This is a genomic window from Ferrovibrio sp. GW821-FHT12F09, from assembly GCF_058806775.1.
The window spans coordinates 396,725-452,560 of the sequence record NZ_JBXAPZ010000001.1 but is presented as its reverse complement, the minus strand read 5'-3'; the positions used below and the strand labels follow the sequence as shown (position 1 = coordinate 452,560).

Sequence of the window (55,836 nt, the reverse complement as noted above, 5' to 3'; positions counted from 1 at the left end):
GGCATGACCAAGGCGGTGGAATCCGGCATGCCCAAGCTGAAGATCGAGGAGGCCGCCGCCCGCCGCCAGGCCCGCGTCGATCGCGCCGAAGACGTGATCGTCGGCGTCAACAAGTATCGCCCGGGCCAGGACGACAAGCCCGAAACGCTGGAAGTCGACAACACCAAGGTGCGCGACAGCCAGGTGGCGCGTCTGAAGACTATCCGCAACACCCGCGACAAGGCGAAGGCCGAAGCGGCGATCAAGGCGCTTGAAGACGGTGCCGCCGGCACCGCCAACCTGCTCGAACTCTGCGTGAATGCGGCGCGGGCGCGCGTCACCGTCGGCGAGATGTCTGATGCGATGGAGCGCGTGTTTACGCGGCACAAGGCGACCGTGCGCTCGATCAGCGGCGTCTATGGCGCGGCCTATGCCAATGACGAGGGTTTCCGCATGATCCAGAAGGAGATCGAGGCCTTCGCCGCCGAGGAAGGCCGCCGCCCGCGCATGCTGGTGGTCAAGCTCGGCCAGGACGGCCATGACCGCGGCGCCAAGGTGATCGCCACCGCTTTCGCCGATCTCGGCTTCGACGTCGATGTCGGCCCGCTGTTCCAGACGCCCGAGGAAGCCGCGAAAGACGCCATCGACAACGACGTGCATGTGGTCGGCATTTCCTCGCAGGCCGCCGGCCACAAGACGCTGGTTCCTCAGTTGATTGATGCCTTGCGGAAGCAAGGCGCCGGCGACATCCTCGTCATCACCGGCGGCGTCATCCCGCCGCAGGATTACGACTTCCTGCGATCAGCGGGCGTCGCCGGCATCTACGGCCCCGGCACCAACATCCCCAATGCTGCTGCCGAAATCGTCAAGCTGATCCGCCAGCAGCATTCGAAAGCCGCCGAGTAGCGGTTGAAAGCGGCCGCGCCGCGTCCCATATTGCCCTCATCATGATCCGCGCGCGCAATCTTTCCCTGTTCAATCGCGCCAGCCGCCTGCACGCAGGCCGCTAGGCCCCGGCCGCGCGCGCTTTTGCGCCTCGCCCGCCGGGGCATCCGTTTCCAGAAAAAATCCTCATCCTTGAAGCACCCGCGCCGGAGACTCCGGCCGCGGCCCGGAGTCCTGTCGTGTCCTTCCTCGATCCGCGTCCCGCCATCACTCTCACCGCGCCCGATTGCAACCGCCTGCTTGCGCTTGCCGAGCAGCAGCGTCCGCGCCAGCCGGCGGTTGCCGACATGCTCGACAGTGAAATGGCGCGCGCCCGTGTCGTCGATCCGGCCGATATGCCGGGCGACACGGTGACCATGCGCAGTCATGTGGTGTTCGGTTACGAGCACAGCGCGCGCAGCCACTGGCTCACGCTCGTCTATCCGGCGGAAGCCGATCTCGATATGGCGCGGGTGTCGGTGGCGACGCCGGTCGGCGCCGCACTGATTGGCCTGGCGGAAGGCCAGAGCATCGCCTGGACCATGGCCTCAGGCGCGGTGCGCCGCATCACGCTGCATCGTGTGGCTTACCAGCCCGAGCGCACCGGGCGCTACGACCTCTAGGCGGTCCGGAAGAAGCCGACCAGTTCGGCCAGCTGCCGCGCCTGGCCTTCCAGCGTCTGGGCGGCGGCATTGGTCTCTTCCACCAGCGCGCCGTTGCGCTGGGTGAGTTCGTCCATGGCGCCGACCGCGGTGTTGACCTGATCCAGACCGGTGGCCTGCTCGCGGCTCGCGGCGGCGATCTCGGCGACGATATCGGAGGCCTTCTTGATCGCGGCCACGATCTCGGTCAGCGAGGCGCCGGTCTGGTTCACCAGCGTGGCGCCGGTCTTCACCTGCGTGTTCGACTCGGCGATCAGCGCCTTGATGTCCTTGCTGGCATTGGCCGAGCGCTGCGCCAGCGCGCGGACTTCCTGCGCCACCACGGCGAAGCCCTTGCCGGCCTCGCCGGCGCGGGCGGCCTCGACGCTGGCATTCAGCGCCAGCAGGTTGGTCTGGAAGGCGATCTCGTCGATCAGCGAAATGATGTCGCTGATCTTTTTGGCGCTGTCCTCGATGCGGCTGACCGCGGCCACTGCATCGGCCACCACAGTGCCGCCGCGCTCGGCGGTGTCGCGGGCGTTGGCGGCCAGCTGGTTGGCCGCCTGGGCATTGTCGGCATTCTGCTTCACGGTGGTCGTGATCTCGTGCATCGACGCAGCCGTTTCCTCGATGCTGGCGGCCTGCGATTCCGTGCGCTGCGCCAGGTCCTGGCTGCCGCCGGAAATCTCGGCCGAGGCCTCGCGCACGGCGGTGGCGCTTTCGGCCAGGCGACCGGCAAAGCCGCGCAGCTTGTCGCCCATGGCATTGATGTCGGCGGCCAGGTCGCCGAAGCGGCCGTGGAAATCGTCGGTGATGCGGCGGCGCAGATCGCCGGTCGCCATCGCCGCCGTCACGCCCTGCACGGCCGTGAACACGGTCTCGCTGCGTGCCAGCAGGGTGTTGAGCGACTGGCCGACCCGCAGCATCACGCCGTCGGTGCCGCTTAATGCAACGCGCTGGGCCAGGTCGCCGTCGGCGGCGGCGGCCACCACGCTGCCGATGGCCTGTTCGAAGCGCGCTTCCTGGGCGGCGCGTTCGGCAGAAAATCGTTCGCGCTCAAGCGCTGCGGCCTGTTCTAGCTTTTCGCGTTCGGCCATGCTGGCCTGCATGTCTTTCAGGCTGACGGCCGAGCGGTCGAACAGGTTTTCCAGTACCAGGGAGAGCCAGATCAGCACACCGCATTCCGCCACCACGATGATGGCATGCAGCACGACGCGGCCGAAATCGCCGCCATTGGGGAAGATGGCGAGCGGCAGCACGAAATTCAGCGTCAGGTGATGCAGCGCGGTCAGCGTCGCCGCCGTCAGGATGGCGCGCCAGTCGCAATAGGCGGCGAGCACGGCGAAGATCGCGAAGTAATACATATGCAGGTCGATCTGCCACGGCCCCTCGGCGGCAAACACCAGCAGCGAGGCCATGCCGACAAAGGCGGCGGCCACCACCTGTCGGGTTGCCGTGCCCGAAGGATCAGTGCGGCAGAACCAGGTGGCGATGCCGGCGATCACCGCAGCGATGACGCTGCCGGTGATCAGATGCTTGCCGTTGTTGAGCCAGGCGACGGCGGCCACCAGCGGCAGATGCACCCAGAGCCAGATCACGAAAACGGTGCTGGCGCGGCGGCGCAGGTCGTCGAGCGAGGAGAGCTGGAACAGGGAGGCGTTCATGGTGGAACTCGTTTCAAACTAGGAGACGGGACGGATGCCGAGACAGCCGGCGAGCAGGCTGCTGCCATTCAGCACCAGACGGGCGCCGGCGGCATAGAGGCGTTGCGGCGCATCGGTTTCGCTGGTCGAGACCAGCCACAGGCCCGACCAGTTGCCCTGGCCGAGCGCGCGGGCATCGGCGGCATCCAGATAGCGGGCCGCCTGCGCCAGATCGCCATCGGCGGGCAACAGCACGATCAGGCGCTGTGGCATGCCGGCCGGCGCCGCGGTGGGCAGCAGCAGGGCCAGCAGCGGCAGCAGGGCGATGATGATGATGCACGGGCCGGCCATGCGGCCATGCCGGGAACGGGTGAGAGCGGACATGGGAGAATTATCGGTGACGAAACGGAGCCGGGCGAGTTATCAATCGGACACTCTACGTGCCGGGGCCCGCTTCCGATCACAGCTTTTCAGGAAAAGCCCGGCTTGTGGCCCGGAAAGCACAATTCCGGTATGTAGGGTCGAGTCATTATCAGGAACCTCGCCACAGGCGGGTTGTATCCCGGAGATTAACGATGCTGCCGCCTTTTGCCGTTACCCCGCTTTATGCTGCGCTCTGCGGCCTGCTGCTGCTGGCCCTGTCGCTGCGCGTCATCATGCTGCGCGGACGATACAAGGTCAGTTTCGGCGATGGCGGCCATACGGAGCTGCAGGGTGCCATCCGCGCCCAGGGCAACTTCATTGAATATGTCCCGCTGCTTCTGCTGCTGCTATTCCTGCTCGAACTGTCGCGCCAGGCGCCGGTCTGGGCGCTGCATCTGCTTGGCGCCGCCATCTTCCTTGGCCGTATCGTCCATGCCTGGGGCGTGTCGGGCGGCCCCGGCCGCTCGCCGGGCCGCACGCTGGGCATCGGCCTCACCTTCGTGCCGATGCTGGTGATATCGGTCTGGCTGCTGCTGGTGGTGCTGCAGCGCTACACGTAATCAGCCCCGCTTGCGCAGGATTTCGGCCAGCGCGTCATCGACCGCGCGCAGCAGGTCGTCGCGGCGCACCGGCTTGGTCAGCACCTGATCGGCGCCCAGGCGCTCAGCCATGCCCAGCAGTTCGGTCGCCCCGATCCAGCCGCCGCCTGAAATCGCGATCACCGGCAGCGTCGGCCAGCGCTTCTTGACCATGCGCAGCACCTCCACCCCGTCGCGGTGGGGCATCAGGATATCGGTCAGCACGATGTCGATATTCCCGGCTTCCAGCAGGGTCAGGCCCTGATCGCCATCGCCGGCCAGTACGATCTCATGATTATGGGCCACCAGATGGGTGCGCAGGATGTCCCGGAATTCCGGGTTGTCATCGATAACGAGAATGCGGGCCATGGCCACTCCCTCGTCTCTCTGCCGGTGAGGCGGTAAATTCCTCATTGCAAAGAGCAGTTGCCCCGATCATTTTTGCGGCGAATTTATTTTGCCGGGGACATATCAAAGATAGTAGAACTGAGTATAGCAAAGCCACTGCGGGTAACAAGCCATGAACGGCGATCTGCTGCAGGCCGTTGTCGAAACCGCCATCGATGGCCTGATTGTGATCGAGGCGAATGGGCAGGTCAGTCTGTTCAATCCGGCCTGCGAGCGCCTGTTCGGCTATGCCGCCGCCGAGGTCGTGGGCCGCAACGTCTCGATGCTGATGCCCGAGCCGGACCACTCGGCGCATGATGGCTATCTCGCGCATTATCACGCCACCGGCGAGCGCCGGATCATCGGCATCGGCCGCGAGGTGATGGGCCGCCGCAAGGATGGCAGCGTGTTTCCCTTCGAACTGGCGGTCGGCGAATACCAGCGCGATGGCGGTGCCAGCTATGTTGGCGTGATCCACGACATCAGTGAATACAAGCGTAGTGAGGCGCGCCTCAAGAAGGTGGTTGAAACCGCCATCGACGGGCTGATGATGATCGACAAAAATGGCGCGGTTAAAATGTACAACCCCGCCTGTGAGCGCCTGTTCGGGTATGAGCCCCATGAGGTGCTCGGGCAGAATGTATCGATGCTGATGCCCGAGCCGGATCACTCCGCCCATGACGGCTATCTGCGGCATCACCTGCAGACCGGCGAAAAGAGGATCATCGGCATTGGCCGCGAGGTCATGGGTCGGCGCAAGGACGGCACAGTCTTTCCGTTCGAACTGGCCGTCGGCAGCTTCATCTTCGACGGCGAACCGCAGTTCGTCGGCGTCATCCACGACGTTTCGCGCTACCGCCGCAGCCAGGCGAAGATTCGGGAAAGCGAGGCGCGCTTCCGTCTGCTGGTCGATGCCATCACCGACTATGCCATCTTCATGCTGGATCCCGACGGCCGCATCCTGACCTGGAATCTCGGTGCGCAGAACCTCACCGGCCACACGCCCGAGGAGGTGATCGGCCACACCCGTGACATGTTCTACACCGAGGCCGAACGGGCCGCCGGTGCGCCGGAGGAGGCGCTTCACATCGCGCGCGAGAAGGGCCGCTATATCAACGAGGAATGGCGGGTGCGCAAGGATGGGCACCGCTTCTGGGTCCATGTGGTGGTCAGCGCCATCCGCAACGAACGTGGCAAGCTGACCGGTTATGTGAATATCACCCGCGACATGAGCGAGCGCCGACAGGCCGAAGAGCTGCGCGACCAGTTGCGCCAGGCCCAGAAGATGGAGGCGCTGGGCCAGCTCACCGGCGGCGTGGCGCATGATTTCAACAATCTGCTGGCCGTGATCGTCGGCAACTTGGAACTGCTGGGCGACCGGGTGCGCGACGGCGAGAGCAAGCGCCTGATCGACCAGGCGCTGCGCAATGCCATCAGCGGCGCCGAACTGACCAAGCGCCTGCTGGCCTTCGGCCGCCAGCAGAAGCTCAAACCGGTGCGGCTCGACGTCAACGAACTGATCGACGGCACGCTGGAGATTCTGCGCCGGACGCTCGGCGACAGCGTTGCCGTGCAGGCGGCGCTGGCGCTGGATGTGTATATGGTCGAGGTCGATCCGGGCCAGCTGGAGAATGCGCTGCTCAACATGGCGCTGAATGCGCGCGACGCCATGGGCGGTGCCGGCTCCCTGCATATCCGCACGGCCGTCACCTACCTGGACGAACCCCGGGTGATGCCCACGAAGGTGGCGCCGGTCGGCACCTATGTGATGATCGCGCTGCGCGATACCGGCAAGGGCATGCCGCCCGATGTGATGGCCCGCGTCTTCGAACCCTTCTTCACCACCAAGGATATCGGCAAGGGCAGTGGCCTGGGGCTCAGCATGGTCTACGGCTTCGTCGTCCAGTCCGGCGGCTATCTGGAGGTCGACAGTCAGCCGGGCAAGGGCACCGAATTTCGTATCTACCTGCCGGCGCTGGAGGGCGAGCGGTTGTCAGCGCGCCGGCCCGAGAACGAGCCGAACCGCCGGCTGATCCTGTGCGTCGATGACAACCAGGATGTGCGCGCGACGATCACCGCCTTGCTCGGCAGCCTGGGCTTTTCCGTCCTGCCGGCCGCCAGCGGCCATGAGGCCCTGATCGAGCTGCGCCGCGGCCTGCCGATCGATCTGGTGCTGACCGACATGCAGATGCCGGGCGGTATGGACGGCCTGACGCTGGCGCAGCAGGTGGTGGCCGACAAGCCGGGCCTGCCGATCCTCTTCATGTCCGGATCGGTCGATACGCCCCGGCTGCGCGGGACGCCCTTCGAGGGCGTCACCCGCATCCTGTCCAAGCCGGTCCGGAAGGCCGAACTGGCCGAGGCTGTCGAAGCCCTGCTGGGTAAAAAACCGGAAGACTGACCGATCACTCGGCGGCGTCGCGCCGCGCGGCGGCACCGGTTTCCTTCCAGGTGACGTTATAGAGGTCGAAGCGGCGGTCCTTCAGATTCTGCACCGTGCCGCTCTGCCGGGCAGCAGCCAGACTGTCGAGCTGGACATCGGCGATGGCCACCATTTCCACATTCGGCGTGGTGTCGGCGGCGATGCCGTCACGGGCGAAGGCGAAGTCACACGGCGTTAGCACGCAGCTCTGGGCATATTGGATGTCCATATTCTCCACATTGGGCAGGTTGCCCACATTGCCCGCCATCACCACGTAGCACTGGTTCTCGATGGCGCGCGCCTGGGCGCAGAAGCGCACGCGCTGATAGCTCTGGCGCTCGTCGGTGCAGAAGGGCACGAACAGGATCTGCGCACCCTGGTCGACCAGATGGCGCGACAGTTCGGGGAATTCGGCGTCGTAGCAGATCATCACGCCGATCGGGCCGAAATCGGTCTCGATCACGTTGGAGGTGTCGCCACCGGTGATGTTCCACCAGTAGCGCTCGTTCGGCGTCGGATGGATCTTGCGCTGTTCGTGCACGGCGCCATCGCGCAGGCAGACATAGCAGATGTTGTAGACATGGCCATCGGCCGGATCGCGGGTCGGATGCGAGCCGCCGATGATATTGATGTTGTAGCTGACCGCCAGTTCGGTAAACAGCGCCTTCAGCCGCTCGGTGTAGCGGGTCAGTGCGGCGACCGCCTCGGCGGCCGGCGCGTTGCGGTTCTCGATGGACAGCAGTTGCAGGGTGAAGAGTTCGGGGAACAGCACGAAGTCGGCTTTGTAATCCGCCACCACATCGACGAAATACTCCACCTGCTTGGCGAATTCCTCGAAGGAAGCGACCTGGCGCTGCTGATACTGCACGGCGGCGACGCGTGCGGTGCGCGCCCGCAGGGCTGGCTTGGCCGGCGCGTCATGGGCCGTATCGCCGAATTCCGGATTGCGCCAGATCATATGCGTGGCATGGCCGCGCGATTCATGGTCAGTGTCCATGTAGCCGCGCAGCACGCCCAGCGGCTCGAAATTGTTGCGCAGCTGGAAATTGATCACCGGATCGCGCAGGCGGCCGCTCTGCACCAGCTCCAGGTATTTCTCCGCCGACCGCAGCTGCATCCAGCGGCGATGCAGGCCGGGCATGCGGCCGCCGAAGACAATGCCTTTCAGATGCAGATGCTGGCAGAGCTGGCGGCGTGCATTGTAGAGGCGCTGACCCAGGCGCAGGCCGCGATAGTCGGGATCGACGCAGACCTCCAGGCCATAGAGCCAGTCGCCCTGGGCGTCGTGACGTGCCGCATAGCCGCGTCCGGTGATGCCTTCCCAGTCATGGGGTTTCAGCACCAGCTTTTCAGCGATGCGGAAGGTGGCGCAGTAACCCACCACCACCTCGTCATAGACGGCGACGAACTGGCCTTCGGGGAAATGATGCTGATGGCCGCGTAGCTGCGCCGTGGTATAGGCGCCGTCCGATCCCATCGCGGCATAGACCTTGCCGGTGAGGGCGCGGATGCCGGGGATGTCATGGGGCGTGGCATTGCGCAGCACCAGGCGCGGCTTTTCCACGGGCCCGGTTTTCGCCCCCGTGCTGCCTTTGACCGATGCGCTGCCTTTGGCCGATGCGCTGCTTTTCGCCGGGGCGCTGCGTTTGCGCGGCGCGGCCTGCTGCAGGGGTTTGGTCTTGGCTTTGACGGAAGGTTTGGTCATGACGGACTCGCTTGGGGAGGGACGGAAAGAAACGCCCCAGGCCCTAGGCAAATTCCCCGGGCAAATTCCGGTCACGGTGTCGCAGCGGCGTAAAATCCGGCGACGGGATATATGGATATATGCGGGGGCTGAAAATAAAGGGCCGTCCGACGGTCTTGGGGGGAAGACCTGTGCCGGACGGCCCGGCAGGCTGCGAAAGCTGCCTGAACCACACTTAAGCCGATAAAAGGGGCGGAATTGAGGCATGGGTCTGCGAGGCTGCGGTTTCGCAGAACTGTAACAATCGTAAACGCCTGAGTTGTTTGACTTTTTCGCCGACGCTCCGATAGAGTCCGCCGCCATGAGCGAACTGCCCGCGCTGCTGCGTCTTGGCCTGGCCCCGGGCTCGCTGACCCGTATACGCAAACATCCCCTGCTGAGCGGCCTTCGCGGCCGCCGCGTGCAGTCCGATCTCCGCCTGCTCGATACCTCCGATCGCCGATTTGCGGCCGATGGCTGGCTCTGTCTCGGCCTCGAGGATAGAGCCGGGCTGCGTCATGCCATGCTGCCAGTCGCGGGTCATGCGACGGGCGATGCACCGGCGGTGGCCGGTGAACTGCAGATCCTCGCCACCGGCACGCTCAAGGGCCAGGCCTGGGCGCTGGAACGCGACGGCCAGAGCCTGGAGCTGCAGGTGCATGGCGTCACGCTTGGCCGCGGCAAGCAGCAGGTGGCTTACGAGGCGCTGGTGCTGCAGGGCGCTGCCGATTCCGCCGCCCCGGCGCTGCATGCCATCGCCGCCGAACTGGGGCTCGATTGCGATCTGCGCTGGAGCGGGGCCGCGCCGCTGGTGCAGGCCGCCGCCGACCTCGATCTGGTTGAACCGCTGCCGCTGCGTGCCGCGGCTTTCGAGACCGGCCTGAGCGAAGACTCCGATACCGCCGCTGCCTTCGTCGCCATCGCCCGGCAGTGCCTGGCGCAGTTCGATGCCAATCTGCTGCCGGTGCTGCGCGACCGCGATGCGGAAGGCGTGCATCAGATGCGGGTGGCGCTGCGCCGGCTGCGCTCGGCGATTGCGCTGTTCGCCGATCTGCTGGATGCCGACCGGCTGTCGCCGCTGCTCGACGATCTGCGCTGGCTCAACGGGCCTCTTGGCCGCAAGCGCGACATTGATGTCTTCCTCGCCGAAACCCTGGTGCCGCTGCAGCGCCTGCCCGATCCGGCACGCGGATTGCAGCATCTGGCCGTGGTGCTGGAGGATCGCCGCACCGCCGCGCAGCAGGCCCTGCAGGCCGCCCTGCTGGCGCCGCGCACCGCCAGCTTCCGTCTCGGCCTGGAGTGTTTTCTCGATGCGGTGCTCGACGGCTCGGCCGTCACCGCGGCTGATATTGCGGCAAAGCCCGTCTCGCACTTCGCCGCCGCGCTGCTGCAGCGGCGTCGCAAGAAGCTGCGCAAGCTCGGCCGCGACCATGCCAGCCTGGAAACCGAGGCGCTGCACGATCTGCGCATCCGCGCCAAGAAGCTGCGCTATGCGGCGGAATTCTTCCGCAGCGCCTTCAGCCGCAAGGAAAGCCGCCGCTTCAGCGTTGCGCTGGCCGAGCTGCAGGATTGCCTGGGCGCTCTGAATGACGCCGCGGTGGGCAGCCGCCTGATCGAGAATATCCTCGCGACGCCGGACCGCGACCCGGCAGCGGCGGCGATCGCCGCCTGGTTTGCGGGCCGCCAGCAGCTGCAGCTCGCCCATCTTGGCGATGCCTGGAACGCCTTCGACAGGATCAAGCCGTTCTGGAAGGACGCGCTGGAAGATTAAGACGCGGATAGCCGGACTTGTTCCGGGCATCCACGTCTTCTCTCAGTCGATCAGCCTGCCGTCCGGACCGTGGAAGGGATGCGGGCCGTCATAGTCGCCGATCGCCACCGTATGACTGACCAGCCTGCCATCATTCCACCAGTGCAGCATGTAGCCCGGTGGCTCCATGGTGAAGCGGCTCGGCGCCGCGTCATCGATATCCAGCGCCACCTGATGCGCCGGGCTCGGGCAGGTCAGCGCGCTGCGGCCGCCGACATCGGCGCGTATCGTGCGATGCAGATGGCCGCAGAGGATCAGGCGGATCTGGCTGTGCTGCGCGACGATGGCCTCGAAGCCGGCGGCACCTTTCAGGCCGATCTTGTCCATATGGCCGATGCCGGTCTGGAACGGCGGATGATGCATCATCACCAGGGTCGGTGCATCCGGCTTCTGCCGCAGGGCTTCATCCAGCCAGGTCAGCCGCGCATCGCACAGCTCGCCACCGCCCTGGCCGGGGATCAGGGTGTCGAGGCCGATGATGCGCAGCGGATAGTCGCCCTCGATCACGAACTGCAGGAAGCTGCCGCGTTCGCGCGGCAGGTAACCGCCGCCGGCGAAGGCGTCGCGCATCGCATCGCGTTCGTCATGATTGCCGGGGATGGCGATGATGCGCTGGCGGATCGGTGCCAGAATGGCTTTCAGATGGTCGTATTCCTCCGGCCGGCCGAGATCGACCAGGTCGCCGGTGAGCAGGATCAGGTCGGGCTGCTGCTTCAGCGTGGCCAGATGGGCGACGCAGCGCTCCAGCATCGCGGCGGTATCGACCTTGCGATAGGCCAGCTTGCCCGGCAGTTTGATATGGGTGTCGGTGATCTGGGCGATCAGCATGGGCGCTGCTCCTTACGCTCGTCCTTACAGAACCAGTATACCGCGCGGGTCGATGGTCAGGCCAACCTGCTCGCCATGGCTGAAATCGCGGCGCGCCGTGCTTTCGATCACCAGCGGCTGTTTCTCGCCGACATCGACAAACAGCCGCGTGCGGTCGCCGAGGAAGAAGGCGGCCGCGACGGTGCCGTGCAGACCGGTCTGCTCGCCGGCTTCGGCGACCCGGATATCCTCAGGCCGGAACAGGATTTCGGTGACATGCGCCGGCGCCTCGGCCCAGGCAAGGTCGCCGGCGCGGCAGGTGAAGATGCCGTTGCGCGCGGCGCCGTTCAGGCGATTCATGGTGCCGATGAAATCGGCGACGAAACGCGTGGCCGGTTTCTGGTAGATGTCGCGCGGCGCGCCGATCTGGGCGACGCGGCCATGCTCCATCACCACGATGCGGTCGCCCAGCGCCATGGCCTCGGCCTGGTCATGGGTCACGTAGATCGCGGTGATCTTCAGGCTGCGCAGCAGCGTGTCGATCTCCAGCCGCAGGGTATCGCGCAGCTTGGCATCGAGGGCCGTGAGCGGTTCGTCGAGAAGCAGCGCGCGCGGCCGCACGGCGAGCGCACGGGCGAGCGCGACGCGCTGGCGCTGACCGCCCGACAGCTGGTCGATCTTGCGGTTGGCCAGCTTCTCGATCTGCATCATGCCCAGCATCTCGCCGACGCGGGTCTTGATCTGGTCGGCCGGCATTTTGCGGATCTTCAGGCCGTAGCCGATGTTTTCGGCCACCGACATGTTGGGGAACAGGGCATAGGACTGGAACACCATGCCGACGTTTCTCTGCTCGATCGGCGTCTGCGTCACATCCCTGCCATCGAACAATACTTTGCCGCCGGCGTCGGGTTCTTCCAGGCCGGCGATGATGCGCAATGTTGTGGTCTTGCCGCAGCCGCTGGGGCCGAGGAAGACCACGGTCTCGCCCGCGTTGATGGAGAGATCGAGCGGCTCCAGCGCGCGGGTGCCATCGGTGAAGGTCTTGGCGCAGTTGGTCAGCGCGATCGACATCGGATTGAATTGCTCACGCATGGGTATCGTCCTCGGCGACAAACTTTTTCATTCGCGGCTGCGCAAAGGCCTGCAGGGCCAGCAGCAGCGGCATGATCATCAGGAAGAAGACCAGCGTGTAGGCGCTGCCGATCTCCAGCCGGAGCGACGCGTAGGCGTCGGCCAGACCGACCGGCAGCGTCTTGGTGAAGGGTGTGTGCAGCAGCCAGGTCATGTTGAACTCGCCCATCGACAGGGTCACTACCATCAGCGAGCCGGCAAGGATGCCGGTACGGCAGTTGGGCAGCACGATGTCGCGGAAACGGGCGATGAATCCGGCGCCGAGCGAGGACGCGCCTTCTTCAAGGGTCTTCAGATCGATGGCCATCAGCACGGCCAGCACGCTGCGCACCATGAAGGGCAGGGTGAACAGCACATGGCCGACCAGGATGAAGCCCCAGCTGGTGCGAAAGCCCGACAGGCTGCCATAGGTGACGATCAACGCCAGCGCGGTCGCCAATCCAGGGACAGCCACTGGCATCACCAGCAGTTCCTCGATGGCGCGGCTCATGGCGCTCTGGCGCCGCGCCAGCACATAGGCCGTCGGGATGCCGAGGACCAGCGTGACCGCCAGGCAGGCGAGCGAGATGCCGACCGAGAGGAAGATGGTGTCGCGATAGCCGTTCCACACCTCGAAGACCCAGCGCAAAGTCAGTCCGCTTTCGATGCCGACCAGGTAGTTCACCGTCAGGCCCGCCATGATGGAGAGCACCACCGGCACGATCAGGAAGGCGCAAACGATCAGCGTGAAACCGAGCTGCAGGGCGAAGAGCCATTTCTTATGCATGGTCAACCCGCCGCCGCAACAGTGCCGCCGGCCGCCGTGCGCGCCAGCGCCAGCACGATCCAGGTGACCGCGCCCAAAACGAAACTGAGCGCCGCTGCCATGGCGATATTGGCCGACAGCGTAAACTCGGTATAGATCACCATCGGCAGCACGTTGATGCGCGCCGCCAGCGTAAAGGCCGTGCCGAAGGCGCCGACGGCGGTGGCGAAGCAGATCGCGCCGGCCGAGATGAAGGCGGGCTTGAGCCCCGGGATGATGACATCGACCACGACGCGGAAGGGCGAGGCGCCGAGCGAGCGCGCGGCTTCTTCCAGCTTGGGGTCAAGCTTCTCCGCTGCGGCCATCACGGTGAGGATGGTGCGCGGGATGGAGAAATAGACATAGCCCATGAACAGGCCGGCCAGCGAATAGGCGAAGACGATCTTGTCGCCGGTCAGTGCCTGGGCCACCGTGCCGATCAGGCCCTGGCGGCCGGCCAGCATGATGACCATGAAGCCGATGACCACGCCGGGGAAGGCCAGCGGGAAGGTCAGCATGGCGACCAGCGCGCCGTTGCCGGGAAATTTGTGGCGCTGCAGGAACACGCCGCTGATGCCGCTGATCGCCAGCGTCACCACGGTGGTCAGCGTGGCGACGATCAGCGTGGCGATCAGGCTGTTGAAATAATTCGCGTTGGTGAGGATGGCGGCATAGGCGGCCCAGCCATCCTTGCCGGTGCCGCCGATCAGGAACAGCTCGGCCATCGGAATCAGGAAAAAGGCCGCGAAGAATATGCCGGCCGGCAGCAGAAGCAGAATCAGGCGTCGCGTTTCGCGTTGCATTTTTTACGTCGTTTCCTTGCCAGTCACATCGTCACCCCCGCGAAAGCGGGGGTCCAGGCCGGCGGTTGGTCTGGATTCCCGCTTTCGCGGGAATGACGAGATAACTGTTTAATGTCCGCCTTCACGTAACTTCAGTTCACTTCCTTGTTGTAGCGGTCGACGATCACCTTCTGGGCGACGGCCAGCTTCTTCAGGTCGATCGGCTTGGCACGCGCATAGTCGGCGTCGGGCAGGAACTTCGCCTTGGCGTCGGCCGACAGATGCTGGGCGAAGACCGGGCGCAGATAGGCATTGCCCCACATGGCCTGGCTTTCATCCGAGAGCACGAAGTCCAGCACCTTCTTGCCGTTGTCCGGGTTCGGGCCCTTGTTGGTCAGGCCCATCACATAGGGGAAGACCACGCTGCCTTCCTTCGGGATCACGAATTCCACCGGCGACTTGTCGGTGTATTTGCCGCGATAGGCGTTGAAGTCGTAATCCAGCAGGATCGGGATTTCGCCCGAGATCACGCGGGCATACGACGTCTGCTTCGGCACGATCGGCTGGTTCTTCTGCAGGTCCTTGAAGTATTTGATGCCGGCATCGAGGTTGTCGTAGCTGCCGCCGAGCGCGAGGTTCACCGCCATCACGCCGAGCTGGCCGACAGCCGCCGAGGTGGGATCGAGATAGCCGACCAGGCCCTTGTATTCGGGCTTCAGCAGGTCGGCCCAGCTCTGCGGCACCGGCTTGTTGCCCAGCGCCTGCTTGTTGACGAACAGGCCGAGCGTGCCTGAGTGGATGGTGAACCAGTTGCCGTCCGGATCCTTCAGGTCGGCGGGGATCTTGTCCCAGTTCACCGGCTTGTAGGGCGACAGCACGCCGGCATCCTTGGCCGGATCGGCAGCAATGCCGCCCAGATAGGTGACATCGGCGACCGGATTGGCCTTCTCGGCGATCAGGGCGGCGATGGCCTGGCCGGAATTCTTGTTATCCGGCGGCACGGTGATGCCGAGCTTGGACTGGATGACTTTAAGCTGCGAGCCCCAGTCGGCCCATTCCGGCGGGCAGTTGTAGCAGATGGCGCGCTGCTGCGCCGATGCGTCGGCGATGCTGCCGAGCGTAGCGATGCCGAGTACAGTCGCCAGAAGAATACGTTTGAACATGATTCAGCCTCTCCCGTTGGTAGGTGCAGTATGAGCGGCGTCGTCGGACCAGACGACGAGACGGATGCCGGCTTCTTTCAACTGGCCGGCAATGGCGGGAGGCACCGGCCTGTCGGTGAAGACAGCGGTCGCCTCGGTGATATGGCCGCCGCGCACCGTGGCGTTGCGGCCGAATTTCGAATGGTCGAGCACCAGGAAGCGCTGGCGGCAGTGCTGCGCCAGGCTCTGGCGCATATGCACCTCGTCGGGACTGAAGTCGAGCAGCGTGCCGTCCTCGGCCACGCCGGCGACGCCGAAGATGCCGATATCGGCATTGAAGCGGCTGAAGAAGCCATGGGCCTCGCCGGCGATCACGTCGCGGTCGAGATTGCGCATGCGACCGCCGGCCAGCGTGATCTCGCAGGACGGATTGCGTGCCAGCGCCATCGCCACATTCACGTTGTTGGTCATCACCCGCAGGCTGGCGTGATCGAGCAGGGCCAGCGCGCATTGCTCGGGCGTGGTGCCGATGCCGAAGAACAGCGAGGCGTTTTCGGGAATTTCGCCGGCGACCAGTTCGCCGATGCGGCGCTTGGCCTGGTAGTTCAGCACCTGGCGCGCGGGATAGGCGAGGTTCTCGCCCTCGGGCGGCAGCTCGACGCCGCCATGGCGACGCCGCAGCAGGCCGCGGTCGCAGAGCAGGGTGACGTCGCGCCGGATGGTCTGTTCGGTCTTGCCGAGCTGGCCCGCCAGCGCCTTGATGGTCTGATAGCCCTGCGCCTCCACCACGGCGATGATGGCGCGCGCGCGGTCGTCGGCCGAAAGCTCGGCTGCCATGGTCGTTTCCTGTCCCATTCGGCTGCTCATGTGCGAATGATGATTGGCAGCCGTTTATTTCGGTAAAATGACACGCGAATGATGATTTTGCTACTCACTAAATGAAAATAGACGATAGAGATCCCTCAGGTTGTTGTGCAGTGCGAAAAAGTGGCAGGGTGAGGGTATGCGACAGATTCTGATCCCTGCCTGCAGCCTTCTTCTTCTCATCCTGATTGCCGCACCGGCGCATGCCGCCGGGCTCGACGGCGCGGGCCTGAGCCTGTCCTGGGGCCTGCCCTTTGCCGGCATTTTACTGTCGATTGCACTCCTGCCGCTGATCGCGCCAGCCTTCTGGCATCACCATTACGGCAAGATCGCCGGCTTCTGGGCCCTGGCCTTCCTGGTCCCCTACGGCCTGCGCGACGGCATCAGCGCAGCGGCCCATGTGATGGCCGATGTGGCGCTGCTGGAATACCTGCCCTTCACCATTCTGCTGCTGGCGCTGTTCACCATCGCCGGCGGCGTGCGCATCACCGGCAACCTGCATGGCAGCCCGCGCCTCAACACCGGCCTGCTGGCGCTCGGCACCCTGCTCGCCAGTCTCATGGGCACCACCGGCGCGGCCATGCTGCTGATCCGGCCGCTGCTGCGCGCCAACGACAACCGGCCGCATAACGTACATGTGGTGGTGTTCTTCATTTTTCTGGTCGCCAATGTCGGCGGTGCGCTGACGCCGCTGGGCGATCCGCCGCTGTTCCTCGGATTCCTCAACGGCATCGATTTCTTCTGGACACTGCGGGCGATGCTGACGCCGACGCTGTTGCTCGGCATCATCCTGCTGGGCGTCTTCTATGTCATAGACCGGCATTACTATCTGAAGGACGGCATCGTCCGCGATCCGACGCCCGATACGCGCGGCCCATTCTTCAATGGTCTGGGCGTCGAGGGCGGGATCAATCTGCTGCTGCTCGGCGGCGTGATTGGAGCCGTGCTGCTGTCAGGCGCGTGGAAGCCGGCGCTGCAGCTGAATGTTTTCGGCATCGCGGTGGCGCCGCAGAATCTGGCGCGCGACATCCTTCTGCTTTTGCTGGCTGGCCTGTCGCTGCTGGTGACGAAACGCGACAGCCGCATCGCCAACGGCTTCACCTGGGAGCCGATTGCCGAGGTCGCAAAACTGTTTGCCGGCATCTTCATCACCATCTTCCCGGTGATCGCCATCCTGCGCGCCGGCAGCGACGGGGCGCTGGCCGGCCTGATCGCGCTCAGCAGCGATGCCGACGGCGCGCCGCGCGACGAGATGTATTTCTGGCTCACCGGCCTGCTGTCCGCCTTCCTGGATAATGCGCCGACCTATCTGGTGTTCTTCCACGTGGCTGGCGGCGATGCGCGGGCGCTGATGGGGCCGCTGGCCTCGACCTTGCTGGCGATCTCGATGGGGGCGGTCTATATGGGCGCGCTCACCTATATCGGCAACGCGCCGAACTTCATGGTGAAAGCGATCGCCGAACAGGCCGGCATCCGCATGCCCGGCTTCTTCGGCTACATGCTGTGGTCTTTCCCGATCCTGCTGCTGCCGTTCGGGCTGGTGACGCTGATCTGGCTGCTCTAGGGTCTGTCACGGCACTAAGCGACGGCTGGTGAGTTCTTGTCAGGACCGATTTCTCCTTGCACCTGAAGGACTCCCGATGAAACAGCAGAAAACCGCCCGGCGCGGTGCGGCCGCGCTCCGCATGACGGCGATCAAGACGGCGGCGCTGGGCGTTGCCTCCGGCCAGGTGATTGCCCGGCGGCTGACGCTCGCAGCCCGGGGCGATCATGCGGAAGCCGCTCGCATGGTGCCGGAAAAGCTTGGCGCCGCAGCACTGTCGGGCCTGGTGGTGATGCAGCACACGATGCGGATGACCACGCGAATGAGCAGTTTCGCCATGGCCGAGGTATTCCGCATGGCCAGCGTGGCGCAGATGGTGGCGCGCGCGCGGACGCCGGCGGCGGCTTTCGCGGCGCAGTTCGATTTCATGCAGGCCTGGCTGTCGCGCTGGCAGGATCAGTCGATGCAGCTGGGTACGGCGCTGACCCGGTCCGGCAGCGCGGCGCTGGCGCCGGTGCAGCGGGTGGCGGCGGGCAATGTCCGGCGGCTTGGCGGTTAAAGCGGTGCTGCCTTCGGCCGGCTGAGCGCCAGTCCCAGGCAGACCGCCCAGCCGATCACGGTCCAGCCGACCAGCAGGTTGGCGACCATGATCTTCTGGCGCCAGCGGTGATTGCGCCGCCAGGCCAGCAGGCTGGGCAGGAAATAGACGGCGCCCAGCAGCAGGCCAATGACAACGGTGGGGAATCCGGCACCCATGCGGGCAGGATACGCGGCTCCTGTGACACTGCAAAGCATTGGCGGCGGCGGCAAAATCGCTATAGTCCGGCCTAGATTTCGCTTCATTGCAGGGGAATGGCGCCATGTCGCTGCGCAACCAGCTTGTCACCGTGTTCGGCGGGTCCGGTTTCATCGGCCGCTATGTCGTCCAGAAGCTGGCCCAGCAGGGCGCGCGGGTGAAGGTGGCGATCCGCCGTCCCGAGGAAGGCCTGTTCCTCAAGCCGATGGGTGCGGTCGGCCAGATCGAGATCGTGCAGGCCAATATCCGCGTCGCCCCCTCGGTGCAGGCGGCCGTGCAGGGTTCGGATGCGGTGATCAACTGCGTCGGCATCCTGTTCGAGCGCGGCGCGCAGAAATTCGGCGCTGTTCAGGCGCGGGGCGCGGAACTGATCGCTGCGGCGGCCACGGAGGCCGGTGCGAAGAAGCTGGTTCATGTTTCCGCCATCGGTGCCAATGCCGACAGCGGTTCGGATTATGCGAAGAGCAAGGCGGCCGGCGAGGCCGGTGTGCAGCGCCGCTTTGCCGGCGCCACCATCATCCGCCCCAGCGTGGTATTCGGCCCGGAAGACGATTTCTTCAACCGCTTCGCCTCGATGGCGGCGATGACCCCGGTGCTGCCGCTGGTCGATGGCGGTCATACGAAACTTCAGCCGGTCTATGTTGGCGATGTGGCCGAGGCCATCGTGCGGTCGCTGACCGATGACAGCGCTGTGGGCCAGACCTACGAACTCGGCGGGCCCAAGACCTACAGCATGAAAGAGATCATGCAGCTCACGCTGGCCGCCATCCACAAGAAGCGCCTGCTGGTGCCGGTGCCGGGCTTCGCGCTCAAGCCGCTGGCCTTTGCGCTGGAGCTGCAGCCGATCTTCGCGCCGCCGATCACCCGCGACCAGATCGCGCTGCTGAAAGCCGACAATGTGGTGAGCGAAGGCGCGAAGAACCTGAAGGATCTTGGCATCGAGGCGCCGACTCCGGTGGAAGGCCTGATCGAGACCTATCTCTACCGCTACCGTCGCGGCGGCGGCAAATTCGAACCGCGCTTCTCGTAAATCTAAAGTCCTGAACTGTCGCGCCAGCGCCGGCTGCCGGCGATCTGGCGGCCGTCATTCAGTGTCAGCGTGAAATCGCCGCTGTCGTTGCCGGCCAGGCTGCGCACATGGCGGCGGTTGACCAGGCGCGAGCGGTGGATGCGCACGAAATCCTGGTCGGCCAGATCCTCTTCGAGCGAGGCTAGAGTCTGCCTTTGCAAGAGGCTGCGGTGGGCCAGATGCAGCTCGACGTAATTGCCGGCGGCTTCAGCCCATAGAATCTCGGCCGGATCCAGCCAGGTGCGTTTCGCGCCATCGCGGATTTCCAGGCGGCGCGGCGTGGTTGCCGTAGCCGGCACGGTCACCACGGTGACGGCGGCGCGGCGGCGGGCGGCGGCGAACAGCCAGGCCAGCGCCACCAGGCCCAGATAGATCGCCGCATCCTTGCGCACCTCATAGAGCAGCTGCAGGCCGAGCTGGTCCTCACGGCCGAAGCGGTAGGTCTGGCCGAACAGCGGGAACAGCAGGATGCGCAGCGCCGCCATGCCGGCGATATGCAGAGTGCTGCCGATGGCGAAGCCGAACAGATGCCCGGCGATGACACGCGGCCAGCCCAGCCGGGCGGGATCGAGCCGGGCGGTGAGCCGCAGCAGCCAGGGGGTGAGCGCGAACAGCACCGCCACGCTGGTCAGTTCGGTGACGGCATAGCACCAGCCCGGCAGGGCGATGCCGTTGCGGGTATCCTCGATCCAGAAGGAGGAGGCGCCCAGCCCGGCGGCGATCAGCAGGGCCGCCGCATAGCCGAGCCACAGCCGTGGCGAAAAACCGATAAAATCCGCAATATTGCCGCTCGTCACAGCAGCCCCGCCGCTCGTCCCGGCGATATTGGCATTGGCGTTCACGGTCGGCTAACCCGGCCAGGACGTCTTGCATCTGCTGTCACGGAAAAGGGTTCCATGTCTGGTATGTCTGACCGCCGTTACGATCTCGACTGGCTGCGCATCGCCGCCTTCGGACTGCTGATCCTATACCATATCGGCATGTTTTTCGTCTCCTGGGACTGGCATGTGAAAAGCGCCCATGCCGGCCCGGGAGATCCACTTGGTCTGCAGCCGCTGATGGTGCTGACCAATCCCTGGCGGCTGGCGCTGCTGTTTCTGATCGCCGGCTGCGCCACGCGGTTCATGGCCGACAAGACATCGCGCGGTACCATGGCGAAAAGTCGCAGCGCCCGGCTCCTGCTGCCGCTGGTCTTCGGCATGCTGGTGATCGTGCCGCCGCAGACCTATGCCGAGATCGTCGAGAAGCTGGGCTATGCCGAGGGCTGGGTGGCCTTCTATGTGAAATACATCTCGTTTTATGACGGCTGGCGGATCAAGGGCGCGCCGCTGATCGTGCCGACCTGGAATCACCTGTGGTTCGTTGCCTATCTCTGGGTCTACAGCATGATCGTGATCGGGCTGCGGCCCTGGCTGCATGGCGATGCGATGCGTGGCCTGGTGGCATGGCTGGAAACCATGCTCGGCCGTCCGCTGGTGCTGCTGCTGGCGCCGGCGCTGCTGCTGATCTTGCTGCGTCTTACCTTGCGGCCGCTGTTCGGCGAAACCCATGCGCTGTTCGACGACTGGTATCTGCATCCGGTCTATCTTGCGCTGTTCCTGTTCGGCTATGGCATCGCGAAATCCGATGCGGTGTGGATGGCGATCGACCGCCTGCGCTGGGCGGCGCTGCTGCTGGGGCTCGCCTGTTATGCCACCATCGTCTGGGTCATGCTGGGCGGCGCGGTGCCGGGCTGGATGCGGCCGGTGCTGCTGGCCAGCGACCAGTGGGTCTGGATCCTGGCATTGCTCGGCTTCGCGCGCCGGCTGCTCAACCATGATGGTCCCGCACGGCGCTACCTCACCGATGCGATCTTTCCCTTCTACATCATCCACCAGACGGTGATCGTGGTGCTGGGTCATAACCTCACCCCGCTCGGCCTGCCGGCGTGGCAGGAAGGTGTGATCCTGATTGCAGCGACCGCGACGGCGTGTTTCACCGGCTACGAAATCGTGCGGCGCATCAACCGGCTCAGACCACTATTCGGATTGCGGAGGCGTTAACTGTGCCTTGAGTTGCACCATCTCCTCCTCTGTCACCGGCCGTATGCCCGAGTCCTTGACCATGTATCTGAAGGTACGTCGAGGATCTTCACGCACCCAGCGGATCGCGTCATGGCCGAACCAGAACCATGATCCTCTCGCTTCGATACTGGAGAGCTCGAAGGATGGCAAACGGTAATGGGCCTGGTTCCGGTTGGTGCAGAGTTTGTCCAGCAGGCGGAAGAACCGGCGCATATGCGCCGCGGCAGGTTTGTCGTCACCCGCACAGAAATAGTTGATCTCGCTGTGTTCGAATGTCGTGATGGTGGCCAGTTCGTCCGCAGTGGGCGCTGTGCATGGGCCGAATTTCACGAAGGGCAACGGAGTACTGTTGTCTCCGCCCCAGCGTATTGTATCGGGAGGATCGTCATTGAGGCGGTAAGTCTTGTATCGGGGCAGCCAGTGCGGATCGAAAACCATCGCGTGCTGGCCGGCCCAGTTTTCGGGACCCCATTGAGTCAGGGGCATATCCATAAAACGGTTTTCCCAGAGGGGCTCCGGACGAGCAGGTCCAACCGTGTGCAAGGGACGCATATCATAGCGTGCCTGCGGATAGGCCTCGGCCAGCGCATCGGAAAAAACCTGCCAGTCGGCATAGGTGAACCAGACATAGCGGGTCTTGACGGAAAATTTCTCTGTCATCACCTGTTCTCCTCGCGCATGGCGTCAAGTTCTTCAGCCAGTCTTTCGGCAAAATCCTTGATCCGTGCCTGATAGCTTTTCCAGTCATAAGGAATGTCTTTGACCGTGGCTGGCTTCTCCATAAATACCACGCGGGATTCCGGGTGGTTCCGCTCCAGCCTGGCTTTCTTTTCGCGCTCATCGCTGATGGCGGTTTTGCCATCCTTCAGCAGCCTGGCGCTGCTGAGATGCAGATATTCGAAACCGAGCTCTTTTGATAACGGCGATTTAATTTCAAAGGTAATATCCGCCCAGCTCGCGCCCTTACGCCCCTCGGTCTGCTTGTTTTGGTAGTAGCGCTCTTCCCGATAGTTATTCTTGTTCTCGTGGCCCGGTTCACCGTTGTCCGGTAAATGCGAACCACCGACATGTTTTATGTTGCTCGCCAGCGCCTTATATTTTTTGAAGGCATCGATCGCTTCCTTCACGCCGATGGCGTTGCCTTTGATGGTGCTCGGGCCGCCGCGCCGGTTGTAGATCAGCAGCAATTCACGGGCGAGCTGCTGATCGAAGGGTTCCAGTCCTTCGGCCCATGGCTTCAGCTCCGGCGGGATCAGTTCTTCCAGGCTCGGCTCGCGCTCTTCGGGCTTGCTGCCTTCCGGTGGTGGTTCTTCCGGGGCGCTGGGCATGCGCGGTGGTGTCTTCGTCGCAGCTGCGATAGCCGGGTCGAGCAGGATGGATGGCAGGGCCGGTGGTGTGTCGTCCATCATGTACCGCTGCACCTGGACAGGCAGGGTGAGCAGATTGATTGTGTCCTCGACCCGCTTTTCGATTTCCCGCGCGATTTTCGCATTGGCGGGCGTGTTGCGGGCGGCAGCACCGGGCGCCGTCAGCATCCCCTGCTGGATCGCCGTCGTTGCCTGCGCGATTTGTGCCCCGGCCTGGAAGGCTGGCGGCTGAGGCGGCTCGACATCACTGACGACATCGGTCCCCCGCCGTAACCAGGCCGGTTCGTTTTCGCCCGGCATGACCAGGGCGGTGCGCGGCCTCGGCGTGTCGTGGCCAGCAGCGCGATGGGCGGCGATGACCTCATGATGCCGATCGACATCGTCGGCAGTCGGCGGCAGCTGGCCGGACAGAAGCTCGCCGAGATCATCATGCAGCGATGCCATGGTTTCACCGTCGGGCAGCATCACCCCGTCGACGGTGCGACCCTTGCGGCTCTGGTAGCGGCGCATGGCGCGGAACAGCTCACTGCCGGCCCAGCCGGTCGGCCCGCCCAGGCGGGCCATGTCGTAATCGCCGGTATGGGCGAGCAGGATCTGTGCCCGGATGACATCGTCGCGGTCGTTGGCGGCTTCGACCCCAACCGGACCGCGCAGCTTGAAGACGTCCGCTTCAGAAACCTCTGGCCCCACAGGGCGCGGATAAGAGCGGGGGTGACGGTCGGGTGAGGAGAGAGACATGGCGGGCTCCGGCGTTTCTTTTTAATGTACACTATATGTTCTTATACTGCAACCTCAATCTGCACCAGCAATAATTTGCAACCACAAGGATTCTGATGTGCCCAATTAGGCATCACCGGACCAATCAATATTTTCAATAGCTTGTGCGTCATATAGTATCATATCGGTCCTATTTATGAGTCATCCACAGGGGCGAGCCCTGTTCAGGCCCCATAAACAGAAGACGCAACAATCGAAAAGGTCAACAAAGATGACCTATCGAACATTTTTTGCTTGATTGCCAAGCTCTGGGGCAATAAAAGGTGCATTCCGCCCCAGCGTACCGGCCTTTCGCGTCTTTCGATGACACAGACCTGCGCCCGGGGTGTCCCTGAGTTCTTACTATCCCTGCCCCAGGGTTCCGGAGTTCGCGATGGCCGAGAAGATGCTGAAGTTCGTGCAGACCGCCCAGGCCATGCCTGACAAGCGCGCGGCCACCGAACGCGCTCACGACTTCGACGAGATTTACCGCGAATTCGCCGCCACCAAGGCCGATGAGCAGGCCTCGCGCTGCTCGCAATGCGGCGTGCCCTTCTGTCAGGTGCATTGCCCGCTGCACAACAATATCCCCGACTGGCTGCGCATGACCGCCGAGGGCCGCCTGGAAGAGGCCTATGAGATCAGCCAGGCGACCAACACCTTCCCGGAAGTCTGTGGCCGCATCTGCCCGCAGGACCGGCTCTGCGAAGGCAACTGCGTGATCGAGCAGTCGGGCCATGGCACCGTCACCATCGGCTCGATCGAGAAATACATCACCGAGAAGGCCTTCGAGGAAGGCTGGGTGCAGGCCCCGCATCCGGTGAACGGCGAGCGGGCGCAGAGCATCGGCATCATTGGCGCCGGTCCGGCCGGCCTTGCCGCCGCCGACAAGCTGCGCCGGCTGGGCTATCAGGTGCATGTCTACGACCGCTACGACCGTCCCGGCGGCCTGATGATCTATGGCATCCCGAACTTCAAGCTGGAGAAGAGCGTGGTCGAGCGCCGCTCCAAGCTGTTCGCCGAGGCCGGTGTGACATTCCATCTCAATTTCGAAGTCGGCCGCGACGCCACGCTGGACGAGCTGCGCAAGAAGCACGATGCCGTGCTGATCGCCACCGGCGTCTACAAGGCGCGCGACATCCAGGCCCCGGGTTCGGGTCTCGACAATATCGTGCCGGCGATGACCTATCTCACCGCCAGCAACAAGCATGGCCTGGGCGACACGGTCGCCGAGTATGAAAGCGGCAAGCTGAACGCTGCCGGCAAGAAGGTGGTGGTCATCGGCGGCGGAGACACCGCGATGGACTGCGTGCGCACCGCCATCCGTCAGGGCGCCACCGCCGTGCACTGCCTGTATCGCCGCGACAAGGCCAACATGCCGGGCTCGATGCGCGAAGTGAAGAATGCTGAGGAAGAGGGCGTCGAGTTCGTCTGGCTCAGCTTGCCGAAAAGCTTCCGCGGCGAGGGCGATGTCACGGCTGTTCATGCCGGCCGCATGAAGCTCGGTCCGGCCGATGCCGGCGGCCGCCAGATGCCGGTGGAAATTGAAAATGCTGATTTCGACCAGCCGGCCGATCTCGTCATCAAGGCACTGGGCTTCGATCCGGAAGAGCTGCCGCAGCAGTTCAAGGCGCCGAACCTGGAAGTCACCCGCTGGGGCACGGTGAAGATTTCGGCGCGCAGCAAGATGACCAACATGCCGGGCGTGTTCGCGGCCGGCGACATCGTGCGCGGTGCCAGCCTCGTTGTCTGGGCGATCCGCGACGGCCGCGACTGTGCCGACGCCATCCACAGCTATATCCAGGCCAAGCTGCAGCCGGCGGCTGCAGCGGCGGAGTGAGGAGTCAGACCATGAGCGACATCGAACAAAATTACGTCGAGCAGTGGAACGACAACGTCAAGCACCTGACCGAGACCGGCATGTACCGGCCCGAGGAGGAGCATGACGCCTGCGGCGTCGGCCTGATCGCCTCGCTGGACGGCCAGCCGCATCGCAGCGTCGTTGCCGCCGGCATCATGGCGCTGAAGGCTTTGTGGCATCGCGGTGCGGTTGACGCCGATGGCAAGACCGGCGACGGCGCCGGCATCCATGTGCAGATCCCGCAGGACTTCTTCCGCGAGCATGTGCGCCGCTCGGGCTTCGAGCCGGGCGAGGGCAAGCTCGGGCTGGGCCAGGTCTTCCTGCCCAAGACCGATCTGTCGGCGCAGGAAACCTGCCGCACCATCGTTGAGACCGCGATCCTGGATTTCGGCTATGGCATCTACGGCTGGCGCCAGGTGCCGGTCGACGCCACCATCATCGGCGAGAAGGCCAATGCCACCCGGCCGGAAATCGAGCAGGTTCTGATCGAGAACCGCCATGGCAAGGATGACAACGCGTTTGAGCGCGACCTCTTCCTGATCCGCCGCCGCATCGAGAAGCAGGTGCTCAATGCGCATATCAGCGACTTCTATATCTGCTCGCTCTCCTGCCGCTCGGTGATCTACAAGGGCATGTTCCTGGCCGAGCAGATCGACTATTTCTATCCCGATCTGCAGGACGAGCGTTTCGTCTCGACCTTTGCCATCTATCACCAGCGCTATTCGACCAACACCTTCCCGACCTGGCGCCTGGCCCAGCCCTTCCGCATGCTCGCCCATAACGGCGAGATCAACACGCTGCGCGGCAACGTCAACTGGATGAAGAGCCACGAGATCAAGATGGCCTCCGAGGCCTTTGGCGATCTCTCCGACGACATCAAGCCGATCGTGCAGTCGGGCTCGTCTGACTCCGCCGCGCTTGACAGCGTGTTCGAGGTGCTGGTGCGCGCCGGCCGCACCGCGCCGATGGTGAAGACCATCCTGATTCCGGAGCCGACATCGAACAAGCCGCTGATGCCGCAGTCGCATCGCGACCTCTATGCCTATTGCAACTCGATCATGGAGCCCTGGGACGGCCCGGCGGCGATCTGCGCCACCGACGGCCGCTGGGCGGTGGCAGGGCTCGACCGCAATGGTCTGCGTCCGATCCGCTACACCGTGACCACCGACAACCTTCTCATTGTCGGTTCGGAAACCGGCATGGTGCCGGTGCCCGAGCAGAAGGTGGTGAAGAAGGGCCGCGTCGGTCCCGGCGACATGATCGCCATCGACCTGAAAAAGGGCCGCTTCTATCTCGACCGCGAGATCAAGGACAAGCTGGCCGGCGAGCACCCCTACGGCGAGTGGGTCAAGAACATCCTGACGCTGGACAAGATCAAGGATGCCGCACCGCTGACCAAGACCTTCAGCAAGGATGAGCTGCGCCGCTCCCAGCTGGCCTTCGGCCTGACGCTGGAAGACATGGAGCTGATCCTGCATCCGATGGGCGAGGACGCCAAGGAAGCCATCGGCTCGATGGGCGACGACACGCCGATCGCCGTGCTGTCGGAACATTATCGCGGCCTGCATCACTTCTTCCGCCAGCAGTTCAGTCAGGTCACCAATCCGCCGATCGACTCGCTTCGCGAAAAGCGCGTGATGAGCCTGCGCACCCGCATGGGCAACCTCACCAACGTGCTGGACGAGGATGCCAAGCAGGTCGCCATCCTGCTCCTGGAAAGCCCCTGCCTGTCGAATGCCGATCTGGCGCGCGTGCTGAAATACGCCGAGAAGACCACGGCGAAGATCGACTGCACCTTCCCGGTCGATGCCGGCGAGGGCGGGCTGCGCGACGGCCTGAAGCGCATCCGCGCCGAGGCCGAGAATGCCGTGCGCGGCGGCGCCGCCCATATCGTGCTGACCGACGAGGGCATGAATGCTGCCCGCGCCGCGATCCCGATGATCCTGGCCACCGGCGCCGTGCACAGCCATCTGGTGCGCCAGGGCCTGCGCACCTTCACGTCTTTGACCGTGCGCTCGGGCGAATGCCTGGACGTGCATTACTTCGCCGTGCTGATCGGCGTCGGCGCCACCAGCGTCAATGCCTATCTGGCCGAGGCCTGCCTGGTCGACCGCGTCAATCGCGGCCTGCTCGGCAAGCTGACGGCGGAAGAAGCCGTGAACCGCTTCAAGGATGCGGTCGATGGCGGCCTGCTCAAGGTGATGTCGAAGATGGGCATCTCGGTGATCAGCTCCTATCGCGGCGGCTACAACTTCGAGGCGCTCGGCCTGTCCCGTTCGCTGGTGGCCGATCTCTTCCCCGGCATGCCCTCGCGCATTTCCGGCATCGGCCTGCTCGGCATTCAGAAGATGGTGCTCGGCCTTCATGCCAAGGCCTATCGCCAGGATGTGACGGCGCTCCCCGTGGGCGGCATCTATCGCTACCGGCGCGGCGGCGAGGCCCATGCCTGGGAAGCCAGCCTGATCCATATGATGCAGGAAGCGGTGGGCGGCGAGAATTACACGCTGTTCAAGAAATACACGGCCGGTCTGCGCGAATTGCCGCCGATCTCGGTGCGCGACCTGCTGGAAATCAAGCCGGCCGGCGGTGCCATCCCGATCGAGCAGGTGGAAAGCGTCACCGAAATCCGCAAGCGCTTCATCACGCCCGGCATGTCGCTTGGCGCGCTCGGCCCGGAAGCCCATGAGACGCTGACGATTGCGATGAACCGCATCGGCGCCAAGTCGGATTCCGGCGAGGGCGGCGAGGCACCTGAGAATTTCAAGCCGCGTCCCAACGGCGACAACGCCAACTCGGCCATCAAGCAGGTGGCGTCAGGCCGCTTCGGCGTGACGGCGGAATATCTCAACAACTGCCGCGAACTGGAAATCAAGGTCGCCCAGGGCGCCAAGCCCGGCGAGGGCGGCCAGCTGCCCGGCTTCAAGGTCACCGAGCTGATCGCCAAGCGCCGCATGTCGACGCCCGGCGTGATGCTGATCTCGCCGCCGCCGCATCACGACATCTATTCGATCGAGGATCTGGCGCAGCTGATCTACGACCTGAAGCAGATCAACCCGGAAGCGCAGGTGGCGGTCAAGCTGGTGTCGGAAGCCGGCATCGGCACGATTGCGGCTGGCGTGGCCAAGGCGAAGGCCGACGTCATCCTGGTGTCCGGCCATGTCGGCGGGACCGGCGCCTCGCCGCAGACCTCGGTGAAATATGCCGGCACGCCCTGGGAAATGGGCCTGTCGGAAGTCAACCAGGTGCTGACACTGAACAAGCTGCGCCATCGCGTGAAGCTGCGCACCGATGGCGGGCTGAAGTCGGGCCGCGACATCGTCATCGCCGCCATGCTGGGCGCCGAAGAGTATGGCATTGGCACGGCGGCGCTGGTGGCGATGGGCTGCATCATGGTGCGCCAGTGCCATTCCAACACCTGCCCGGTCGGCGTCTGCACGCAGAATGACGCGCTGCGCCAGAAGTTCACCGGCACGCCGGAGAAGGTGATCAACCTGTTCAGCTTCATCGCCGAAGAGGTGCGCGAGATCCTGGCCAGCTTGGGCGTGAAGTCGATCACCGAGATCATCGGCCGCACCGACCTGCTGATGCAGGTCAGCCGCGGCGGCGCGCATCTCGACGATCTGGATCTCAACCCGATCCTGGCCCAGGCCGACAGCGGCGACCATGCGCGCTACTGCACGCTGGAAGGCCGCAACGAAGTGCCCGATACGCTGGACGCCCAGATGCTGGGCGATGCGGCGCCGGTGTTCAGCCATGGCGAGAAGATGCAGCTCGCCTACAACATCCGGAACACCCATCGCGCTATCGGCACGCGGTTGTCCTCGCATCTGGTGCGGAAGTTCGGCATGACCGGGCTCAAGCCCGGCCATATCACCGCGCGCCTCACCGGGTCGGCCGGCCAGTCGCTCGGCGCCTTCGCCGTGCAGGGCCTCAAGCTGGAAGTCTTCGGCGATGCCAACGACTATGTCGGCAAGGGCCTGTCGGGCGGCACCATCGTGGTGCGTCCGTCGCCGGCCTCGCCGCTGATGCCGAAGACCAACGAGAATACCATCATCGGCAACACCGTTCTCTATGGCGCCACCAGCGGCAAGCTGTTTGCCGCCGGCCAGGCGGGCGAACGCTTCTGCGTGCGCAACTCCGGCGCCACCACGGTGATCGAGGGCTGCGGTTCGAACGGCTGCGAATACATGACCGGCGGCCGTGTCGTGGTGCTGGGCAAGGTGGGCGACAACTTCGGCGCCGGCATGACCGGCGGCATGGCCTTCGTCTACGATGCCGAGGACCAGCTGCCGATCGCCATCAACGACGAGAGCGTGGTCTACCAGCGCATTGCCTCCAGCTACTGGGAAGGCGTGCTGCGCGGCCTGATCGACGAGCATATCCGCGAGACCCAGTCGGTCTTCGCCAGCAACCTGTTCAGCGACTGGGATGTCGCCAAGACCAAGTTCTGGCAGATCTGCCCGAAGGAGATGGTGGCCCGCCTGGAACACCCGCTCGGCCCGGTCGCGGCTGTGGAAGCCGGCGCCAAGCGTGCCTGAGACTTCTGGTTTCCGGCCTGCCCAAACCGGCCGGAGCCCAGGGAAGCGGAAACGCCGTCGAGAGCAATCTCGGCGGCGTTTTTGCGTCAGCAGTTTTCCGCGCTTTACTCTCTCCGTCATGCCACGCTTGCGTGGCATCCACGAGTTATTAGGGTTTGTGTGTTAGGAAGACGTGGATGCCACGGCCCGGCCGTGGCATGACGATATGTGGGAGGGAGTGAGTCATGCTCAAGGCGCTCTTTGCGGTTCTGTTCTTCGGCGCCTTCCTCCTCGCCGCACCCGCCCAGGCCTTCTGCGTGGTGAATGACGGCAGCGTGCCGATCGACATCAAGGCCGGCGGCAATCCGCCCACGTATGTCAAGCCGCGCCTGATGCCGGGCGACCGCGACTGCCACACGCCGCGCAAACCCGAAGGCATCCTGGTGGAAATCCTGGAAACCAATACCGGCCGCTCGCGCTGCTTGCAGTCGGTCCCGGCCAAGAACAGCACCATCACCTTCGGCACCACCTGCCGCGTGAAGCTCGACTAGGGTTAGGCGGCCGCATACAGCGGCGTGCTCAGGTATTTCATGCCGGAGTCGACGGCCAGCGTGACCACGGTCTTGTCGGGACCAAGCTGCGCCGCCAGGTCCAGCGCCGCCACCACATTCCCGCCGGTCGACGTCCCGGCAAAAAGTCCTTCCTCTTGCGCCAGCCGCCGCGCCATCGCCATGGCGTCGGCCGTCGTCACCGGACGGATCGCGCTGGCCAGTTCCGGTCGCCATTGCGGCGGCACGAAGCCCGGCCCGGTGCCTTCGATCTTGTGGCTGCCGCCCGGCCCGCCGGACAGCACGGGCGATTCCGCCGGCTCCACTGCGATCGTCTGTACCGCCGGATTCAACGCGCGCAGCCGCGTGGCCAGGCCACGAAACGAGCCGGCGGTGCCGACCATCTGGACAAAGCCGTCGATGTGGCCGGCGCTTTGCGTCCAGATTTCGTCGGCCATCTTTGCATAGCCGGGCAGGACATCGGCGTTGTTGAACTGGTCGGTCCAGAAACTGCCGGCTTTGCTGGCCGCGATCTGCCGCGCCGTCTCGATCATCGCCAGTGTCAGTGCTTTCGTGGTGCCGCCGGTGGGACTGTGCACCAAGGTCAGCTGCGCGCCCAGGGCTGCCATGTGGTCGCGCTTTTCCTTTGAGAAGACTGCGGAGGTGACAAGCGCCAGCGGGATGCGTTTGGCGGCGCAGACAAAGGCCAGCGAAACGCCGGTGCTGCCGCCGGTATATTCCACCACGCTGCCGCCCGGCTGCAGCCGGCCGTCTTTCTCGGCCGCCGCCACCATGGCCAGGGCCATGCGGTCCTTCATGCTGCCGGTCGGATTCTCGTATTCCAGCTTGAGCAGCACGCGGGCGCTCCGCTCCGGCACGATATGCCGGAGCGGCACCAGCCGCGTCTGACCGATGGTGTCGAGGATAGACACGGCAGCGGTCTTATGGCGTCACGATGCCATAGAGCACCATGGCCATGCCCACCACGCCGCCGACCCAGGCGAAGGTGCGCACCCACGGCACCCCGGCGATATACACCACGGCATGCAGCACGCGGCTGTAGAAGAACACCTGGCTGCCCAGGGCGGTCCAGGCATCGGCCTTGCCGGCCACGGCGGCGGCCAGCACCAGCACCGCAAAGGGCACGATGTTTTCCACCATGTTCAGATGGGCGCGATGGGCGCGGCCGATCCAGCCGGCACCCGGCGGGAAATCCTCGCGGTTGCCGGCCATCACATAGAGGCCGCGCGTCAGCATGAAGCCGGTGGAATAGGGCAGGGCCAACAGCACAGTCAGCACGGCACTGGCGGTCAGCATCATCAGGTCAGTGGTCATCTCGGGGTCTCCCTTTGGATGTTATGATTACGCGGATTGGGGCAGGGGGCGCAGCACGCTGGCCGCCGTATTCGCGATGCCGGTCAGCATCTCGCGGCTGGCGCCGCTTTTGGCCATCACCATCAGGCCATGCACCATGCCGACCAGATAGCGCGCCAGCGCATCCAGATCGGCATCGGCAAAGAGTTCTCCGCGTGCCTTGGCATTGCCCAGCACATGGCGGAAGGCAGCTTCCATATTGGCCATATGGGCGCGCACTTTCTCCGCTACCGCTTCATTATGCGGCGCCAGTTCCAGGGTGGTGTTGGCCATCAGGCAGGCGCGGCGCTTGGGGAACTGGATCAGGAAATCGATCACGCCCATTGCCGTATCATGCAGGGCCTGCAGCCCGGCATTGTGCGCAGTCAGCGGTTTCAGCATCGCCGCCTCCAGCATGGCGCAATAGGCATCCATGGCGGCCAGGAACAGCCGGTGCTTGTCGCCGAAGGTGTCGTAGAGGCTCTGGCGCGAAATCCCCATCACGCCGGTGAGCTGCTCCATCGAGGTGGCGGCATAGCCCTGCTCCCAGAACAGCTCCATGGCGCGGGTCAGCGCATCGGCAGTGTCAAAGGCTTTCGGACGGGCCATGGCGGCAGTCTGGCAATTCCGGAACGATCAGTCAATAATGAAATATCCCTGTGCGGCCAAGGTCATGTCCCAAGTCCCCGCATGGGACCCTTCCGTCCGCGGGGCGGGGTTGCTACACCCTGCGCCCAGAACAGGATTTCCATGGCTCCCCCCCTTCTGATTTTACGCGATATCCACCTCACCTTCGGCGGCACCCCGCTGCTGGACGGCGCCGACCTGTCGGTCAATGCCGGCGACCGGCTCTGCCTGGTCGGCCGCAACGGCTCGGGCAAGTCGACGCTCCTGAAGGTGGTGGCCGGCATGATGCAGGCCGATACCGGCGACCGCGTCATCCAGAACGGCGTCACCATGCGCTACCTGCCGCAGGAACCCGATCTCTCCGGCTTCAAGGACGTGCTCTCCTATGTGGAGGCCGGCCTCAATCCGGGCGACGATCATTACCGCGCGCTCTCCTTGCTCGGCGCGCTCGGCCTTGATGGCACCGAAGATCCGGCGCGGCTGTCGGGCGGCGAGGCGCGGCGCGCGGCGCTGGCGCGCATGCTGGCGCCGGAGCCCGATATCCTGCTGCTCGACGAGCCGACCAACCATCTCGACCTGCCGGCCATCGAATGGCTGGAAGGCGAGTTGAAGACCATCCGTTCGGCGCTGGTGCTGATCAGCCATGATCGCAGGTTCCTGAGCAACCTCACGCGCGCCACGGTCTGGCTGGATCGCGGTGCCACGCGCCGCATGGAGCAGAGCTTCGCCGCCTTCGAAGACTGGCGCGATGCGCTGCTGGAGCAGGAAGAGACCGAGCGTCACAAGCTGGATCGCAAGATTGTCGCCGAACTCGACTGGGTGCGCCATGGCGTGTCGGGCCGGCGCAAGCGCAACATGGGTCGCATGCGCGCGCTGCAGGATCTGAAGACCGAGCGCCGCGACCAGCGCAAGGTCGCTGGCAATGTCAACATCACGGTCTCGGAAGCCGAGACGTCGTCGAAGCTGATCGCCGAAGCCAAGGGCATCTCGAAAGCCTATGGCGATCTGGTCGTGCTGCAGGATGTCTCGGTGAAGATCCAGCGCGGCGACCGGCTCGGCATCATCGGACCGAACGGCGCCGGCAAGACCACGCTGCTCAACATTCTCACCGGCAAGCTGGAAGCCGATTCCGGCAGCGTGCGGCTGGGCGAGAATATCGCGCTGGTCACGCTGGACCAGAAGCGCGAGACGCTCGATCCGGAAATGACGCTGCAATACGCGCTCGCCGGCGGCAGCGACAAGGTAACGCTCAACGGCCAGCCGCGCCATGTGATGAGCTATATGAAGGACTTCCTGTTCACCGCCGAACAGGCGCGCTCACCGCTGCGCGTGCTGTCGGGCGGCGAGCGCGGACGGCTGATGCTGGCGCGGGCGCTGGCCAAGCCCTCCAATGTGCTGGTGCTCGACGAACCGACCAACGACCTCGATCTAGAAACCCTGGATCTGCTGCAGGAGATGCTGGCCGATTATCCCGGTACGGTTCTTCTCGTGAGCCATGACCGTGATTTCATCGACCGCGTCTGCACGTCCGTTCTCGTCTCCGAGGGCAAGGGGCTGTGGCAGGTCTATGCCGGAGGCTATACCGACATGGTGGCCCAGCGCGGCGCCGGCGTGCAGGCGAAAGCGGCGGCAAAGGTCGCCGCCAAAGCCGATGCTGCCGACAAGGGCGAGGCCGCGCCGCGCGCAGCCTCGAAGCGCAAGCTGAGCTTCAAGGAGAAGCACGCGCTGGAGACCCTGCCGAAGACCATCGCCAATCTGCAGTCGGAAATCGCCAAGCAGCAGCGCATCCTCGATGACCCGCAGCTGTTCAGCCGCAATCCGTCGAAATTCCGCGCCGCCAGCGATGCGCTGGAAAAGGCCGGTACTGATTTGGCTGCCGCCGAAGACCAGTGGCTGGAGCTGGAAATGCTGCGCGAGGAAATCGGCGGCTAACGCCAGGGGATTTCCGGCCGCAGGTCGAACAGGCCGGCGCGTTCTTCGCTGCCGGTGCTGCGCCAGAGCGATGGCGGCACCGGTTTTCCATGATCGCGAACCCAGAGCGCGAACTGCCGGCGCGGATCGTCTGCGGGCAGCGGTGGCATCGTCACGCCGGTCGGCATGCCGCGCGTCAGCAGCACGAAGCGCAGCTCGCCGTCCTTCACGCGCTGTGCCAGCTCATCCAGGGTCAGGATCGGATCGCGGCCGCTGAAGCCGCCAAAGGCCATCACCGGCAGGTCGGCCAGCAGGATCGGCGGCGCCGCCAGCCGTGTCGCCGTTGTCGCCAGGGCAAAGCGTTCGCCGTTGCGGTTGGTGCGCAGGAAATCATGCAGGCGCGGGTCGGCGCTCGGCAGCACATGGGCGGCGGCCAGCCGGCGCCAGCGCCGCTGCGGCTCGGAGTCTGCGCTGCGCGTCAGCAGGCCCAGATCGGCGGCGGGCAGCATGGCATAGCCGTGCGACATTGCACTGGCGCCGCTCCAGAGCATCGGATTGATCAACATCAGCAGGAGTGCCGCGCCGGTCGCGGCCCGAGAGCGCAGCAGAGCCAGCGGCAGCGCCAGGATCGGCAGCAGCATCAACCAGGGTGGCAGCGTTTCGGGATCGAACCTATCCACGATGCCGAAGGCGATATAGGCCTGCCACGCGGCGGTGAGCAGCAGCACGATCAGCAGCCAGCGCCGCTCCGCCTGCCAGAGCATCACCGCGCCGATGCCGACGAGAGCGGTCAGCGGCGGTGCCAGCAGCACCAGGTAATAGGCATGGAAAATGCCGCCGGCGAAACTGAACACCAGCAGAGAGCTGAACAGCCAACCGGCCCAGAGCAGAAGATCGGCCTGCGGTTCACGCCGGCGCCAGGCCAGCAGCAGTCCGGCCAGTGCGACGGGCAACAGCCACAGCACCTGGGCCGCCAGATGCCGGTCGGCCAGGCGCAGCGGCCCCACCGGCACGGCGTCGTGGAAGCTTGGCGGCGTGACGGATGGATCCGGCATCTGCGGTTGCGCGCGCGGCTGGAACCGCTCCAGTCCGTTATGCTGCACCACCAGTTCCAGCATGGAGTTGTGTGCGCTGCTGCCGGCATAGGGCCGGAACGGTGCCGGTGTCAGGTCGAAGGCGGCGGCCCAGGCGAGGCTGACGGCGACCAGCACCAGGCCAGCGGCGAACCCATGGCGGAAGCGGCGCGCCCAGGATGACGGCGTGAGCAAGAGGTAGAGCAGGCCGAAGGCCGGCAGCGGCACGAAGGCCGCCAGCATCTTGGTGTTGAATCCCAGCCCGAAGAACACGGCCGTCAGCAGCAGCCAGCGCAGCTGCATGGTTTCGATGGCGCGCAGCAGCGCATAAGCGCTCAGCAGCAGTAGCAGGACCAGCGCGGAGTCTGTATTGCCCGAACGGTCGACGGCGACGCTCACCGGCATGAGCGCCAGGCAGAGCGCCGCGACCAGCCCGGCTGCTGCGCCGAAGCGCCGCGTCACCAGATGATAAACCAGGCCGATGGCGGCGAGGCCTTCCAGCACCTGCGGCAGCAGCAGGGCGAAACCGTTGAAGCCAAGGATTTTGGTGCTGATCACCTGCAGCCAGAAGGCCAGCGGCGGCTTGTCGAGCGAGACGAAGCCGGCGGGATCGAAGCTGTTGTAGAAAAAATTATGCCAGCTCAGCCCCATGCTGCGCACGCCGGCGGCGTAATACTCGGTGCCGAAACCGTGCTCGCCCAGATGCCACAGACGCAAGGCCGCGCCCAGCAGTAGAATCGCCGCCAGCGCGATGCGCGTCCGATGCTTGTGGATGATCTCCGCCATGCCGCCGTTTCCCCCACCGCCAGTCTTTCACGCGGGTAGGGCGGAAGTCCTGCGGTTTCTTACTGAACCGGTCGTGCCGCCTGACGTTCGGCGGGCACCAGCGGCGGCACGCCGAAGCCGATGTCGATGAAGCGCATGCCCTCGCCCTCTTCATAGGAGTCCGGGTCGAGCGGCTCGCCGCGATGGGCCATCGGATCAATCAGGCCGGTGGCGCAGCACAGGATCAGGTTGGCGTCGCGCGCGCCATTCTCCACCAGCGGCGCGCCGCAGAACTCCACCGGCAGCACATTGTCGCCGGGGAAGCGCAGCCAGTAATAGATCACCACGCCGCAGGGCTGGGCGGCCTGGGCGATGGTGAGATGCGCGCGCCAGGCGCGGTTGGCCTTGCTGGTGAGGTCGAGATAATTCATGCCGTTCAGATCGAAGCCGAGTTTGGCGGTGATCTGCACGCCAACATTGTCCATCAGGATGCGGTCGGGTCCGCGAATATCCAGCAGCAGGCAGGTGGTGGCCAGCTCGCCCAGGTCGTCGAGATCCATGTTGCGCCGTTCGGGCAGGCGCTGGCTGCCGCGCCAGCTTTGCCAGACGCGGAAGAACTGTTTCGCACGCGGCGAAAGTGGCGTGGGCAACGTGGTGAGGAAGCTGTCTTCGACCATGATGCGGCGACTATAACGCCCTATTGCAGCGGCGCGCCATCCTGGATTGCGGCCGGCACCATCTTGGGCGTGCCGAAGCCCAGATCGATGAAGGCCATGCCTTCGCCGATCTGGTAGCTGTCGGGATCGGCGGGACCGACCGGATTGACCTTGGCCATCGGCACGGCGCAGGAAAAGATCAGGCTGGGCTCGTCATGGCCATCCCTGGCCAGCGGCGCACCGATCCATTCCAAGGGTAAAATGCGGCCGTCGCCAAAGCGCGGGAACATGTACATCACGTAACCGCAGGGCTGGGCGAGCTGGGCGAGCGTCAGATGCGCGCGCCAGCTGCGGTTCGCCGCCATGGTAAAGTCCAGATAGTTGTAGCCGGTGGGATCGAAGCCGCAATACTGCGCCAGCCGCTCGCCGGCATAGAGGATGTGGATGCTGTCGCGGCCGCGCGCTTCCACCAGCATGCCGTGGTCGCGCAGATTGCCCAGCGCCGACCAGTCGATATCACCCCGCTGGGGCACCCGGCGGCCGGCCCGCCAGCGGTGCCACAGGCCGAGATAATACAGGCTTTGCGGATGCAGAGCCGGCGGCAGGGTGTCGATGAAGGCGGTCCGATCGTCCATGGTCGGATCATTATACGGCGGCCAGGCAAAGCCGCGCGACTCCCAGGGAAGCGGGCCGGAGCATTTCGCCCCGGCCGCGCGACTCTTGCGGGTATCCCTGGGTTACTTCTTCGCCGCTTTCACGAACCGGTCGGTGAAGGTGGCGGCCAGGTCGATCTTGGCGTCGGCAATTTCGGGATCGAACTGCTTCAGCATGTCATGGGCGCTCTTCATGCCGTCCGGCGAGATGATGCCGGTGCGCGAATAGGTTTCCATCGAAGCCTTCACCGCCTGCAGGTACAGCGGCTTGTCGCCCAGGAAATAGGCCTCCGGCACGGCGCCCGCGATGGCCTCCGGGCTGGCGGTGGCGATGAAGTCGAGCGCCTTGGCGAAGGCATTGACCAGCGCCTGGGTGGTCTTCGGGTTCTTCTCGATGAACTCGGGCTTCAGATACAGCACGGCCGCCGGATTGGAGCCGCCGAAGATCGCCTTGGTGCCGGCTTCGGTGCGGCTGTCGGCCAGCACGAAGCCCAGCTTGTCAGCTTCCAGCTTCGAGATCACCGGATCGAGATTCGACATGCCGTCGATCTCGCCCTTCATCATCGCCGCCACCGCGCCGGCGCCACCGCCGACGCCGATATAGGCAGTGTCCTTGGGATTGCCGCCGGCCTTGGCGATCAGGTAGTTGACGAAGAAGTTGGTCGACGAACCCGGCGCGGTGACGCCGATCTTCAGGCCTTTCAGGTCGGCCGGGGTCTTCACCTTGTCTTTCAGCTCGTTCTTCACCATCAGCACGATGCCGGGGAAACGGCCGAGTTCGATCACGGCCTGCAGCGGCTGGTTCTTGGCCTGCATGCGGATGGTGTGTTCGTAGGCACCGGTGACGACATCGACGCTGCCGCCCATCAGCGACTGCAGCGATTTCGCGCCGCCGCCAAAGTCGTTGATGGTGACATCCAGGCCCTCGGCCTTGAAGTAACCCTTGGTCTCGGCAATCGTCAGCGGCAGATAGTACAGCAGCGGCTTGCCGCCGACGCCGAGTTCCAGCTTCGGCTTCTCGACCTGGGCGTGGGCGGCGCCGGCCATCAGGCCGAGTGCCGCCAGCGCGGCGAATGCGATCTTCATGGACATCTGTGTTTCCTCCTGGTGATGGTTTTTTACGTGGTTTTTGCAGCGGTGTCCGGGCGCCAGACCAGCAGCCGGTTTTCAATCCGGGTGACGACGGCATCGAGAATGATCACGAAGATGGTCAGGATCAGCATGCCGGAAAATACGCCGGTGACATCGAAGACGCTTTCGGCTTCGTGAATCTTGTAGCCGAGCCCGGCCGAGGAACCGAGATATTCGCCCACCACCGCGCCGATCAGCGCGAAGCCGACCGATGTGTGCAGCGACGAGAACATCCAGGTGAGCGCCGCCGGCCAGTAGACATGGCGCAGCAGCTGGCGTTCATTCATGCCCAGCATACGGGCATTGGCGAGCACCGTCGGGCTGACTTCCTTGACGCCCTGGTAGACATTGAAGAAGACGATGAAGAAGACCAGCGTGAAGCCCAGCGCCACCTTCGACCAGATGCCTAAGCCGAACCACAGGGCGAAGATCGGCGCCAGCACCACGCGCGGCAGGGCATTGGCGGCCTTCACATAGGGATCGAACACGGCGGCCAGCAGTTCGCGACGCGCGAAGGCAAAGCCCACCACGATGCCCGCACCCGCGCCGATGCCGAAGGCCAGCACGGTTTCCAGCAGCGTGATGCCGATATGGCGCCACATCGCGCCGCCGGTTATGTCTTTCCAGGTGCGCGCCAGCACATCCAGCGGCGTGGAGAAGAAGAAGGGCGCAAACAGCGGCTTGCCGTTGGCCATCGGCACCGTGGTCAGCAGATGCCAGACCACCAGGAAGGCGACGCCGACCAGAATCTGCAGCGCAAGAAGTGTGGCGCGGTTCATTGTTCCGCTTCTCCGCCCTGGGCATAGGTCTTTTGCACTTCGACGCGCAGAGTCGACCAGATTGCCTTGTGGATCTCATGGAAGGCCGGCTCGACGCGAATCTCGGCGATGTCGCGTGGCCGCGGGAGCGTGATCCTGAAATCGCCCACGATACTGGCGGCGGGACCGGCCGACATCACCACCACGCGGTCGGCGAGCGCAATCGCTTCTTCCAGGTCGTGGGTGACGAACAGCACGGCCTTTCGATCTGCAGCCCACAAATCAAGCAAAAGATTTCCCATGATCTGTCGCGTCTGCGCATCCAGCGGGCCGAAGGGCTCGTCCATGAGCAGGATCTGCGGATCGCGGATCAGCATCTGCGCCAGGGCCACGCGCTTCTTCTGGCCGCCCGACAGCATATGCGGATAGCGCTGGGCGAATGTCTTCAGGCCGACGCGGCCGAGCCAGGCCTGGGCTTTGCTCATCGCTTCGGCGCGCGGCACGCCCTGCGGCTCCAGCGCCACGGCGACATTGTCGATCGCGGTCTTCCACGGCATCAGCGCATCAGCCTGGAACAGGTAGCCGGCTTTCGCATTCAGGCCGGCAAGCGGCGTGCCCTGGATGGTGACGCTGCCGGCCGAGGGTTTCAGCAGGCCGGCGGCGGCATTCAGCAGGGTGGACTTGCCGCAGCCGGTGGGGCCGACGATGGCGACGAATTCGTTACGCCCGATGGTCAGGTCGATCCCGGCAACCGCTGTATGCTGCTCGCCGGTCTTGAGCTGGAAGGTGATACCCAGATCGCGCAGGGCGACGGCCGGCGTCCCCGGTTCGGAGGACGGTACATAAGAAGACACGGATGCTGCGGCGGCAGACGACACGCCTTGGTTTCCTTCCCGGGATCGTTTCATTGGCCGGCATACGAAGTCATGCCGGCCGGGCACGATACAAAGCCACGGCCCGGCAAAACAAGCGCCGCAGCCGGATCGCCGGTGATATCACTGCCATCACTGCTGCGTTTCAGGCTTATCCGATCCTTATTCCTTCTTATTTGACTCTTATTTTTGTCTTATCCCGGCTTATTGGAGGCTTATTCGAGCTTATTACGTCCTTAGGACCCACTTATTCCGATCTTAGCTGTCGGCAGAATCCAGTGGGACCGGCTCGGCGCAATAAGAACATAAATGGTACATTTTTGGCGCCAGACAAGGTCGATACATGGCGATTACCTAGCGAGATGATAAAGTAATCGTATAATATTGCTTTGGGATCCTATGGCCTTAGCAAGTAAATCTATCAATAAAATGAAGTAATTTTTCAAATATCATAAATAAATCATAGCGTTATTTCATTCGAAACTGGAATAAAACCAAATAATACCCATATGTACGGTCTGGCATATTCCTGCCAATAGAAAGCGTGATTTTCATGACGCAGACCCAGACCCCGAACAAGCCGAACAATCTGTCCGCCATCGACCAGAAGATTGCCGATGACAAGAAGGCAGCCCAGCAGAACCAGGGCATGACCCCGGGCAACGACCACAAGATTGACGGCAAGAAGGAAGTGCAGCCGGGTGCCGGCACGCCGACGCCGGCCCAGCAGGGCGACAGCACCGCCAACAAGCAGTAATCCCACCAGGGTCTCTGCGGTTGGCGTGAGTACCGCCGGTCGCACACCCCGGTTTCTTCGGCCGGCCCTCGGCTGGCCGAAGAAAGTCTGCCTGCGCCTGCGTGCCGCCGGATTGCGGTGCGCCAGAACATCACGGCCCGGATTTCAACCGGGCTGAGTCCCGCGTCCCGGCGCGCCATGGTGTGCTGCGCCGCTTTTCTTTCCCGCATTGATTTCCGACGCCGCTCTGCCGGCTGCGCCGCCCTTGATCTGCAAGCCGCACCGGCATGGCGGCAAAGGATATCCCATGACAATCGCTATTGATCGCAAACCGAGCTGGCAGGACCGCATGTCGAGCCAGTGGGAGCATTACAAGCTGCCGGCCGCGATGCTGGTGGTTGGCCTGATCGCCGGGCCGCTTTTTTCCAATTACATGGGCTGGCAGGTGACGCGCGGCGCTGCCGATCGCCAGAGCATGGCCAGCGCCGTTGAGCCGCAGGCCCGGATCTGCGCTTTCAACGCCAAGGCCGTCACCCCCGATACCGCCGGTATGGGCTGGGCCCCGCGCCGCGATCTGGCCGAGAAATACGCCATCATGCCTGGTCGCGATGCGGCCGAGCCCGGCGTGGCCAATGCCTGCGCCCAGTATCTGAGCGCCTCGTAAGGCCACCAGTCGTCACTGATACGGTGTTGTGGCTCTGCCTGTCGCGGTTCAAACCGCGCGGGCGGAGCGGCATTGCTGCGGCTTTGGCGCCGGGCCGGAATAAATCCCCTTTTCGGGCCGGAATGACATAGGGTGTCCCCGCGGCCCGCTGCGCCTTTTCCCAAGGTGTCTTCTTGGGCGCACCGCAGAGGGCATCCGAGTGACATCAATCCTTACCGCAGCCGAAACGCTGCAGCGCTCCAGCGCCCATCAGGAACGCACCCGGCAGCTGCAGAAGGCCGCCGCAGATTCAGAAAAATTCCAGCAGGACGTTCGTAACGCCAGCGCCGCCAAAATGGCGCGCCTGCGCGCCCTGCGCCTGGCCCACGAAGCCGAAGAGAAGGCTGCCAAAGCCCTGCGCAAGGCGGAAAAAGCCGCCAAGCCCAAGCGGGCGCGCAAGGCCAAGCCGGCCGAAGCCGGCATCGTCGAGCCCGTGTAACTCACACCGCCTGCAGCAGCACCTGGCGCTGATTGTCCTTAGCGCCGGCGCTCAGCCGCAGGGCGCCCTCGCTGAGCCGCACGCGTTCCATCGCATTGTCGATGACGCGGCCCTCGATGCGCACTTCCTCGCGCGCGATCAGGCGACGGGCATCGTCGCGGTTGGCGGCCAGGCCGCCGAGCACCAGCAGTTCCGACAGCGAGACGCCTTCGGCCAGATGGGATTTCTGCAGGCGCAGCGCTTTCGGCAGATCGGTTTCGACGAGATCGGCCGGCGCAAGCGCGCCGGTCACGGTCTTGACGGACAGATCGAGGGCAGTGTGGTGATCGATGAGAGTGTGGATCGACATGACGGTCTCCGTTGATATGGCCGAAAGGCCGGAGACCCTGATGAAACACGCAAGCCGCCGACCTGGCGGCTGCAGTGGTTCAGACAATAACCAGCGCGCCGCCCTTATGGGAGGTCGTAAACCAATAATACTGGTGGGTGCTGGTGATCATGACGCTGATTAAAGCGCAGCCGGGCAGGGTCGTCAACTGCGGCGATGATGACGCTGCATCGCCTGTGACGACGGCTACGCGTTTTCTTTCTGCCCCCTGGGCCATAGATTGCCCGCCATGACCGATCCGCGCCGCCATGCGCCCGCCACCCTGCGCAACCGCGAGGCCATTCTCGCGGTGCTGAAGACGGTCGCGCCAGAGCGCGGCCTGCTGCTCGAGATCGCCAGCGGCACTGGCGAACATGCCGCCTTCATGGCGCCGCAACTGGCGCCGCTGCTCTGGCAGCCGAGCGATTTCGATGCCGCGGCGCTGGCCGGCATCGATGCCCATGCCGCCGACAGCAAGGCGGCCAATATTCGCCCGGCGCTGCATCTGGATGTGACGGCGATGCCCTGGCCGTTGCCGGCCTGCGATGCGATCCTGTGCTGCAACATGATCCATATCGCGCCCTGGACGGCGGCCGAAGCACTGTTCGATGGCGCGGCGCGCATTCTGACGGCCCGGGCGCCGCTGATGCTGTACGGCCCGTTCCGTCGCAACGGCGAGCATACCGCGCCGTCGAATGCCGCCTTCGACGATGACCTGAAAGCGCGCGATCCGCGCTGGGGCGTGCGCTGTCTGGACAGCGAGGTTCAGCCGCTGGCGGCCCGGCATGGGCTGCGGCTGGAGCGCGCGATCGACATGCCGGCCAACAATCTGGTGGCCCTGTTCCGCGGACCCTGACCATCCGGCGCAAGACTGCGCAAGAAATGCCCGGCAAAACGATGGATTCGAACCGCGGCAGCGGCAAATAAAGCCCCTTTTGCTGGGGAATTGCTGTATGCTGCAGATAAAGCGGCACCGCGCGGCACCTTGCCGCCGACCGGACAGGAGTTTCCAGTGACAACACGGCTTTCGTCGGACGAGGCGCGCCTGCGAGCGGCGGCGCGGCAGGAGAAAACGCGTCAGCGCGAGCAGCTGGTGGCGGAAACCGAAAAAATGCAGCAGGACCTGCGCAACGCCACCGATGTGAAGATTTCGCGTCTGCGCGAGATGCGGCTGGCGCGCGAGGCCCAGGAGACCGCGGCGGCCGCCGTACGTCTGGCGGAACGCGCCGCCAATCCGCCGGCCCCCAAGCGCTCGCACAAGGCCAAGACCAAGGCGGCTGTGCAGGCCGATGAGGTCGCCGACCTCTGAGAGGTTCCAGGCTGACGGCCGGCTCTTGCCAGTGCACCGGCCGTCCCGTCATGCTGCCGCGCCATGGATAGTGTCACCCAACTGCTGTTCGGCGGCGTCGTGGCGGCAGCCGGTTTCCGCAAAAGTCTCGGTCGCCGTGCGGTCGCCGCCGGCGGCCTGATCGGCACGCTGCCCGATCTCGATGTGCTCAGCAGCCTGTTCGGCGATGCGCATGTCACCGATGTCTGGCTCGATCATCGCGCCGTCACGCATTCTTTTCCGGCCACGCTGGTCTATGGCGCCGCCGCCGGCTGGCTGATCTGGAAGGCCGAACGCCTGCGCCGCAAGCCGGTGGATGCTCCCGGGGATCGCAGGCGCCGCAGCGACTGGATGTGGCTGGGCGCGCTCTGTGCCGTGACCCATCCGCTGATCGACCTGTTCACGTCTTACGGCACGCAGCTTCTGGCGCCGTTCAGTCGTGTGCGCTTCGCCATCGATGCGATGCCGATCATCGATCCGGTCTATACGCTGCCACTGCTCGCCGTTTTTTTCGTCGCCCTCGTCAGCCGGCGCTTCGATGCCGTGGCCCAGCGCGCCGCGCAGGTCGCGCTGGTCTACATCTTCCTCTACACGACGATGGCCTGGGGCATCGGCCTGCATATGGAAAGCCGCGCCCGCGGCGAGCTGCAGGCGACGGGCAATACAGCGGCCGTGTCGGCGCGCATCAACGCCTATCCGGTGATCTTCCAGCCCTGGTGGCGGCGCATCGTGGCCGATACGCCCGACGAGATCCTGATCGGTTTCGCTTCGCCCTTTGCCGAGGCGCCCATCGTCTGGCGGCGCGTGCCGCGCGCGGATCGTAGCGATGCCATCGCCGCGGTTCAGGCGACGCATGACGGCGCAGTGTTCCGCTGGTTCGCCGATGACCGTCTGCACTGGATGCAGAAGCCCGATGCCGCCGCCGATAATATCGGCGGCCTGATCGTGGAGGCGCGCGACTATCGCTATGGCATGCCGGGCGACAGCGCGCTCGGCTTCTGGGGCCTGCGCTTTCGCGTCGACGCGCAGAACCGCGTGCTGGGCGCGCCGGACCGCTTTTCCGAGCGACCAGCCTATTCCGGCGCCGCGCTGCGACAGATGTGGCAGGGCCTAAAGGGTGGCGAAACGCTGCCTTGAATAGCGGGGCGCCACGCCCCATATAAACACCAGCACCGTTCCGCAGCCCAGTGCATAAGCGCAGTGCGGAACTTCGCCGGTCCCGGACCGTTAGGTTTTTCCGCGCCCGTTTTCCGGCCGATCCTTCCCATCGCCGCCTCTGTCGCAGATGCATACCGATGCAATTCTGACGCAGGCGGATCATGCATGGAGTTTCCATGAGCACGTCATCCGAAGCGGCGCGTCTGCGCGCCGAACAGCGTTTCCAGAAAACCAGCGAGCGCGAGCGCGAGGCCGAAGTGGTGCGCCGCGAGCAGGAGAAGCTTGCCAAGGCCACGGCCGAGAAGGTCGAGCGGCTGCGCGCCATGCGTCTGGCCCGCGAGGCCGCCCAGGACCTGGACGGCGAACCCACGGAGGCCCGGCGCGAGGCCGAGGCGGATGCGGAAAAGCAACGCGCCGCCCTGCTGGCGATCGGCAAGCCGCCGAAACCGCCGGCGCCCAAGCGCGTGCGCAAACCCCGCGCCGTCACCAAACCCCGCGCTGTCACCAAACACTGACAAACGGAGAGCCGGCGGGCCGCACCAGGCCGCCGGCTTCGGCCCGGCCGGGGCCTAGCCCCGCCGGTCGGCTTCCCCTATATTGCGGCCGCTATGCCAGACCGACCTAGCGTGGGCGTCACGCCCCAAGCCGGCCGCAGCCCGTTTCCTGCCGTCGCCGCTTCCATAACATTCCCATATACCCGAGCGCAGGGCAGTCATGTCGCTTGCGCTTGAACTGCTGCTGATCGCCGTCTTGATCCTGGTGAACGGCCTGCTCGCCATGTCGGAGCTGGCCGTGGTCTCGGCGCGGCGGGCGCGGCTGGAGGCCATGGCGCGCAAGAAGAAGCGCGGCAGCGCCGGCGCCCGCATCGCCCTGAAGCTGGCGGCCGAGCCTGGCCGCTTCCTTTCCGCCGTGCAGATCGGCATCACGCTGGTCGGCATCTTCGCCGGCGCCTATTCGGGTGCCACGCTGGCCGAGCGCCTGACCCTGTGGCTGAGCGAGAATTTCGCGCTCGAACGCGCCATCACCGAGCCGGTCTCCTTCGGTTTGGTGGTCGGCGCTGTCACCTATCTGTCGCTGATCATCGGCGAACTGGTGCCGAAACAGCTGGCGCTGAAGAATCCTGAAATCATCGCCGCCGCCGTGGCGCCGCTGCTTAGCGTGATCGCTGCGATCTTCCGGCCGGTGGTGTCGCTGCTCGATGTCTCCTCGCAACTGCTGCTGCGCCTGATCGGCGGCGGCCGCAGCGATACCGATGCGGTAACCGAAGAAGAGATCAAGCATCTGGTCGCCGAAGCCGAATCCGCCGGCACGGTGGAGCCGGCCGAACGCCTGATGATTGCCGCCGTGATGAAGCTGGGCGACCGCACGGTGCGCAGCGTGATGACGCCGCGCCACGATCTCGACTGGCTCGATCTTTCGGCGCCGCATGAGGAACTGCTGCTGCGTCTGCGTGAAACCACGCATCTTTTGCTGCCGGCGGCGCGCGGCTCGATCGACGAACCGCTCGGCAGCGTCAGTGTCAAGGATGTGCTGAACATCCTGCTCGATGAAGGCCGCGATGGCCTGCTGAAGCGCAGCATCAATTCGCTGGTGCGCCCGGTGCAGGCACTGCATGAAAGCGCCGATTTGCTCGATGCGCTGTCGCTGTTGCAGAAGTCGCCGAGCGGCATGGCTTTCGTGGTCGATGAATTCGGCAGCCTCGAAGGCGTGGTCACCGCCAACGACATTCTGGAAAACATCGCCGGCAATTTCGCGCTCGGCGATGGCGAGGTGGCGCCGGGCGTGATGCAGCGCGCCGATGGCTCCTGGCTGCTTGATGGCCTGCTGCCGCGCGAGGAGATGGCGGAGCGGCTGAACCTGCATCTGCCCGAGGAAGACGACCATCACACGGTGGCGGGCTTCCTGCTGGCGCGCTTCGGCCGCCTGCCCGAGGCCGGCGACATCGTCGACTGGCAGGGCTGGCGCTTCGAGGTGATGGACATGGACGGCCGCCGCATCGACAAGGTGCTGGCGGTGCCGCCGCCGCCGGCCGCGCACGACTCTTAAGTCGTTCTAAGCAAGCGGCTCTGCGGAACAATAATTGTCAGGACGCGTTACCATCCGTTGACGGATGGATATGCCGCAAAAGCCGGCTGCGCAAAGCCTGTGCGTCGCGGCGGCCGCGATAACCGTCCCGTAAAACCGTGAACCGGTTTGGGCAAAAAAAGGGGCCGCATCGAAATGCGGCCCAAGTCTAGGGAGGAAACGCCCGAGAAGGGCATGCAACAAACCGGAAGCTTGTTGCGTTGCAATATGTATCGCGGAAGCAGGTGCACTGCAAGAGGAAAATACAGCACAGAATGTCGCACCTTTAATTTCAATGACTTGTGCAATTTTGTGAGTCAAAAACCGTCCGCATGCGACAGATTATTAGCACGCATACTTTTGTGCAGACGCGAATAAATTCAGACTGTTGCGCCCGGAACACAGGCAGCCGTCTTTTTGAGCAAAAATACACAGCTGCCGAATCGGGCAGAAGCGGGCGGTTCGGCCGGGATCGTGTCGCCTAGCGGCTGAGCCAGCCGGCGATCCATTTCGGCAGGGCTTCGGGCAGCATCGGCAGGGAAATGAAATATCCTTGCGCGATATCGCAGTCCTCCTGGGCGGCGCAGTCCCAGTCGGCCTGGCTTTCGATGCCCTCGGCCACGGTGACCATGCCCAGCCTTTTGGCGAGGCGGACACTGGAGGAGACGATGGCGCGCGCCGCCGCATCCTCGGCCGCGAGGCCGATGAACTGGCGGTCGATCTTCATTTCCTCGAAGGGAAAGCGCTGCAGCTGTTCCATCGAGGAATAGCCGGTGCCGAAATCGTCGATCGCCAGGTTGAAGCCTTTCAGCCGCAGGCGGGTGAGCACTTCAAGCGCCGCCGTCTGATCCTCGATCAGGCGGCTTTCGGTGACTTCCAGCATGATGTCGGCGGCCTTCAGGCCATGCTCGTTCACGGCGGCCGCAATGCGCTGCGGCAGGTCGAGGCGCGTGAGGTTGGCGGTCGACAGATTGACAGCCATCTGCAGCTGCAGACCGCCGGCACGCCAGCGCGCCGCGGCCTGCAGCGCCTGGGCGAGGATAGTGTCGAACAGCGGTTCGGCGGCGGCGCCGTTCTCGGCCAGCGGAATGAACTGGCCCGGCCCGATCATGCCGCGCTGGGGGTGACGCCAGCGCGCCAGCGCCTCCACGCCGATCGGCTGGCGCGTCGTCATCTGCACCTTGGGCTGCACGGCGATCTCGATCTGGCCCATGCGGATGGCGTCGAGCAGCTCGGCCTCGCTGACCGGCGCATCGATGCGGCCGGGAATGCGCGCATCGCCTTCGCGCATGCGGCCCAGCAGGGCGGCGACGGCGGCACGCGTCAGCGGTTTTTCCAGCACGCCGAGAATATTGAGCCGATGGGCGCGCGCCAGGGCTTCCGCCGTGCGCAGCACGCTGCGGGCCTCGCCGCTGAACAGCGCGATCTGGCCGGCGAAATTGCGGTCGGCCAGATGGCGCAGCACCTCGATGCCATCCATCACCGGCATGTTGAGATCGAGCAGCATCAGGTCGCAGTGATGGCCGGCCTGCAGCATGTCGTCCAGTGCGGCCAGCGCGCCGGCGCCATCGTCGCCGGTGCGGATCATTTCGACGCCGCTGGCGCGCAGCATGGCCGACGCCATGTCGCGCATCAGCTTGACGTCATCGACCACCAGCACGCGCAGGCGGCTGAAATCGGGGGCTTTTGAATCCGGCGGTTCGGTCGGGGCGGACAAGCGGGCCTCGGCGGGGTTGCCGCTACTGTCGGCTTTCCGCCCGGGTCAGGTCAAGCCGGCTTGTCGCCGGCGCCATCGGGTGCCGCCGCCGAGGGCGGCTCGATATTGCCGCGCCGCTGCAGGGCAAGCGCCAGCAACCAGCACAGCGCCGCCCAGGCGCTGCCGGCGATCCAGCCGCCCAGCACGTCGCTCGGCCAGTGCACGCCGAGATAGACGCGGCTCGCTCCCACCAGCATGGTGAGCAGGATGGCCAGGATCAGCAGGAACAGCTTGAGCCGGTGGTTCTGCGCGCTGCGGGCCAGCAGGGCGGCAAGCGTCAGGTAGGTGACCGCCGCCATCATGGCATGGCCCGAGGGGAAGCTCTCGGTGTAGACGCTCATGCCATGGGGCACCAGGTCGGGTCGCGGCCGGTCGAAGCCGAATTTCAGCAGTCGTGACAGCAGCTGGCCGCCACCCAGCGCCAGCAGCACCAGCAGCACTGTGCGGTATTTGCGCAGCAGCAGCAGCCAGCCCAGGGCTGCCAGTGCGATGAAGGCCAGCGGCCCGGTGCTGCCAAAGGCGGTGATGTCGCGCACCATCTCCTCGAACCAGGGTGGCCCAAGCGGATCGGAGAGGTCGGACGGATTGCGCAAGGCGAGCAGCAGCCTGCGGTCGAGGTCGCTGGTGTCGCCTTCGATCATCTCGTCGGCCAGGGCAACGAAGCCCCAGACCATGGCCGTGACAAAGCCGAAGCCGAGCAGCAGCGGCAGTTCGGTGCGGCGGATCAGGTCGGCGAGGAAGCGGATGAAGCGAAGCATGGCGTTACACTAACGCGTCATCCTCGGGCTTGTCCCGAGGATCCATCCCATCCATTGGCAGCGCTGGACGTGCAGATAGACCCTCGGAATAAATCCGAGGGTGACGGTTCATACGATTGACAGGCCGCCTTACCGAAACGCGCCGTGATATTCGTCATTCGGTGCCATCTCGATGGCGGCGGCCATGCGGTTGCTCATGTTGAAGAAGCTCACTGTCGCCGCGATGTCCCAGATGTCCTTGTCGCTCCAGCCCGCTTTACGCAGGGCCTCGCGGTCGGCTTCCACGATCTTGGCCGGGGTCTCGGTCAGCTTGGCGGCGAAGTCCAGTGCGGCGCGAATCTTCGGCTTCAGATCGGCGGCGCGATAATTCATCACCATCAGTTCGCCCAGTTTCGGATCGCCGGAAATCTGGCGCACGGCGGCGCCATGGGCAGTGAGGCAGTAGAAGCAGTGATTGATGCTGCTGACCACCACGGCGATCATCTCGCGCTCAAGTTTGCTGAGCCCCGACTCGCCGAGCATCAGCTCGTTGTACATCTCGGTGAAGCCGCGCAGCTTCTTGGCGTCGAAGCTGTAGCTCAGCAGCACGTTCGGCACGAAGCCGATCTTCTCATCGCATTTGGCGAAATAGGCCTGGGTCGCCGGATCGAGCGTGTTGCGCGCCGGCACCGGAATCTTCAGCGCATGCGGCCTGGTTGCCCTGACAGCTTTCGGGGCGGGCTTCTTCGCGGGTTTGGCTTTGGCCATGTCTTCCTCCTGGACGGGAGGAAAGCTTAGCGCTTATCGAAGCCGTCTTTAAAGCCCCCGACCTGACCGCGATGGCGCAGCAGATGGTCGGCCAGCACCAGCGCCAGCATGGCTTCGCCCACCGGCACGGCACGGATGCCGACGCAAGGATCATGGCGGCCCTTGGTGGTGATTTCGGTTTCAGTGCCGAAACGGTCGACGGTGGCGCGGGGCGAGAGGATCGATGAGGTCGGCTTCACGGCGAAGCGCACGACAATCTCCTGGCCGGTGGAAATGCCGCCGAGGATGCCGCCCGCCTGGTTCGACTGGAACTCGGCCTTGCCATCCTTGAGCCGCATCTCGTCGGCATTGGCCTCGCCCGAAAGCGCGGCGGCGGCAAACCCCGCGCCGATCTCCACGCCCTTCACGGCGTTGATGCTCATCATCCCAGCCGCCAGATCGGCATCCAGCTTGCCGTAGATCGGCTCGCCCAATCCTGCCGGAATGCCGCTGGCGCGCAGTTCGACCACGGCGCCAACCGACGAGCCCGCCTTGCGGATCTCATCCAGATAATCTTCCCATTCCAGCGCCATTTTCGGGTCGGGGCACCAGAAGGGATTCTGCGTCACGCTGTCCCAGCTCCAGGTGGAGCCGTCGATCTTCTTCTCGCCGATCTGCACCAGCGCGCCGCGGATCTGCATCTGCGGGCCGATGAGAGTCTTCAGCACCTGGCGCGCCACGGCGCCGGCGGCGACGCGGGCCGCGGTCTCACGCGCCGAGCTGCGCCCGCCGCCGCGATAGTCGCGGATGCCGTATTTGCTCCAGTAGGTATAGTCGGCATGACCGGGACGGAATTTGTCCATGATCTCGCCGTAGTCTTTGCTGCGCTGATCGACATTGTCGATGAACAGCATGATCGGCGTGCCGGTGGTCTGGCCTTCAAAGGTGCCAGACAGAATCTTCACAGCATCCGGTTCGCGGCGCTGGGTCACAAACCGCGATGTGCCGGGTTTGCGCTTGTCCATCCAGTCCTGGATATCGGCTTCGGTCAGGCTGATGCGCGGCGGCGCACCGTCGATGACGCAGCCCAGGGCCGGGCCATGGCTTTCGCCCCAGGTGGTGACGCGGAACAGCCGGCCGAAACTGTTATCGGACATGACTGCTATCCCACATGGGCGCCTGCTTACTCGCCCTTCTTGAGCGACAGCAGCAGTTCGGCGACCTGCGGCGCCTGATCCACCGCCACCATGCCGACGCTGTGATAGCCGCTGTCGACATGATGGGTCTCGCCCGTCACGCCGGCACCGAGATCGCTCAGCAGATACAGGCCGGCGCCACCGACCTGCTCGATGGTGACATTGCGGCGCAACGGCGCGTTCAGTTCGTTCCACCGCAGGATGGCGCGGAAATCGCCGATGCCGCTGGCGGCCAGGGTCTTGATCGGGCCGGCCGAGATGGCGTTGACGCGGATATTCTTGCGGCCGAGATCGGCGGCGAGATAGCGCACGCTGGCTTCAAGGGCTGCTTTCGCCACGCCCATCACATTGTAATGCGGCATGACGCGCTCGGCGCCGTAATAGGTCAGGGTGATCGCCGCGCCGCCATCGGTCATCAGCTTTTCGGCGCGCTGCATCACAGCGGTGAAGCTATAGCAGCTGACATTCATGGTCAGCGCGAAATTGTCGAAGCTGGTGTCGATATAGCGACCCTTCAGCTCGTTCTTATCGGAGAAGCCGATGGCATGGACCAGGAAGTCCATCTTGCCCCAGGCCTTCTCCAGCGCGGCGAAGGTGGAATCGATCGAGGCGGGATTGGTGACGTCGCATTCCAGCACATGTTCGGCGCCGATGGTGGCGGCCAGGGGCTTCACGCGTTTTTCCAGCGCCTCGCCCTGATAGGTGAAGGCCAGTTCGGCGCCATGCTCGTGCAAAGCCTTGGCAATGCCCCAGGCCAGCGAACGATCATTGGCGACGCCCATGATCAGGCCACGCTTGCCCTGCATGAGCGGTTGCGGATTGGACATGAATCCCCTCGGAAATCAGCTTTAATCGGGTCGGACGGCCGGGGCTGCCTGCAACAAAAAGACAACCGGGCACGCATTCTGGGCCGGGAGAGTATCCCAAAGGGGTGCCCCAGCCAAGGCGGATAACCCTTTTCCGAACAATGACTTGGCAGAATTTTCCGGGGCCCGGCAGCAGCGTGGCGGGGTCCGGGGCGGAAAGGATGGGTTTTGCCCGTTTAACGATTATACTGACAGGGAAATCTGACCCGGCCGGCCCGTTCATGCTCCATGTCGCCTCCCTGACCTTTGTCATTGTGCTCCGCGAGGGTCTGGAGGCGCTGCTGGTGATCGCCGCGCTGGCCGCCTTCCTGATGCGGGCGGGCGAAAGCCACCGCCTGAAGGCGCTGGTCTGGGGCGGCGGCCTGGCCCTGCTGGCCAGCCTGGTGGCCGCCTGGGTGTTCGAGGAAGTTTTCGCCAATATCGACGACCTGACCGAAGCCGTCATCATGCTCTGCGTTGCCCTGCTGCTGTTCCATGTCAGCGCCTGGCTCTGGCGGTTCCGCAACCTGCAGGCCTGGCAGCGCCATCTGGAGCAGAAGGTGGGCGGTGCCCTGGAAGCCGACAGTTCTTTCATGCTGGGCCTGATCGCCTTCCTGGCCGTGTTCCGCGAGGGCGCCGAGACGATCCTGTTCCTCTATGCCGCCACCGATGACGAGATCGGCGCGCTGCCGGCCGTGATCTTTGGCAGCGTTGCGGCGCTGCTGGCGCTGGTTGTCTGCTACTGGGCGATGACGCGGCTGGCGCTGCGCCTGCCGCTGCGGCCGTTATTCGCCATCACGTCGCTGTTTCTCTTCGTGCTCGGCCTGCGCTTTGTCGGCGTCGCCATCGATGAATTCCAGATTGTCGGCTGGCTGCCCGCCGACCCGGTGGCGCTGCCCGACTGGATGGTGCGGGTTGGCGTCAATCCCAGTCTGCAGGCGCTGGGGCTTCAGCTGTTGCTGATTCTCGGCTTCGCGGCGCTGTTCTGGTTCGCTCGCCCGTCCCAGGGCAAGCTGGGCGGCCCGGACAAGACGGCGTAAGGCGGCCGAACGCCGCTGTCATGCCATCGCGCAGCGGTGGTATCCACGACTTCGATTGATGAAGAGACATGGATGCCACGCAAGCGTGGCATGACGGCAGGGGTATGGTTCAGCCCAGGATCGACTGCAGCTTCATGGCGACGCCCATGCTGCCTTTCACCTTGAGCTTGCCCATCATGAAGGCCGTGGTGGGATCGAGGTCGCCGCCGGCCAGGGCGACGAAATTGTCGAGCGACATGGTGATGGTGCAGTCGGCTTCGGCATCTTCGTTGCTCACCGTGCCGGCATTGCCGTCGATGAAGATCATGCCGTCATCACCGAAATCGAATTTCACGGTGGCGTCGAGCGCACCCGGCTTCACGCGCTGGGCCATCTGCTGGGTGATCTGTTCGAGCGACATGGTGAAAGCTCCCCGTTTTCCCTGTGATGCTACTGCGCAATGGAATTGACGTAAGGTCAAGCGCCATGCGGGTTTTTCGCACCCTATATTGACGTTGACGTAAGCGTCAAGTAGCGTTCCTCCCATAAAGAAAACAACACGCGACAGCATGTGCAGAGTGCTGCGTACAGGGAGCGAAACATCCGATGCCGTATCAGTCGGTTTTCCGCGATGCGTTGTTCGCCGGCCAGGTGATCATTGTCACCGGTGGCGGCTCGGGCATCGGGCGTTGCACCGCGCATGAGCTCAGCCGGCTTGGCGCCAGGCTGGCGCTGATCGGCCGCAAGATCGACAAGCTGCAGACGGTGGCCAACGAGCTGCGCAGCGACAATCCCGGGGCGGAAGTCGCCTGCTTCAGCTGCGACATCCGCGAGGAAGCAGCCGTGGCCGAAACCGTGAAGGCGACGCTGGTGCAGTTCGGCCGCATCGATGGCCTGGTCAACAATGCCGGCGGACAGTTTCCCGCCCCCTTGGCCCAGACCTCGCAGAAGGGCTGGGATGCCGTGGTGCGCAACAACCTCACCGGCGGCTTCCTGATGGCGCGGGAATGCTACACGCAATGGATGGCCGATCATGGCGGCAGCATCGTCAACATCGTCGCCGATATGTGGATGGGCATGCCCAATATGGGACATTCCGGCGCGGCGCGCGCCGGCATGGTCAACTTCACCGAAACGGCGGCCTGCGAATGGGGTGTCAGCGGCGTACGTGTCAATGCGGTGGCGCCGGGCTGGATCGCCTCCAGTGGCATGGACACCTATCCAGACTGGATGAAGCCGCTGATCCGCGATATGCGCAATCATGTGCCGCTGCAGCGCTTAGGTACCGAGGCCGAGGTCTCGGCCGCCATCGTCTACCTGCTGTCGCCGGCGGCGAGCTTCATCAGCGGCACGACGCTCCGCGTGGATGGCGCGGTGCCCAATGCGCGCCGGCATTATCCGTTGCCCAAGCATGGCAAGTCGCAGGCCTTCGACGGTTTTCACCGTTCGGTGATGCCGGACGTGCTGAAAGAGGGCTGAGATGGCGCTGATCCGGTCGCAGATCGAGACGGCGTCGGAAGGCTACCGACAGAATCGCGCCGACATGTTGGCGCTGGTCGAGGGATTCCGCGCGCTGGAGCAGCGCGTGCGCGACACCTCCAACGCGCGCCGGCCGGTGTTCGAGAAGCGCGGCCAGATCACGCCGCGCGACCGCATCGCCCATCTGCTGGATCGCGGTGCGCCATTCCTGGAAATCTCGACGCTCTGCGGCTACCAGATGCACGATGACGACGGCGCCGAGAATATCATGGGCGGCGGCTTCATTGCCGGCATCGGCAGCATTGCCGGAATCCGCTGTCTGATCACGGCGTCTGACAGCGGCATCAAGGGCGGCACGATTGCGCCGATGGGCCTGCGCAAAAGCCTGCGCGCCCAGGAGATCGCCTATCGCAACAAGCTGCCGGTGGTGAACCTCGTCGAATCCGGCGGCGCCAATCTCAATTACCAGGCCGAGATTTTCGTCGATGGCGGGCGCGGCTTTGCCAACCAGGCCCGCCTGTCGGCGGCCGGCATTCCGCAGGTGACCGTGGTGCATGGCTCCAGCACGGCGGGCGGCGCCTATATCCCGGGCCTGAGCGATTATGTGGTGGTGGTGAAAGGCCGGGCGAAAATCTTCCTCGCCGGACCGCCGCTGCTCAAATCCGCCACCGGCGAGATCGCCACCGATGAAGAACTCGGCGGCGCCGAGATGCATACGACGGTGTCCGGCGTGGCCGAATTCATGGCCGAGGACGATGCCGACGGGTTGCGCATCGCGCGCGAGATTTTGGCCAGGCTGCCGTGGAACGAGCGCGGGCCGCAGCTCCGGAAGAAGGCGTGGACGGCGCCGGCCTACGACAGTGACGAACTCTGCGGCGTGGTGCCGGTGGATTACCGCAAGCCC

The 55,836-nt window shown here is 64.7% G+C and carries 54 protein-coding genes (2 of these 54 only partly in view); 24 read left to right on the top strand and 30 right to left on the bottom strand.

Translation table 11 applies throughout. The annotated features are described in order from the left end of the window. Both scpA and rnk read left to right on the top strand, forming a co-directional pair. Positions 1-885, top strand: the 3' end of a protein-coding gene (gene scpA / locus AC1ROB_RS02315) for a methylmalonyl-CoA mutase (RefSeq protein ID WP_492972368.1). Its footprint begins 1,275 nt before the window's first position; only the last 885 of its 2,160 coding nucleotides appear in the window; the start codon falls outside the window, past its left edge; it ends in the stop codon at positions 883-885. 218 nt (positions 886-1,103) lie between these two features. After that, entirely contained in the window at positions 1,104-1,526 is a 423-nt protein-coding gene (gene rnk, locus AC1ROB_RS02310) for a nucleoside diphosphate kinase regulator (protein ID WP_492972369.1), read from the top strand. Here the strand turns inward: rnk and AC1ROB_RS02305 are convergent. Further along, positions 1,523-3,208 carry a methyl-accepting chemotaxis protein gene (locus AC1ROB_RS02305; protein WP_492972370.1) on the bottom strand — a complete coding sequence of 562 codons (1,686 nt, stop codon included), beginning with the start codon at positions 3,206-3,208 and terminating at the stop codon, positions 1,523-1,525. The genes rnk and AC1ROB_RS02305 overlap by 4 nt on opposite strands. Positions 3,209-3,226: 18 nt before the next feature. Then, positions 3,227-3,571 (bottom strand): hypothetical protein, encoded by a 345-nt coding sequence (locus tag AC1ROB_RS02300; protein WP_492972371.1) that lies wholly within the window; start codon positions 3,569-3,571, stop codon positions 3,227-3,229. 191 nt (positions 3,572-3,762) lie between these two features. On the opposite strand from AC1ROB_RS02300, the gene AC1ROB_RS02295 reads away from it, so the two are divergent. Beyond that, positions 3,763-4,170 (top strand): MAPEG family protein, encoded by a 408-nt coding sequence (locus AC1ROB_RS02295; RefSeq protein ID WP_492972372.1) that lies wholly within the window; start codon positions 3,763-3,765, stop codon positions 4,168-4,170. On the opposite strand, the gene AC1ROB_RS02290 is transcribed toward AC1ROB_RS02295, so the two are convergent. Continuing rightward, positions 4,171-4,557 (bottom strand): response regulator, encoded by a 387-nt coding sequence (locus AC1ROB_RS02290; protein ID WP_492972373.1) that lies wholly within the window; start codon positions 4,555-4,557, stop codon positions 4,171-4,173. Between the two features lie 151 nt (positions 4,558-4,708). Here AC1ROB_RS02290 and AC1ROB_RS02285 point away from each other — a divergent pair, with 151 nt between their 5' ends. Further along, positions 4,709-6,976 (top strand): PAS domain S-box protein, encoded by a 2,268-nt coding sequence (locus tag AC1ROB_RS02285; RefSeq protein ID WP_492972374.1) that lies wholly within the window; start codon positions 4,709-4,711, stop codon positions 6,974-6,976. Between the two features lie 4 nt (positions 6,977-6,980). Here AC1ROB_RS02285 and AC1ROB_RS02280 read toward each other — a convergent pair whose 3' ends face one another. Next, entirely contained in the window at positions 6,981-8,702 is a 1,722-nt protein-coding gene (locus AC1ROB_RS02280) for a GNAT family N-acetyltransferase (RefSeq protein ID WP_492972375.1), read from the bottom strand. A 340-nt stretch (positions 8,703-9,042) separates the two neighbouring features. Between AC1ROB_RS02280 and AC1ROB_RS02275 the strand changes: the two genes are divergently transcribed. Beyond that, positions 9,043-10,491: a CHAD domain-containing protein gene (locus AC1ROB_RS02275; protein WP_492972376.1), complete on the top strand. Its 1,449-nt coding sequence runs from the start codon at positions 9,043-9,045 to the stop codon at positions 10,489-10,491. A 42-nt stretch (positions 10,492-10,533) separates the two neighbouring features. Here the strand turns inward: AC1ROB_RS02275 and AC1ROB_RS02270 are convergent, their stop codons facing one another. From AC1ROB_RS02270 to AC1ROB_RS02245, 6 genes are all read right to left on the bottom strand, one after another. Beyond that, positions 10,534-11,358, bottom strand: a complete 825-nt coding sequence (locus AC1ROB_RS02270; protein WP_492972377.1) for a phosphodiesterase — start codon at positions 11,356-11,358, stop codon at positions 10,534-10,536. Positions 11,359-11,382: 24 nt separating this feature from the next. Further along, positions 11,383-12,429 (bottom strand): ABC transporter ATP-binding protein, encoded by a 1,047-nt coding sequence (locus AC1ROB_RS02265; RefSeq protein ID WP_492972378.1) that lies wholly within the window; start codon positions 12,427-12,429, stop codon positions 11,383-11,385. Then, positions 12,422-13,234: an ABC transporter permease gene (locus AC1ROB_RS02260; RefSeq protein ID WP_492972379.1), complete on the bottom strand. Its 813-nt coding sequence runs from the start codon at positions 13,232-13,234 to the stop codon at positions 12,422-12,424. The genes AC1ROB_RS02265 and AC1ROB_RS02260 overlap by 8 nt, the downstream gene beginning before the upstream one ends. A 2-nt stretch (positions 13,235-13,236) precedes the next feature. Continuing rightward, entirely contained in the window at positions 13,237-14,055 is an 819-nt protein-coding gene (locus tag AC1ROB_RS02255) for an ABC transporter permease (protein WP_492972380.1), read from the bottom strand. Between the two features lie 131 nt (positions 14,056-14,186). Further along, positions 14,187-15,197, bottom strand: a complete 1,011-nt coding sequence (locus AC1ROB_RS02250; protein WP_492972381.1) for an extracellular solute-binding protein — start codon at positions 15,195-15,197, stop codon at positions 14,187-14,189. A 3-nt stretch (positions 15,198-15,200) separates the two neighbouring features. After that, positions 15,201-16,013, bottom strand: coding sequence for a DeoR/GlpR family DNA-binding transcription regulator (locus AC1ROB_RS02245; RefSeq protein WP_492972382.1), 813 nt, complete (start codon positions 16,011-16,013; stop codon positions 15,201-15,203). A gap of 166 nt (positions 16,014-16,179) precedes the next feature. Between AC1ROB_RS02245 and AC1ROB_RS02240 the strand changes: the two genes are divergently transcribed. Both AC1ROB_RS02240 and AC1ROB_RS02235 read left to right on the top strand, forming a co-directional pair. Beyond that, positions 16,180-17,604 carry a sodium:proton antiporter gene (locus AC1ROB_RS02240; RefSeq protein WP_492972383.1) on the top strand — a complete coding sequence of 475 codons (1,425 nt, stop codon included), beginning with the start codon at positions 16,180-16,182 and terminating at the stop codon, positions 17,602-17,604. A gap of 76 nt (positions 17,605-17,680) precedes the next feature. Further along, positions 17,681-18,142, top strand: coding sequence for a hypothetical protein (locus tag AC1ROB_RS02235; RefSeq protein WP_492972384.1), 462 nt, complete (start codon positions 17,681-17,683; stop codon positions 18,140-18,142). On the opposite strand, the gene AC1ROB_RS02230 is transcribed toward AC1ROB_RS02235, so the two are convergent. Beyond that, the gene (locus AC1ROB_RS02230; RefSeq protein WP_492972385.1) at positions 18,139-18,339 is read right to left on the bottom strand and encodes a superinfection immunity protein; all 201 of its coding nucleotides are present in this window, start codon (positions 18,337-18,339) and stop codon (positions 18,139-18,141) included. The two genes, AC1ROB_RS02235 and AC1ROB_RS02230, sit on opposite strands and share 4 nt — an antisense overlap. A 104-nt stretch (positions 18,340-18,443) precedes the next feature. On the opposite strand from AC1ROB_RS02230, the gene AC1ROB_RS02225 reads away from it, so the two are divergent. Next, on the top strand, positions 18,444-19,409 hold the full coding sequence (locus tag AC1ROB_RS02225; protein WP_492972386.1) for a complex I NDUFA9 subunit family protein: 966 nt from the start codon (positions 18,444-18,446) through the stop codon (positions 19,407-19,409). Positions 19,410-19,411: 2 nt separating this feature from the next. On the opposite strand, the gene AC1ROB_RS02220 is transcribed toward AC1ROB_RS02225, so the two are convergent. Beyond that, positions 19,412-20,290 (bottom strand): LytTR family DNA-binding domain-containing protein, encoded by an 879-nt coding sequence (locus AC1ROB_RS02220; protein ID WP_492972387.1) that lies wholly within the window; start codon positions 20,288-20,290, stop codon positions 19,412-19,414. A gap of 54 nt (positions 20,291-20,344) precedes the next feature. Between AC1ROB_RS02220 and AC1ROB_RS02215 the strand changes: the two genes are divergently transcribed. Beyond that, on the top strand, positions 20,345-21,490 hold the full coding sequence (locus AC1ROB_RS02215) for an acyltransferase family protein (protein WP_492972388.1): 1,146 nt from the start codon (positions 20,345-20,347) through the stop codon (positions 21,488-21,490). Here the strand turns inward: AC1ROB_RS02215 and AC1ROB_RS02210 are convergent. Continuing rightward, complete coding sequence (locus AC1ROB_RS02210; RefSeq protein ID WP_492972389.1) at positions 21,467-22,171, bottom strand: hypothetical protein; 705 nt, start codon at positions 22,169-22,171, stop codon at positions 21,467-21,469. The genes AC1ROB_RS02215 and AC1ROB_RS02210 overlap by 24 nt on opposite strands. Beyond that, complete coding sequence (locus AC1ROB_RS02205; protein WP_492972390.1) at positions 22,171-23,616, bottom strand: peptidoglycan-binding domain-containing protein; 1,446 nt, start codon at positions 23,614-23,616, stop codon at positions 22,171-22,173. Before AC1ROB_RS02205 ends, AC1ROB_RS02210 begins: the two co-directional genes overlap by 1 nt. Before the next feature lie 412 nt (positions 23,617-24,028). Here AC1ROB_RS02205 and AC1ROB_RS02200 point away from each other — a divergent pair, with 412 nt between their 5' ends. The 3 genes from AC1ROB_RS02200 to AC1ROB_RS02190 all read left to right on the top strand — a co-directional run bounded on the left by AC1ROB_RS02200 (position 24,029) and on the right by AC1ROB_RS02190 (position 30,563). Continuing rightward, positions 24,029-25,474, top strand: coding sequence for an NAD(P)-dependent oxidoreductase (locus AC1ROB_RS02200; RefSeq protein ID WP_492972391.1), 1,446 nt, complete (start codon positions 24,029-24,031; stop codon positions 25,472-25,474). An 11-nt stretch (positions 25,475-25,485) separates the two neighbouring features. Then, positions 25,486-30,033, top strand: coding sequence for a glutamate synthase large subunit (gltB, locus tag AC1ROB_RS02195; protein ID WP_492972392.1), 4,548 nt, complete (start codon positions 25,486-25,488; stop codon positions 30,031-30,033). A 224-nt stretch (positions 30,034-30,257) separates the two neighbouring features. Continuing rightward, a complete protein-coding gene (locus AC1ROB_RS02190; protein ID WP_492972393.1) occupies positions 30,258-30,563 on the top strand; it encodes a hypothetical protein in 306 nt (101 codons plus the stop codon). 2 nt (positions 30,564-30,565) lie between these two features. Here the strand turns inward: AC1ROB_RS02190 and AC1ROB_RS02185 are convergent, their stop codons facing one another. The 3 genes from AC1ROB_RS02185 to AC1ROB_RS02175 are packed head-to-tail and all read right to left on the bottom strand — an operon-like array spanning position 30,566 to position 32,522. Next, positions 30,566-31,492: a PLP-dependent cysteine synthase family protein gene (locus tag AC1ROB_RS02185; RefSeq protein WP_492972394.1), complete on the bottom strand. Its 927-nt coding sequence runs from the start codon at positions 31,490-31,492 to the stop codon at positions 30,566-30,568. Between the two features lie 10 nt (positions 31,493-31,502). Next, complete coding sequence (locus tag AC1ROB_RS02180) at positions 31,503-31,895, bottom strand: MAPEG family protein (protein WP_492972395.1); 393 nt, start codon at positions 31,893-31,895, stop codon at positions 31,503-31,505. Between the two features lie 27 nt (positions 31,896-31,922). Beyond that, entirely contained in the window at positions 31,923-32,522 is a 600-nt protein-coding gene (locus tag AC1ROB_RS02175; RefSeq protein ID WP_492972396.1) for a TetR/AcrR family transcriptional regulator, read from the bottom strand. Positions 32,523-32,663: 141 nt separating this feature from the next. Between AC1ROB_RS02175 and AC1ROB_RS02170 the strand changes: the two genes are divergently transcribed. After that, positions 32,664-34,472 (top strand): ABC-F family ATP-binding cassette domain-containing protein, encoded by a 1,809-nt coding sequence (locus tag AC1ROB_RS02170; protein ID WP_492972397.1) that lies wholly within the window; start codon positions 32,664-32,666, stop codon positions 34,470-34,472. On the opposite strand, the gene AC1ROB_RS02165 is transcribed toward AC1ROB_RS02170, so the two are convergent. From AC1ROB_RS02165 to AC1ROB_RS02140, 6 genes are all read right to left on the bottom strand, one after another. Continuing rightward, positions 34,469-36,310, bottom strand: coding sequence for a glycosyltransferase family 39 protein (locus tag AC1ROB_RS02165; RefSeq protein ID WP_492972398.1), 1,842 nt, complete (start codon positions 36,308-36,310; stop codon positions 34,469-34,471). The two genes, AC1ROB_RS02170 and AC1ROB_RS02165, sit on opposite strands and share 4 nt — an antisense overlap. A 59-nt stretch (positions 36,311-36,369) precedes the next feature. After that, entirely contained in the window at positions 36,370-36,966 is a 597-nt protein-coding gene (locus tag AC1ROB_RS02160) for a PAS domain-containing protein (RefSeq protein ID WP_492972399.1), read from the bottom strand. Between the two features lie 20 nt (positions 36,967-36,986). Then, positions 36,987-37,580, bottom strand: a complete 594-nt coding sequence (locus AC1ROB_RS02155) for a PAS domain-containing protein (protein WP_492972400.1) — start codon at positions 37,578-37,580, stop codon at positions 36,987-36,989. A gap of 102 nt (positions 37,581-37,682) precedes the next feature. Then, positions 37,683-38,690, bottom strand: a complete 1,008-nt coding sequence (locus tag AC1ROB_RS02150; protein ID WP_492972401.1) for an ABC transporter substrate-binding protein — start codon at positions 38,688-38,690, stop codon at positions 37,683-37,685. Between the two features lie 26 nt (positions 38,691-38,716). After that, the gene (locus AC1ROB_RS02145) at positions 38,717-39,508 is read right to left on the bottom strand and encodes an ABC transporter permease (RefSeq protein ID WP_492972402.1); all 792 of its coding nucleotides are present in this window, start codon (positions 39,506-39,508) and stop codon (positions 38,717-38,719) included. Further along, entirely contained in the window at positions 39,505-40,365 is an 861-nt protein-coding gene (locus AC1ROB_RS02140; RefSeq protein ID WP_492972403.1) for an ABC transporter ATP-binding protein, read from the bottom strand. Before AC1ROB_RS02140 ends, AC1ROB_RS02145 begins: the two co-directional genes overlap by 4 nt. Before the next feature lie 547 nt (positions 40,366-40,912). On the opposite strand from AC1ROB_RS02140, the gene AC1ROB_RS02135 reads away from it, so the two are divergent. The 3 genes from AC1ROB_RS02135 (at position 40,913) to AC1ROB_RS02125 (ending at position 42,237) form a co-directional block, all read left to right on the top strand. Beyond that, positions 40,913-41,116, top strand: a complete 204-nt coding sequence (locus AC1ROB_RS02135; protein WP_492972404.1) for a hypothetical protein — start codon at positions 40,913-40,915, stop codon at positions 41,114-41,116. Positions 41,117-41,402: 286 nt separating this feature from the next. Then, a complete protein-coding gene (locus AC1ROB_RS02130) occupies positions 41,403-41,759 on the top strand; it encodes a hypothetical protein (protein WP_492972405.1) in 357 nt (118 codons plus the stop codon). Between the two features lie 199 nt (positions 41,760-41,958). Further along, entirely contained in the window at positions 41,959-42,237 is a 279-nt protein-coding gene (locus AC1ROB_RS02125) for a hypothetical protein (protein ID WP_492972406.1), read from the top strand. Position 42,238: 1 nt separating this feature from the next. On the opposite strand, the gene AC1ROB_RS02120 is transcribed toward AC1ROB_RS02125, so the two are convergent. Next, positions 42,239-42,586, bottom strand: a complete 348-nt coding sequence (locus AC1ROB_RS02120; RefSeq protein WP_492972407.1) for a hypothetical protein — start codon at positions 42,584-42,586, stop codon at positions 42,239-42,241. 268 nt (positions 42,587-42,854) lie between these two features. Between AC1ROB_RS02120 and AC1ROB_RS02115 the strand changes: the two genes are divergently transcribed. The 5 genes from AC1ROB_RS02115 to AC1ROB_RS02095 all read left to right on the top strand — a co-directional run bounded on the left by AC1ROB_RS02115 (position 42,855) and on the right by AC1ROB_RS02095 (position 47,135). Further along, positions 42,855-43,460 carry a DUF938 domain-containing protein gene (locus AC1ROB_RS02115; protein ID WP_492972408.1) on the top strand — a complete coding sequence of 202 codons (606 nt, stop codon included), beginning with the start codon at positions 42,855-42,857 and terminating at the stop codon, positions 43,458-43,460. 156 nt (positions 43,461-43,616) lie between these two features. Beyond that, positions 43,617-43,913, top strand: coding sequence for a hypothetical protein (locus AC1ROB_RS02110; RefSeq protein WP_492972409.1), 297 nt, complete (start codon positions 43,617-43,619; stop codon positions 43,911-43,913). Between the two features lie 63 nt (positions 43,914-43,976). Beyond that, positions 43,977-45,068, top strand: coding sequence for a metal-dependent hydrolase (locus AC1ROB_RS02105; protein WP_492972410.1), 1,092 nt, complete (start codon positions 43,977-43,979; stop codon positions 45,066-45,068). Positions 45,069-45,265: 197 nt separating this feature from the next. Then, positions 45,266-45,604, top strand: coding sequence for a hypothetical protein (locus AC1ROB_RS02100; RefSeq protein ID WP_492972411.1), 339 nt, complete (start codon positions 45,266-45,268; stop codon positions 45,602-45,604). Positions 45,605-45,803: 199 nt separating this feature from the next. Next, the gene (locus AC1ROB_RS02095; protein WP_492972412.1) at positions 45,804-47,135 is read left to right on the top strand and encodes a hemolysin family protein; all 1,332 of its coding nucleotides are present in this window, start codon (positions 45,804-45,806) and stop codon (positions 47,133-47,135) included. Between the two features lie 499 nt (positions 47,136-47,634). On the opposite strand, the gene AC1ROB_RS02090 is transcribed toward AC1ROB_RS02095, so the two are convergent. The 5 genes from AC1ROB_RS02090 to fabI all read right to left on the bottom strand — a co-directional run bounded on the left by AC1ROB_RS02090 (position 47,635) and on the right by fabI (position 52,416). Then, positions 47,635-48,870 carry an EAL domain-containing response regulator gene (locus AC1ROB_RS02090; protein WP_492972413.1) on the bottom strand — a complete coding sequence of 412 codons (1,236 nt, stop codon included), beginning with the start codon at positions 48,868-48,870 and terminating at the stop codon, positions 47,635-47,637. A 50-nt stretch (positions 48,871-48,920) separates the two neighbouring features. Continuing rightward, a complete protein-coding gene (locus tag AC1ROB_RS02085) occupies positions 48,921-49,667 on the bottom strand; it encodes a phosphatase PAP2 family protein (protein WP_492972414.1) in 747 nt (248 codons plus the stop codon). A 129-nt stretch (positions 49,668-49,796) separates the two neighbouring features. Continuing rightward, positions 49,797-50,414: a peroxidase-related enzyme gene (locus AC1ROB_RS02080; RefSeq protein ID WP_492972415.1), complete on the bottom strand. Its 618-nt coding sequence runs from the start codon at positions 50,412-50,414 to the stop codon at positions 49,797-49,799. 26 nt (positions 50,415-50,440) lie between these two features. Further along, positions 50,441-51,550, bottom strand: a complete 1,110-nt coding sequence (aroC, locus tag AC1ROB_RS02075; protein WP_492972416.1) for a chorismate synthase — start codon at positions 51,548-51,550, stop codon at positions 50,441-50,443. A gap of 26 nt (positions 51,551-51,576) precedes the next feature. Continuing rightward, a complete protein-coding gene (gene fabI / locus AC1ROB_RS02070) occupies positions 51,577-52,416 on the bottom strand; it encodes an enoyl-ACP reductase FabI (RefSeq protein ID WP_492972417.1) in 840 nt (279 codons plus the stop codon). Between the two features lie 260 nt (positions 52,417-52,676). Between fabI and AC1ROB_RS02065 the strand changes: the two genes are divergently transcribed. After that, entirely contained in the window at positions 52,677-53,474 is a 798-nt protein-coding gene (locus tag AC1ROB_RS02065) for an FTR1 family protein (protein WP_492972418.1), read from the top strand. A 109-nt stretch (positions 53,475-53,583) separates the two neighbouring features. Here AC1ROB_RS02065 and AC1ROB_RS02060 read toward each other — a convergent pair whose 3' ends face one another. Then, complete coding sequence (locus AC1ROB_RS02060) at positions 53,584-53,874, bottom strand: SCP2 sterol-binding domain-containing protein (protein ID WP_492972419.1); 291 nt, start codon at positions 53,872-53,874, stop codon at positions 53,584-53,586. A gap of 185 nt (positions 53,875-54,059) precedes the next feature. On the opposite strand from AC1ROB_RS02060, the gene AC1ROB_RS02055 reads away from it, so the two are divergent. After that, the gene (locus AC1ROB_RS02055; protein WP_492972420.1) at positions 54,060-54,932 is read left to right on the top strand and encodes an SDR family oxidoreductase; all 873 of its coding nucleotides are present in this window, start codon (positions 54,060-54,062) and stop codon (positions 54,930-54,932) included. A gap of 1 nt (position 54,933) precedes the next feature. Beyond that, positions 54,934-55,836: the 5' portion of an acyl-CoA carboxylase subunit beta gene (locus AC1ROB_RS02050; protein ID WP_492972421.1), read on the top strand. It continues 717 nt past the right edge of the window; the window shows 903 of its 1,620 coding nt (coding positions 1-903); it begins with the start codon at positions 54,934-54,936; the stop codon falls past the right edge of the window.

Bases quoted from the DNA above. Each gene is read 5' to 3' on its own strand.
- AC1ROB_RS02305 (WP_492972370.1), bottom strand. From the start codon at position 3,208: ATGAACGCCTCCCTGTTCCAGCTCTCCTCGCTCGACGACCTGCGCCGC.
- AC1ROB_RS02300 (WP_492972371.1), bottom strand. From the start codon at position 3,571: ATGTCCGCTCTCACCCGTTCCCGGCATGGCCGCATGGCCGGCCCGTGC.
- AC1ROB_RS02295 (WP_492972372.1), top strand. From the start codon at position 3,763: ATGCTGCCGCCTTTTGCCGTTACCCCGCTTTATGCTGCGCTCTGCGGC.
- AC1ROB_RS02290 (WP_492972373.1), bottom strand. From the start codon at position 4,557: ATGGCCCGCATTCTCGTTATCGATGACAACCCGGAATTCCGGGACATC.
- AC1ROB_RS02285 (WP_492972374.1), top strand. From the start codon at position 4,709: ATGAACGGCGATCTGCTGCAGGCCGTTGTCGAAACCGCCATCGATGGC.
- AC1ROB_RS02280 (WP_492972375.1), bottom strand. From the start codon at position 8,702: ATGACCAAACCTTCCGTCAAAGCCAAGACCAAACCCCTGCAGCAGGCC.
- AC1ROB_RS02275 (WP_492972376.1), top strand. From the start codon at position 9,043: ATGAGCGAACTGCCCGCGCTGCTGCGTCTTGGCCTGGCCCCGGGCTCG.
- AC1ROB_RS02270 (WP_492972377.1), bottom strand. From the start codon at position 11,358: ATGCTGATCGCCCAGATCACCGACACCCATATCAAACTGCCGGGCAAG.
- AC1ROB_RS02265 (WP_492972378.1), bottom strand. From the start codon at position 12,429: ATGCGTGAGCAATTCAATCCGATGTCGATCGCGCTGACCAACTGCGCC.
- AC1ROB_RS02260 (WP_492972379.1), bottom strand. From the start codon at position 13,234: ATGCATAAGAAATGGCTCTTCGCCCTGCAGCTCGGTTTCACGCTGATC.
- AC1ROB_RS02255 (WP_492972380.1), bottom strand. From the start codon at position 14,055: ATGCAACGCGAAACGCGACGCCTGATTCTGCTTCTGCTGCCGGCCGGC.
- AC1ROB_RS02250 (WP_492972381.1), bottom strand. From the start codon at position 15,197: ATGTTCAAACGTATTCTTCTGGCGACTGTACTCGGCATCGCTACGCTC.
- AC1ROB_RS02245 (WP_492972382.1), bottom strand. From the start codon at position 16,013: ATGGCAGCCGAGCTTTCGGCCGACGACCGCGCGCGCGCCATCATCGCC.
- AC1ROB_RS02240 (WP_492972383.1), top strand. From the start codon at position 16,180: ATGCGACAGATTCTGATCCCTGCCTGCAGCCTTCTTCTTCTCATCCTG.
- AC1ROB_RS02235 (WP_492972384.1), top strand. From the start codon at position 17,681: ATGAAACAGCAGAAAACCGCCCGGCGCGGTGCGGCCGCGCTCCGCATG.
- AC1ROB_RS02230 (WP_492972385.1), bottom strand. From the start codon at position 18,339: ATGGGTGCCGGATTCCCCACCGTTGTCATTGGCCTGCTGCTGGGCGCC.
- AC1ROB_RS02225 (WP_492972386.1), top strand. From the start codon at position 18,444: ATGTCGCTGCGCAACCAGCTTGTCACCGTGTTCGGCGGGTCCGGTTTC.
- AC1ROB_RS02215 (WP_492972388.1), top strand. From the start codon at position 20,345: ATGTCTGGTATGTCTGACCGCCGTTACGATCTCGACTGGCTGCGCATC.
- AC1ROB_RS02210 (WP_492972389.1), bottom strand. From the start codon at position 22,171: ATGACAGAGAAATTTTCCGTCAAGACCCGCTATGTCTGGTTCACCTAT.
- AC1ROB_RS02205 (WP_492972390.1), bottom strand. From the start codon at position 23,616: ATGTCTCTCTCCTCACCCGACCGTCACCCCCGCTCTTATCCGCGCCCT.
- AC1ROB_RS02200 (WP_492972391.1), top strand. From the start codon at position 24,029: ATGGCCGAGAAGATGCTGAAGTTCGTGCAGACCGCCCAGGCCATGCCT.
- gltB (WP_492972392.1), top strand. From the start codon at position 25,486: ATGAGCGACATCGAACAAAATTACGTCGAGCAGTGGAACGACAACGTC.
- AC1ROB_RS02190 (WP_492972393.1), top strand. From the start codon at position 30,258: ATGCTCAAGGCGCTCTTTGCGGTTCTGTTCTTCGGCGCCTTCCTCCTC.
- AC1ROB_RS02180 (WP_492972395.1), bottom strand. From the start codon at position 31,895: ATGACCACTGACCTGATGATGCTGACCGCCAGTGCCGTGCTGACTGTG.
- AC1ROB_RS02175 (WP_492972396.1), bottom strand. From the start codon at position 32,522: ATGGCCCGTCCGAAAGCCTTTGACACTGCCGATGCGCTGACCCGCGCC.
- AC1ROB_RS02170 (WP_492972397.1), top strand. From the start codon at position 32,664: ATGGCTCCCCCCCTTCTGATTTTACGCGATATCCACCTCACCTTCGGC.
- AC1ROB_RS02165 (WP_492972398.1), bottom strand. From the start codon at position 36,310: ATGGCGGAGATCATCCACAAGCATCGGACGCGCATCGCGCTGGCGGCG.
- AC1ROB_RS02160 (WP_492972399.1), bottom strand. From the start codon at position 36,966: ATGGTCGAAGACAGCTTCCTCACCACGTTGCCCACGCCACTTTCGCCG.
- AC1ROB_RS02155 (WP_492972400.1), bottom strand. From the start codon at position 37,580: ATGGACGATCGGACCGCCTTCATCGACACCCTGCCGCCGGCTCTGCAT.
- AC1ROB_RS02150 (WP_492972401.1), bottom strand. From the start codon at position 38,690: ATGTCCATGAAGATCGCATTCGCCGCGCTGGCGGCACTCGGCCTGATG.
- AC1ROB_RS02145 (WP_492972402.1), bottom strand. From the start codon at position 39,508: ATGAACCGCGCCACACTTCTTGCGCTGCAGATTCTGGTCGGCGTCGCC.
- AC1ROB_RS02135 (WP_492972404.1), top strand. From the start codon at position 40,913: ATGACGCAGACCCAGACCCCGAACAAGCCGAACAATCTGTCCGCCATC.
- AC1ROB_RS02130 (WP_492972405.1), top strand. From the start codon at position 41,403: ATGACAATCGCTATTGATCGCAAACCGAGCTGGCAGGACCGCATGTCG.
- AC1ROB_RS02120 (WP_492972407.1), bottom strand. From the start codon at position 42,586: ATGTCGATCCACACTCTCATCGATCACCACACTGCCCTCGATCTGTCC.
- AC1ROB_RS02115 (WP_492972408.1), top strand. From the start codon at position 42,855: ATGACCGATCCGCGCCGCCATGCGCCCGCCACCCTGCGCAACCGCGAG.
- AC1ROB_RS02105 (WP_492972410.1), top strand. From the start codon at position 43,977: ATGGATAGTGTCACCCAACTGCTGTTCGGCGGCGTCGTGGCGGCAGCC.
- AC1ROB_RS02100 (WP_492972411.1), top strand. From the start codon at position 45,266: ATGAGCACGTCATCCGAAGCGGCGCGTCTGCGCGCCGAACAGCGTTTC.
- AC1ROB_RS02095 (WP_492972412.1), top strand. From the start codon at position 45,804: ATGTCGCTTGCGCTTGAACTGCTGCTGATCGCCGTCTTGATCCTGGTG.
- AC1ROB_RS02085 (WP_492972414.1), bottom strand. From the start codon at position 49,667: ATGCTTCGCTTCATCCGCTTCCTCGCCGACCTGATCCGCCGCACCGAA.
- AC1ROB_RS02080 (WP_492972415.1), bottom strand. From the start codon at position 50,414: ATGGCCAAAGCCAAACCCGCGAAGAAGCCCGCCCCGAAAGCTGTCAGG.
- aroC (WP_492972416.1), bottom strand. From the start codon at position 51,550: ATGTCCGATAACAGTTTCGGCCGGCTGTTCCGCGTCACCACCTGGGGC.
- fabI (WP_492972417.1), bottom strand. From the start codon at position 52,416: ATGTCCAATCCGCAACCGCTCATGCAGGGCAAGCGTGGCCTGATCATG.
- AC1ROB_RS02065 (WP_492972418.1), top strand. From the start codon at position 52,677: ATGCTCCATGTCGCCTCCCTGACCTTTGTCATTGTGCTCCGCGAGGGT.
- AC1ROB_RS02060 (WP_492972419.1), bottom strand. From the start codon at position 53,874: ATGTCGCTCGAACAGATCACCCAGCAGATGGCCCAGCGCGTGAAGCCG.
- AC1ROB_RS02055 (WP_492972420.1), top strand. From the start codon at position 54,060: ATGCCGTATCAGTCGGTTTTCCGCGATGCGTTGTTCGCCGGCCAGGTG.